We start from the raw sequence: 57671 nt of genomic DNA on the forward strand, positions 1-57671 counted from the left end.
GGGTTTTTGGCGCCTCTTGGATTTGTCATTGTCATGGTGGTATGTGCGCAGGTAATTGCTGTTATCGGCTACGGGGAATATTTTCCGTGGGCCGTTCCTGCGCTGTACAGCGGCATGGCAGGAACGTCGGGCGGTGTGGAATCCGTCAGTTTTTTCCTTGTGGGGTTCACGGCAATCGCCGGATTTGCGGCAACGGCCAGCTGGTGGCTTTTCGCCGATCAGCAATGAAATAAAGAGTATGTAATCTTGCCTTTATCTGGAGCAATACTTTCTAAGAATTTCTCTATTTCAGCTTAATGCAGACTTCCCAATCTCCCTAATCATTGCGTTAATGACACTGAGCTTGATCGAAAATTAGACATGCTATTCCAACAGGCAAATTTTCGAGCTGAAGGTTTTGTCTGATCTTGCTGTTCCTGCTGATCATTTTCAGCACTTCAAAAGGCGATGCCAATGACTCCGAAAAGTCGTCGGCACCGCCTTTTTGCGTAATTATTTCCCGAGTTTCACCGGAAGTTCACGGACGCCCCGGACGATCATGCCTGGACGCCATTCGAGTTCGTTTTCTGGAACAGCCAGCGCCATGCCCGGGAAGCGTTTCAATAGCCCTTCGATTGCGGTATGGCCCTCGAGACGTGCGAGTGGCGCGCCGAGGCAGAAATGGATGCCTTTGCCGAACGCCAAATGCGCACTTTTTTCACGGTGGATGTCAAACAGTTCCGGGTTGTCGAACTGTTCGGGGTCATGGTTCGCCGCGTTCAGCGCAACGATGACCAAATCGCCCCGGTGGATGGTTTTCCCGCCGAATTCCATCTCTTCTGCCGCCCATCTTGAGGTGCTGAACTCGACCGGTCCGTTCAAGCGCAGCGACTCTTCAATAGCTGGTCCGATTAGGTCAGGTTGTACGCATAATTCGTGCTGCTGTTCGGGATGTTTCAGCAGCGTAAGTACGGTGTTGCCGATCAAGTTCACCGTCGTTTCGTGCCCTGCAATAATAAGCAAGGAGACCAGTCCGTACAGCTCTTTTTCCGTCAGCCGGTCGCCTGCTTCCTCTGCTTCGATCAATCGGCTGATCAGATCGTCTCCCGGTTGTTGGCGCACTTTTGCAAACCATTCGCCGAGATAGCGGACAAATTCATTCATATGCTCATAAACGCTAACGCCTGCTTCACCGCTTGTGCCTTCTATGAGTGAGTTTGACCAGGTCCGGAATTTATCGCGATCCTGTGAGGGAACTCCCAAGATTTCGCAAATAACGATGATGGGGAGCGGGAAGGCGAATTCATCGATCAAGTTCACGCTCGATTTGCCTTCGAATCCCTCAAGCAATTCGTCGGTGATTTCCTGGATGCGCGGTTTCATGCTTTCGATCATTTTCAGCGTAAAGGCTTTTTGGGCAAGTCCTCGCAGCCTTTTATGGTCAGGCGGGTCAGAAAATAGCATGTTTTGAGTGAATACGCTCATCTCGTCCATGCTGCTGCCGAACAGCTTCGAAAAATCCTTGATGAAGCGCGGGTCTTTCAGTACAGCTTCCGCATCCGTATAGCGCGTCACGAGCCAACCGAGCTGGCCGTCTGGAAAACGCACCTGATGCACTGGGTCTTCTTCGCGCAGCCGTTCGTAGGCTGGGTAAGGGTTCTTTGTAAATCCAGGGCTGAATAATGTTGTTTCGTCTTTGTCATGCAAATCCATTGAAACGCCTCCTTTTTTATCTATACCCTGAGGCCGATGGTTTTTACTCGTTAATTTTCACATTCCTTCTGTAAAGAAATATGGAAGTGTGTTTTTTTCACTCAGGCTATTTTCCAGTGAAAGGAGTTGTTCCAGTATCATCGTTGTTGAATTTCATCGACAAACCGGGTGATTTCCTGTGCTATTTCTTTTGGGCTTTCCCCGTACAGCATATGGCCGAGCTGCGGAAGGATGCGCAGCTGTGAATTTGCGATGGCAGCAGATAGCTTTTCCTGATCTTCTCTTGATGCGATAAGATCTTCCTCACCTGAAACAATAAGCGCCGGTGCTGTTATTTGTTGGAGAAGGCCGGGGAATTTTTCATTCAATGCAGCTTCACTTGTTTCTTTCCACACACGTGCCGGAACTTTTTGGATTTCATACACCATTTTCTCCAAGAAATCGGCAGGCACGGGATGGTTGAAAAGTCCATTGGTGAATCCCCGGATGAATTCGGGGGTGACGGGATCTGTTAAACGCGACAAAGTGGATTCATGAATGGCGACAATTGCTGGCTGGTTGCCAAGCTCGGAAGGAGAGCCCAGTAGAATGAGCCCAAGTGTCCGCTCGGGATATTTCGCCGCAAAATTCCTGGCGGCAAATCCTCCGCTGGATGCACCCGTGATAAAGGCTTTTTCGATAGCTTTGGCATCCATAAACTGAAGCAAATCTGCTTCGAAGTCTTGTGTTCGATAATCTAAGGCCGGCAAATCGACACCGTCATGCCCTCGCTGTGTATAGGCGAGGGCATGCAGCCGCTTAGGAAAACAAGCGAATAGCAAGTCGAAGGTATAACAAGAGTCTGCGAGCCCGTGCAGGAAAATCAGCGGAATGCCTTGTGGGTCGCCTCGTTCGATATAACTCAGTTTCCTTGTATCCGCCAAGCGCAGCATTTCTGGTTTCAAAGGCATATTCATCCATTCCTTTCACTCGACAGTGATGCTGCCATTATTCGAAGCGAGCTGGATGAGCACCTCGCCATTGCCAAATACGGTTTCTTCATTTTCGCGCCCATACACCTCGATATTGCCGTTGTCGACGCGCGCTTCGATGCGGGCATTCGCCGGTTCCCTGGTCGTGCGGATTTCAATTTGCCCATTATCCGTATCGAAATCGACAGGGAAATCAAGCATCTCGGTCTCCAATTCGATGCGTCCGTTATTCGCTTGTGCTTCCAGGTCGCCTGAAACATCGCTGAATAAGATGCGTCCGTTGGAGGAGCGGGCGCTGATTGCGGCTTCCATGTCTTTCAGTTCAACCCGGCCGTTGTCTGTTTTCGCCTCGACCGTCTCGCTGTCGACTGCCTCTAAAGTGATGCGCCCATTATCTGCTTCAAGCACTACCTCAGCGGTTCTGATGCCGTTCACTTCGATGCTGCCGTTATCGCTATCGGCCGACAGGGAATCAAGCCCACTCACAGGCAGATAAACTTGCAGCGTATAGGAGCGGTTAAAGTCGAAATTGAAAAACGGGGAGCGGTCTTCGACTTCAATTGCCAAGCGGCCGCCTTCAATTTCTGTGTTTAAAGTGAAATTATCGTCATTGCCGGACATGACGACGCGGATCGTTTCGTCTTCACTTGGCATAATGGCTACCCGGGAATTTTCAACGGTAATTTCCACTGCCTCAATATTTTCATCGAAGCTTTGTTCCTCGAGTAGCTCTTGTTGCGCTGGGTCTGAATTGGAGACGGCAAATAAAACGATGCCGAAACCGACTAAGAACAAGCTTGCAATGATGATCAAAATTTTCAAGAAAGTTCCCATGAAATCATCTCCTTTCATTTTGAAATATCCGTAGCTTGGTAACGGAGAGCCGTGTTGCTTCATCACAGATTTGACTAAGTATCATCATTTTACTATAAACATCAGAAAAGTCAGTTTATTTAATTGAAATCATGCTATATTAATGACTATAGGAAGTTCATGGAAGAACAGAACCGCCAAGACGGACCGTCCGGGAATTCTTAGGCAAGGGAGGATGCCGATATGTGGAGCTTAAAAAAGAAAGTTCTCATCGACCGCAGGCTGGGGGAGGTCCACCAATTCGCAACAAACCCGAAGCACTGGTATCAATGGTATGCAGGATTGTCGGAAGCTGAAAACCTGAAAGGAAAAGGAGGAAAAGGCACAAGCATGGACCTGATGTATTTTTTTTTCGGGAGGAGTTTGGAATTGCATGTGCTGGTCGTGGAAAATGCAGTGACGGAAAATGGCTATGTGTGGCGCTGCCTGATTAGCGGCGCTTTTGATGGCAACCAGACGTGGAGGTATGTACCCGTGGAAAATGGCACGGAAGTTCAGTTTGAGATGGAATACGACCTGCCTGGCAGCATTTTCGGGAAAGTGGCCAATACCCTTTACATTAAAAAGTTGATGAACAACTCGATGGAGCAGACATTGCAAAACTTGAAAGATATCAGTGAAAGCGAGTGAACACTCAGCAGTTACGAAGGCCAAGTGGATGATTTTCGGCTTGAAAGACTCGTTCATACTATTTAGAGGAGAGGTGAAGGATGGAGCGAAATCAGAAACGCGATTACTCCCAAATTCCATTTGCTGGCCTGGGTTTGGTCATGGGAACTGCGATTGGCGCAACTTTGGCACTGATTTTAACTGGGGATATTATGTGGGCAGGAGTAGGGACGGGCGTGGGACTGGTTCTCGGGGCAGCGGCCGATAGCATGAAGAAGCGAAGATGAAATCTTTGCCGCCTAATTTGCCGATCAGCGATGCTCTTATGCCGCTGATCGGATTCGAAATTGCCGCTATGGTGTTCAAATCATTCTACTACGTCCAAGAAAAAACAGGAATTGAAGTGGTTGGGGATGCTGATGGAGAAGAGCTGATTAAATAAGGAAAGATGGCTATCTTAGACATTACAGTGCACAAAGGTTATGCTGAACGCAGTTGAGCTGGTCACATGGTCAGCCGAAACGGAAGGATGATCGACATGGCATTTTTGGACAAGCTGAACGCAATGAAAGACAAAGCGATCGAAAAAGGCAAAACCCATTGGGACGAAAATAAAGAAGACTATAAAGAAAAAGCGGCTGGTTATAAAGAGAAAGCCACGGTAATAAAAGAAGATGTAGAGAACAAGTTGAAGGAGAGAAAAGGGAAATAACAAGAGATGCATCTTTTGGATAAGAATGTCGCTTTTAGAATTGAAAAACGCGTGGAGAAACGAATCCGTTTCTCCACGCGTTTTTTGTTTTAAGTGAAGTCATGTCGACCGGTCTAATTCCGAACGGATGCGAGAGATATGCTCGCTCATCAATTGCTTGGCCAATTCGCTATTACCGCTCTCGATCGCCAAATAGATTTCCTCGTGTTCCTTATACGTATCCTGGTGGCGCTCAGCGTTGGTGAAGCGGTGGCGTCGTGTGGCGCGGATATTTTCTTCCAACCGCTTCGCAAGAGTTTCCATCAAGTCGATCAATAATTGATTTTTGGTGGCATTCGCGACTTGCAGATGGAAATCCACGTCAACCTGGACCCCGAGTTCGGGATCGTTCGCGGCCAAAGCCATTTGCCCGAGCACTTCGCGGATCGCCAGCAAGTTCTCTGGTGTCGCCCGCTGTGCTGCGAGCGAGGCGGCTTCAACTTCGAATGCCCGTCTGAGTTCGAGCATATCGTCGATGTATTGAATCTCTGCCGCATCGATGCGCGTGCCGAGTTCATTGCCGAGCATATCGTGCTTGGTCTCAGAGAGAAAACTGCCGCCGCCTTGGCGGATTTCGAGGAAGCCTTTGCTTTCCAGGCCTTTCAACGCTTCGCGAACGGAATTTCGGCTGACGCCGAATAGACTCGCCAAGTCCCGCTCGGAAGGAAGCCGGCCGCCAGGGGGCACATTGTTCTCCAAGCACAGCGTTTGGATCTGTTCGACGACTAATTCATAGGTGCGTTTTTTCGGATTCAATAACACGAAACTCTCTCCCTGTTGACTTGTTTTTATGTTCTCCTTTCATCATACCGAAAGAAATGCAAAATGTCTGAAAATACACATTGAACTTTTCAGATTATTATGTATAATTGGTTTAATTGGTAGGACCAATTTATAAAAACATAAAATATTCCTACTTCACACGTGAATATGCATAAAGGAGCGAAATGAAATGGCAATTCCTCATCAGGAGAAAATTCTGGACAATTTGGCGGATTTTTTGACAGGCGAACAAATCAGCATTAACGAGACGATTAAGGAGTTGCACGGCAGGGATGAATCCTATCACGCCATGCAATTGCCGGACATCGTCGTGTTTCCGGAAACGGCGGAGCAAGTATCGAAAATCATGAAGCTGTCCCAGCAATACGCGATTCCGATCGTCCCGTTCGGTCTTGGCTCGAGCCTTGAAGGCCATGTCATCCCGGAACAGGGCGGCATCACCGTCGACTTTTCCTTGATGAATAAAGTGCTGCATGTCGATGCGGAAGATTTTCTCGTCACTGTCCAGCCCGGTGTCACCAGGACGCAATTGAATAAGGAATTGAAGAAACACGGATTGTTTTTCAGCGTCGACCCCGGAGCGGACGCGACGCTTGGCGGCATGGCGGCGACCAATGCGAGCGGCACGACGTCCGTCAAATACGGCGTCATGCGTGACCAGATACGCGACCTTGAAGTGGTCATGGCAGACGGCACCATTATTCATACCGGCAACAAAGCGGCAAAATCGTCTTCCGGGCTTCATTTAAACGGTTTGTTCGTCGGCTCTGAAGGGACGCTCGGCTGTTTTACGGAAATGACTTTGAAAGTGTACGGCATCCCGGAATTTGTTACGGCGGCTCGCGCTTCATTTCCGAGTGTGAAAGATGCGGTCGAAGCAGTCGTCTCGATCTTGCAAGCCGGCATTCCGATTGCCCGCGTCGAACTTGTCGATGAGCAGTCGATGAGGCAAGTGAATGAGTACAATGATACCGCTTACCTCGAGAAGCCAACTTTGTTCTTAGAGTTCCATGGCAATGAAGCTGGGCTCAAGCAAGACGTGGAGTTTATGGAAGAAATTGTCCAGGGGCATGCCTGCGAAGAAATCACTTTTGAGACCGACACCGCGGCGCGCAATCTATTATGGGAAGCGCGCCATACTTTGGCCTATGCCTATATCCACGGCTATCCCGGCAAAAAGATGATGGTCACGGACGTTTGCCTGCCGATTTCAGAACTCGCAGGCGCAGTCGGCCATGCACGGGAAAACCTCCAAGCGCTCGGGCTTCCGGGCGGCATCGTCGGCCATGTCGGCGACGGCAATTTCCATGCACTCATTATGATGAATATGGAAGACCCTGACGAAGTGGCGCGTGCGCAGGAGTTTAACGGGCGCATCGTCGAGTACGCGCTCGAACGCGGCGGCACTTGCACAGGTGAACACGGAGTCGGGCTCGGCAAGCAGAAATACCAACAGCAAGAACACGGAGCGGCACTTGAGGTCATGGAGAAAATCAAACGGGCGCTGGACCCGAATAATCTATTGAATCCCGGCAAGAACATTAAAGTGGAGACAAAGGAGACGATCAAATGAAAGTATTGCAATCATTAAGTGCCATCGCTGGAAAGTATTTTGCTGTGTGGGTCATCCTGGCTGCCTTGCTGGCGTTTTTCCTGCCTGAGGCGTTTGTCGGGTTCGGCGCTTATATCACGATCCTTCTCGGCGTCGTCATGTTCGGGATGGGATTAACGCTCAAACCGGTGGATTTCAAGATCATCGCCAAAAGCCCGCTGCCGGTATTTGTCGGTGTGGCCGCGCAGTTTCTCGTCATGCCGCTCGCGGCGTTTGCCATCGCGTATGTGTTGAATCTGCCTCCTGAACTTGCGGCAGGTCTCGTGCTGCTCGGCTGTGTGCCGGGCGGGACGGCATCGAACGTCATGGTGTATTTGGCAAAAGGCAATTTGGCTTTGTCGGTCGCTATGACGTCCTTGTCGACTTTGATGGCGCCGATCATGACGCCGCTGCTTTTGCTGTTGCTTGCAGGGCAATGGCTGCCGGTCGACCCTGTCTCGATGTTCACATCCATCATTCAAGTGATCATCCTGCCGATTGCCCTCGGGATCTTAATCCAGCGCATCTTCCCGGCAGCGGTCGCGAAAAGCATCTCGGTCGTGCCGCTCATTTCGGTGGCAGCGATTCTCATCATCGTCTCCGCTGTCACTGCAGCCAATGCGCAAAACGTCATCAGCTCCGGGTTCATCGTTTTCCTTGCGGTGTTCTTGCATAACGGCTTTGGTTTGATGCTCGGTTACGTGATCGCGATGCTTATGGGCCTCAGCGAAACAGACCGCCGCGCGATTTCACTCGAAGTCGGCATGCAGAACTCAGGGCTAGGTGTTGCTTTGGCCACCGCCCACTTCAGCCCGCTCGCAGCGCTGCCAAGCGTATGGGGCGCAATCTGGCACAATATCTCGGGTCCGATCTTAGCGACGATCTGGTCGAAAAAACCAGCTGCAGCGCCTAATAAGGAAAATCCGGAACTCGCCGCGCGGGTCAAACCGGCGGTAGATTCCGGATCCAAATAAGTGAATGCTATGTATGCGAAAACCACCCGTCGTTTGGGTGGTTTTTTGAATGAAGGAGAATAGAGTGCAAGTGGCGAAATTTACCAGATGGAAGATCATTATACGAAAAAGTGAGTGAGACATTGTGGAATTCAAATTGGGAAACGGCACGCTGATGCTGCCGGAGCTGCATATCACGGTGATGGCCATCATCATCATTTATTTACTGGCCAAATGGAGCAAGGAGTTGGAAACGGGCCGCATTAAAATTTTCATCTATTTTCTAGTCGCCGCCTATGTTATGCCGGTTCTTTCTTACAGCACTTTAGAGTACGACTTCCAGCTGTGGATTCCGGCCGGCTTCCTAGTGGTGTTCTTTTATATTTACCGGAAAGAACGATACCATCCCGCTAAAATGAAGGCCAGTGTGCTCGGGCTATTCGTGGCGATATACCAAATCGCCGGCCATATGTTTTAAAGCCCAGGCGGCGTTCTGAAAAGAGTTCAATCAATAATAATTGCTTTGCCTTGTTCACGAAGTGATTTCAGCGAATCGAGCATATGCTGGATTTGCTCCTCGCTGTGGCGTTCCCAAGAAGCGAGTTCAGCGACGATTTTCGGTGGTGATTTGGAGCGGTAGGAGCGTGTCGGGTTCCCGGGAAACCGCTTGTCGGTCAAATTCGGGTCGTTTTCGAATGTGCCTGTCGGTTCGACGATGTAGATCCGTTCCGGCAAATCCCCAGCAGCGAGTTCCGCACCCCATTTGGCTGCTTCGAGTGTGGCGGTGAAATAGATGTAATTGGATTTTTTATCTTGATAATTCGATAAATTCTGCGCTACCAGTAGATTCCCGATTTTCAGTTGTGCCTTTGTTCCATGGAAAAACGGGCCTGGATCCAAGATATCTTTTTTACCATCCATTGAAATCTGCCTCCCCTAGTATTGTTCTTGCAAACAGTATAAGTCAGCGTTCGGTGAAAAAGTAGACTGCAATTATTTTTTTGTTTGTACTATAATAGAAGTAGAGAGACACCAATCAAAACCACCCAAGCCAAGCCCAATTCCTCAGGAACATTTGAGGAGTTGGGCTTTTTAACTGCCGCAGGTATCGATGCTTAAAACAAGGAAACTAAACAGAGAAATTTACGTCAATTGACACAATAGCAATGAAGCAGGATAGAACTCAGCTATATGAAAAACTGCATAAAAAAACTGAAAACTTGTTACAAAATCGGCGATTCCGGTGTCTTTATTATGAAAGCGTTTGAGGGGAGGGGCCGGATGATGGAGGAGGCGGCAAATTTGCCGGAAGTTCCCAGCAATCTGTCTGATGAAGAAGAGTTCCAGGTTTTATTCAAACAGTATTACCCGAAAGTCGTCTGGAAAGTGATGATCATCCTGAAAGACCGGCCCCTTGCAGAAGATGTCGCGCAGGAGGTATTCGTCAAGCTGTATCACGCGGACCGTTCGGCAATTGACAATTTACCGGGCTGGTTGACAAAAGTCGCGGTCAATACCGCTTACAATCAAGTGCGCACCGAAAAACGCCACATGGCCCGGAAACAAAAGCAACAAGCGGAGGAGCGAATATGGCCAAGGTCGGTTGAAGAGGCTTATGTGAAACGCGAGGAGCTGGGGGAAGTCCAGAGAACACTGATGCGTTTATCCGAACAGGATCGGGATTTATTGGTGATGCGGTTTTCAGGCTATAGCTACGAGGAAATTGCAGAAAATAAAGGTTTGGAAAAATCCTCGATAGGCGCGCTGCTGGCACGGGCGAAAAGCCGTTTCAAAAAAATGTATGCAGAGGAAGGGACAGAGAACCAATGACTTGTCATGATATCGGCACCTTACAAGCTTATTTGGATGGTGAGGTCAGTCGCGAGGAGAAAAAAAGAATCATGAAGCACCTGGAAAACTGCGCAATATGTCGTGGAGCCGTTAGTGAGTTGCAGCAGCTTCAAGCTTTTTATGAGAACAAATTGGACTTGGATGGTGAAGACATCGATGTGGCCAGGGCATGGGCGAGATTCGAAGAGAACTTGGAGCAGGGAGACAACCGTAAGTCAGCGGCAGTGAGTGAAACAACAAGCAGAAAGGGATGGAGTCCGTTGAAAACCAAGACCAAACGTTTCATCGTATCCGGCGTTGCAGCCGCCGCCATTTTCAGTTCGCTTGCCATTCCGCAAGTTCAAGTGGGGGCGAATCAATTTCTATCGCTGTTCCGTGTTGATCAATTCGAGATGGTGCAGTTGACACAGGAAGACTTGGAGCAAGTCGAGAGCTGGGTAAGTGAACACAAAGCGGGAGAAATTGATTTGAAAGGCCTAGGCAAGTTAGAACGATCGGTAGTGGATGGGGAGCTGCAGCAATTCCAGACGATTGAATCAGCTGAACAAGCAGGGTATGCCGTTCCGTCGTTCGGTGAATTCGGATTGTCCGTCATTGACGTGATGCCGGCACAGACGATGACGTTTACACTTGATGTCGAAAAAGCGAACCAGTTGCTCACACAGCTTGAAGCTGACGAACAGTTCGAGACGGTGCTGGACGGCAAGCCATTCTCGGTATCGATTGCTGAAACGGTGAAAGCGGATTACTTGTCGAATGGACAGTACATCTCCTATGTGCGTACAGAATCTCCGGAGATCAGTGTTCCAGAAGGCACCTCGATTGATCAGCTGCGTGATACCCTGCTGTCGCTTCCGTTTTTGCCTGATAATGTGAAGACACAGCTCGCGAATATTTCCGATTTTGAAACGACGCTTCCGGTTCCGGTTGTCGATACGGAAGAGGCGAAAGTGAGCGAAGTCGAAGTGAATGGTGCGGAAGGATTCACATTCGTGGGTACAGACGAATCTTCAATCGTTTGGAAACAAGGTGAGCAGCTGCAAATGATCATGGCGGAAACTAAGATGACCGAACAACAATTAATGGAACTGGCTACACAAGTGAAATGAAAAAGGAAGTTCAGGGTGGACCAAGCGCCCTGGACTTTTCATTATGATGATGGAGGGACAGAATGGACGTTATCCGGACCAACTCATTGACTAAAACCTATGATGGAAAAGGCGGTATTTCAGATATTTCTCTGTCGATTGGAGAAGGAACGATTTACGGATTTTTAGGGCCGAATGGCTCCGGGAAAAGTACATTCGTCCGCACGCTTCTCGGTCTATTGAAGCCGACAAGCGGAGAAGGGTTTATCCTCGGTGAACCAATCGGGTCGATCAAATCACGTGAACAAGCAGGTTATTTGCCAGAGTTGTTCCGTTATCCTGACTGGCTGACGGGCAAACAATTGCTTGAGCGCCATGCGGAGTTGTGCAAAATCCCTGTGCGGCAGCGAAAAACACGCATTGAAGAAGTGGTGGAGCTGGTCGGGATGAGCGGCCGGGAAAAGGGCAAGATCGGCGGCTTTTCAAAAGGCATGGCTCAGCGCATCGGCCTGGCTTGTGCGATTCTCAACGATCCGAAAGTCATTTTCCTCGATGAACCAACGTCTGCACTCGATCCGATCGGACGTAAAGATGTGCGTGACCTCATGGTGTATTTGCGGGACCAAGGAAAAACCGTGTTCTTGAACAGCCACTTATTGCATGAAGTGGAGTCGGTGTGCGATAACGTATCGATCATCCACGAAGGCGATATGATCGCCCAAGGGCCTTGGCGAGAATTGATGCAAATCGAAGCGCAAATAGAGATCATAACGGATTATCCAGAAGACATCCCGTGGCCTGCGTTTGTATCGCACTCCCGGAAACTAGGCCAGCATGGAACGAGAACCACATGGAATATCCAGTTCGGTGATGAACTCGATATCCCGCGAATTATCTATTATTTGTCCGAACGCCGCATTTCGGTGTATGAAGTTCGGCAGATTACACCTCATTTGGAAGATGTCTTTTTGCATTGGGTAAACCGGAAAAAGGAGAACAGCTATGTGGGCAATCACTAAAATAACGATACACGAAGTTATTTCAAAGCGAATTTTCCTCTTCACGGTGATTATGACGGTTGTGTTCCTAAGCTTATATGGAACAGCAATCTACTTTGCAGGAAGGGAAACATCAAACATGGGCCCTGGGGTCATGGAAGGTCCGGAAGCGGTTCTGATGCAGCAGTTTGTGGCGTCTCAGATGCTCGGAGCAGGTCTCTATTTTTCATCATTCATCGCATCGCTGCTCGCGATTATGTCGAGCGTCAGTGCGATTTCTGGGGAAGTGGCGAGTCATCAGATTGATACATGGTTGATGCGCCCGATTTCCAGAGCGCAGTTTGTATTGGGAAAATTCGTCGGTTTGACGGTTTTAATGATGGCGTATGTCATTGCATTATTTTTCAGCGTCATTGCCATCCATCAAGGCATCGGAGTCGACTGGCTAGCATTGGACCTTCAACCGATGCAGATGGTTAAAGCGGCTGGGGTATTCGCCATACAGCCCTTTGTACTGATCGCATTCGGGATTTTATTAAGCACGAGAATGACAACCTTGAATGCAGGTATCATTTCCATCGTCCTTTATGGTGCTGCTTTTATCGGCGGTTTTATCGAACAATTCGGCGCGGTACTGGAAAAAACTGCGCTCGTCAACGTCGGCATTATAATGAGCCTTGTCTATCCGGTCGATTCCATTTATCGCAAAATGACCACGCTATTGTTCGTAACAACGGACAGCCCGCTTGCTATTGCACAAGGCGGCCTGTTCACCAGCATCTCAAGTCCGAGCAATTTACTCATCGGCTATGCGGTTTTTTACGGGATTATTGTATTGGCACTTGCGGTTTATAGCTTTAAAAATCGTGATGTATAACTGGAAGTGGAAAAAACCGCATGAGCCTATTTGAGAGGTTCATGCGGTTTTTGTGTTGAACTGTTTTAAGGTTGTTGTTTCTTGTTTAGTCCAGGGGATAGCGGGTAGACAACTGTATGTTCAATACAATTATTTAGAAGAGGTGTCCAATTATGAAAAACGATTTAATCATAAAAAACAAGCTCGGCCTCGGAACAGCGCCGCTTGGCAATATGTTCCGGGACGTGCCGGGAGACGAAGCGATGGCGACCATCGAATCTGCTTGGAATGAGGGGATCCGTTATTTCGATACGGCACCATTTTACGGGGCAGGGCTTGCGGAGCTTCGCCTCGGTGAAATTTTGCCTTCGTACAACCGCGACGAATACTTGCTGAGCTCAAAAGTCGGCCGTATCGTATTAGAGGAAGAAGAGGAAAAAGAAGGCCTGTTTGAATTTGGCCGCAAGAATAAAATCCACACCGATTACACGGAATCGGGCACGCTGCGTTCGATCGAAGACAGCTTGAAGCGGCTGAAAACAGATCGCTTGGATATGGTCTATGTGCACGATATCTCCCCGGACTTTCTTGGCGATGAATGGGTCACGAAATTCGATGAAGCACGAACAGGGGCTTTTAAAGTGCTCGACCGCTTAAGAGACGAAGGCGTCATCAAAGCATGGGGCCTTGGGGTCAATACGACCACGCCGATCGAAGTCGCACTCGAACTGGAAGAAGCACACCCTGATTTGAGCTTGTCTGCGACGCAGTATACGCTGTTGCAGCATGAACGCGCATTAGAGCGCATGATGCCGCTTGCTGAGAAAACAGATGGCGGCCTTGTCATCGGCTCGGCATTCAATTCCGGCGCATTGCTTGGCGGCGATCATTTCGATTATGCAGAAATCACGCCAGAAATCAAACAGCGGGTGGCACGCTTTAATGACGTCGCTCAAAACCACGGCGTACATTTGAAAGATGCAGCTTTGCAATTTTCAACGGCGCATCCAGCAGTAAAAGCGGTCGTCACCGGATCCACACGGCCAGACCGCATCAAGGAAGACTTGGCCGCTATGACAGCGGATATCCCGTCTGCCTTCTGGGACGAACTCGTCGATAAAGGCCTCGTATCTCCGAAAGCCGTATTGCCGAAAAAATGAAAATAGAAATAGAGAACGACAAAAGGTTCCGGTCTGCTAGCCGGAACCTTTTGTTATGGATGAAACATTTATTTTTACTAAAACATTCATTTAGCGATGAATTGCCTTATCTTTAATTTTACAAATTTACCATTTGCTTTAATATGGACTAATGACAAGAACTGGAGGGGTAACATGAAAACTTCGGCTGCCTTATCGACAATGGCATCTTTGCTGATCGCCATCGCCACCTTGGCTGGCTGTGCCAATGTCGAAGAAAGCCCGGAAACTCTCGCGATTGAACACCGCGGGGAATACGAAGGGGTACTCGTTTCAAGCACCTATACTTCGGCCAAAACTGCCGGCTATGAAGAAACGTTCATCGAAGGGCCGGAAAAAGCCGATGAACTGATCGACCGATTGAATGGAGAAGAGCTGATACAAGCGAGTGAAGCGGAACTGCAGGAACGGGCCGATCTGCTCGAGAAGCCCGGCAGCTACCGGATGATGCTTTACAATATGCCGGCAGCTAATCGCATGGACGATCATATGTATTTGATTCACTTCTATAAAGATGGAACGATTCAAGTGGACCAAGAAGGCACCACGTATTTCCTCTATAATCCTCCAGAGGATTTGCTTTCGCAATTGAAACAACAATGGAACATCAGTTTTTAGCACAAAACAAACTGCCCCGCTGTGATTAGGCATTTTCCTAATCGCCGCGGGGCAGTATTTATTAGGTGATATGGGCATTAGCCTTGGGGTGCGTGGTAGATTTCCTCGAACGGCTGAACGACGACGAAGCCATTTCCGGAGAATTTCATCTGTACGGATTCTCCGCTGCCTCTGCCGAAAAAGCTTTTCAACTGCACGTCGGTAACAAAATCAGGTTCCAAATTACCTGACCATGCGACGGTTGCGTTCGGGTCGGTGAACACTGGCGTATCCGGAGTGACGAGCAAGGTGAGCGGCTCGTAATGGGAGGTGAAAGCGACGAGGCCGTGGCCTTCCAGGCGGACATTGAATAATCCGCCCGCCATCATTCCGGCGACGCGGCGCATCAATTTGATGTCCCAATCGAGCCCGTCCTGAAATGCGAGCAAGTCGTTGCCGTTGATGAAGATGCTTTCACCTTCAAGATCTAAAATGGTGATTTTCTTGCCGCTGTCCGCGACGTAGAGTTTGCCTTGGCCGTTCGCTTTCATCAACTGGGCGCCTTCTCCGCTGAGCGCTTTTTTGACGAATTTCCCGAGGCCGTGCTCGAGCATACCTTCGCGCTCGAATTTGATATTGCCTTCATAGGAAATCATCGAGCCCGCTTTGGCCCACACTTGGCCGTTCAAATTCACTTCGAGCAGGCGGTCTGTTTCGAGTTCAAAAAAGTCGCGCGCGCTTTCTTCCTGTTTGGTTTGCTGGACAAATTGCTTGATGGAATACTTCGACATGAATGATTCCTCCTTTAACTGAATACTATGCTATACGGACAGGCGGCAAAATCGTTTCGTTTTAGCGCAATGCACTTTCAGGTTAATCGTTGATTTTCAACAACGGAAGGAGTAAACTGTCGGAGAATGAATGTTCATTCCGCAACAAAAGGAGGAATTTTTCCAGATGCCCACATCCACCACGAAACGAGATGATATTCTCGATAGCGCGCTGACCTTGTTTGCCGAACGCGGCTTTGATGCCACGACGATCCCGATGATCGCGACCGATGCCAAAGTCGGAGCGGGGACAATTTACCGTTATTTCGCCAATAAAGAAATGCTCGTCAATACCTTGTTCCAGCATTATGTCACCTTGTTCAAGGAGGCGCTGGAGAAAGACTATCCTGAGGGAGCGGGCATTCGTGAGCAATTCCATCATTTATTCCAAGGGATGATCCGCTTTACGAACGAGCACGATCATGCTTTGTATTTCATTAAAACCCATACATCCGCTTATTTTCTGGACGCCGAAAGCCGTGAGCAATTCAGCCATTTGCTGATGATCCTCGAAGATTTCTTCGAGGCTGGAAAACAGCAAGGGCAGATCCGTGAACTTCCGTCCAAGGCGCTGATCGCCATTATCTTCGGTGGCTTTTTGCAACTCTATCAATTGATCCGCGTAGGAGAACTTGAAGCCTCGACGGAACTACTGGCAGGAGTCGAGGAAAGCTGCTGGGATGCTGTGCGTCATCATTCGTGATGATGCCAGTTTTTTTCTCTATTTTTAGGAATGAATATTCATTCCGATTTTAATTTTACAGAAGAGGTGCTAATCCATGATTGAAATGAAAAACCTTCCACAACCGAAATCCTACGGCCCGCTTGGCAATTTGCCATTGATCGATAAAGAAAAGCCGGTGCAATCGTTCATGCAGCAAGCGCGTGAACTTGGGCCGATCTATCAATTCCATTTCCCGGGGCGTGCCAGCACGTTTGTATCAAGTGCGGAACTGGCCGCGGAAATCTGTGACGAGACGCGCTTTGATAAAAAGATTGGGCCGGCTCTCCAGAAAGTCCGCGCATTCGGTGGAGATGGCTTGTTCACGAGTGGAACCGAAGAACCGAACTGGAAGAAAGCCCATAATATCCTGTTGCCAAGTTTCAGCCAGCAAGCGATGAAGGGCTATCACGACAAGATGATCGACCTCGCGTCGCAATTGGTGCAGAAATGGGCACGGCTCAATCCAAACGAGGAAATCGATGTGCCGGATGACATGACGCGTTTGACGCTCGATACGATCGGCTTATGCGGATTCAATTACCGCTTCAATAGTTTTTACCGAGAGGATTCCCATCCGTTCATCGAGAAGATGGTGCGGGCGTTGGATGAATCAATGAGCCAAACGCAGCGTCTCGGCATCCAGGACAAGCTAATGGTACGCTCGAAGCAGCAGTTCAAAGAAGACATCGATTATATGTTCAACTTGGTCGACCAATTGATCGCAGAACGTAAACAAGCGGGCGACCAGGGGGAAGATGACTTACTGGGGCATATGCTGAAAGGCAAAGACCCGGAAACCGGCGAATCCTTGGATGATGAGAACATTCGCTTCCAGATCATCACTTTCTTGATCGCGGGGCATGAAACGACGAGCGGTTTATTGTCGTTCGCGATCCAGTACCTATTGAAGCATCCGGATAAATTAGCAAAAGCCTATGCCGAAGTGGACGAAGTGCTCGGCGATGCAACGCCTTCGTTCAAGCAAGTGAAGCAATTGAAATATGTGCGCATGATTTTAAATGAAGCGCTGCGTCTGTGGCCAACCGCGCCAGCATTTTCCGTCTATGCGAAAGAAGATACGACGCTTGCCGGCAAGTACGAGGTCGAAAAAGGCGAAGCATTCACTTTGCTGATTCCGGAACTCCACCGCGACACGAGCGTTTGGGGACAAGATGCCGAAAGTTTCCGGCCGGAACGTTTTGAAGACATCTCGAAAATCCCGCATCATGCATACAAGCCGTTCGGCAACGGACAGCGCGCATGCATCGGGCAGCAATTCGCACTTCACGAAGCGGTGCTCGTGCTCGGCATGGTGCTGCAGCATTTCGAGCTGATCGACCACACCGATTACCAGCTCGAAGTGAAAGAAACTTTGACCTTCAAACCAGACGGATTGACGATGAAAGTGAAACCGAGACGAAAAGTGCAGATGTTCCAGGCGCCAGCAGTTGAAGAGCCAGAACAAGCGCCGGAAGTCGAGCAAGCGATTGACTCGCACGGCACGCCGCTATTGGTACTTTACGGATCCAACCTCGGGACAGCACAAGGCGTTGCCCGGGAGCTCTCGGAAACGGCACGCTTTAAAGGCTTTGATGCGAAAGTTGCCGCAATGGACGATTATGCAGGAAACCTTCCGGCTGAAGGGGCGGTCGTCATCGTATCGGCTTCCTATAACGGCAACCCGCCGGATAATGCCGTGCGTTTTATGGAGTGGCTATCGACTGATAGTGATTTACAAGGCATCACATACAGCGTCTTCGGCTGCGGCGACCGCAACTGGGCAACGACCTATCAGCGCGTGCCGAGCATTATCGATGAACAGCTGTCGGCGAATGGTGCATCCCAGCTTATCGAACGCGGCGAAGGCGATGCCAGCGAGGACTTCGACGGCGAGCTTGAGAAATGGCAGCAATCCTTGTGGCCGGCACTCGCGGAACAGTTCGGGCTCGATCTGGAAACAAACGCGCAAGCCAGCAATCAATTGTCGATGGAATTCATCAGCGGCGTCAGCCACACACCGGTCGCTCGAGCATACGATGCCTTCACGGCAGTAGTTGCCGGCAATGAGGAGCTATTGAAGACACAGGAACGCAGCACCCGCCATATCGAGATCCAATTGCCTGAAGGGGCAGTGTATCAAGAAGGCGACCACCTCGGTGTGTTGCCGGAGAACTCTGTTGGGCTCGTGGAACGAGTGTTGAACCGCTTTGGCTTGAAAGGGGAAGACCATGTAGTCCTTGAAGGAAGTTCTGGGCGGTCCGATCATTTACCGACAGGGCACCCGGTCCAGCTCGCGCAACTGCTCACAAGCTATGTGGAATTGCAGGAACCCGCAACGCGCGCGCAACTCCGTGAACTCGCGAAAAGCAATCCGTGCCCGCCGCATAAACAAGAGCTTGAAGGATTGGTGGAAGACGAAACGTATAAACGCGAAGTGCTCGCGAAGCGGTTGACGATGCTTGAATTGCTCGAGCGCTTTATGTCTTGCGAAATGGAGTTCGAGAACTTCTTGGCTTTATTGCCCGCATTGAAAGCCCGCTACTACTCGATCTCCAGTTCGCCGCGTGTCTCATCCAGCAAAGCGAGCATCACGGTCAGCGTCGTAAAAGGTGCGGCTTGGAGCGGAATGGGTGAATACGAAGGCGTCGCCTCCAATTATTTGGCGAAGCGCGATGCGGAAGATAAAATCGCATGCTTTATACGGACGCCTCAAACTGCTTTCCAATTGCCGGAAAACCCGGAAACGCCGCTCGTCATGGTCGGCCCAGGAACCGGCATCGCACCGTTCCGTGGCTTTATCCAAGCACGAAATATGTTGAAAGAACAAGGGTCCCAACTCGGCGTAGCGCAGCTGTATTTCGGCTGCCGCCATGCACAAGAGGATTTCTTATATGAAGAAGAATTGAAGCAAGCCGAGCAGCTTGGCTTGATCGAGTTGCACAGCGCCTTCTCGAGACAACAGCAAGAGAAAGTCTATGTGCAGCATTTGATGGAACAGAACGCACAGGAAATTCTCGGGCTGTTGGAACAGGGGGGACATTTGTATATTTGCGGTGATGGCGGCAAGATGGCACCAGCCGTGGAGCAAAGCTTGGTCCGCAGCTATCAGGAGTTGCGAAACGCGACGCATGAACAAGCGTTGGTGTGGCTCGGGGAACTTGAACAATCCGGCCGTTTTGCGAAAGACGTTTGGTCGGCTTCGTAAAAGGTGGAATAATGACCAGCTTGTAAAAAAACAGTAACTGAAATAGAGCCCAAGGGAAACGGCCGTTTCCCTTGGGCTCTATTCGTTTATATCCATATTAATCGGCTTGCATGCCGCCATCGACATTGTAAATGGATCCGGTAACAAAAGAGGATTTATCGGAAGCCAAGAACAGCACGATTTGCGCGACTTCCATCGGTGTCCCGAAACGGCCGACCGGGATGCCTTGCCGTATGGCTGCTGCGGCAGCTTCCGGGTCGTCCGGGGAAATATTGCTTTGGATGGCGGTCAGCATTTGTGTATCGATAGCTGCCGGGGCGACCGCATTGACACGGATGCCTTGTGCAGCTGTTTCCAACGCAGCTGTTTTTGTCAGTCCGACGACTGCGTGTTTGGAGGCGATATAGCCGGGCATACCAGGGGAGCCGATATAAGCCGCATTTGAAGCCGTGTTGATGATGCTGCCGAATCCCTGTTTCTCCATTTGCTGGATAACATGCTTGAGACCCAGGAAAACACCCGTGACATTGATGCCCATGATGCTCTCGAAATGCTCCTTCTCCAAGTCTTTGATCATTTTATGGGGGCCGTTGATGCCGGCGTTATTGAAGAAAACGTCGATGCGGCCGAAAGCGTCCACGGTTTCCTGCACATAATTTGCCACATCGCTTTCTTCGGTGACATTTGCTTGAATGACTTTAACTTGCTCTTCACTGGCTTCCAACAAGTCTTTCGTTTTATCCAGGGCTTCCCGGTTAATGTCGACAAGGACGACGCGATCGCCTTGTTCCAAAAAGGCCTTCGCTGTATCCATGCCGATTCCGCCTGCGCCGCCGGTAATTAAGACCACTTTTTCTGTCATGATGATTCCTCCTCATATTCTTTTGAATAAAAATGGGAATATTCTATCAATTATTAATGTTACAATAATTAATAACTTAGGCATATTCCCTTTTTAGCAGGAAGTGCCTCCTTCGAAAGGATGAGTGAAGATGGCCCTTGCGGATCAAGCTCGGATATTGAAGCCAGGAAGCAATCAGGAACAGTCCATGGTCGAAATGCTTAAAGTCTTTGTGAATCAATGCCAGATGGCGGAAGCTTATTTTTTCCGTTACTCGATTATCGGATTTTTGGGCGAAGGAATTATTTCATTGGAACAAGAGAAAATCAAGCACATCCCGGAATTGCGCTATGATATCCGCAGCCTGCCTACGATTGAAGCTGCGCTTCTGGAACGCAAGGCAAAATATTACGAAGGCCAGGAAATTTTCGAGAAGACTAGCAGCAATTACGTCATCGATTCCACGGTCCGGTCATTTCTCGTGACGCCCGTCTTCACCGGAACTACCGTGCATGGCTTCATTTACGGCATTAATCAGGAAACCGTCTGCTCACCGGAATTATTGGATCACATGACGAAGTTTGGTGAACAAGCAGGCAAAATTTTGTGCTCTTTTTCAATATCCCAAAGCCATACGTTATTGAGCACGCGGGAATGGGAAGTCATGAGGGAAATCGCTTGGGGAGCGGCGACAAAAGAAATCGCTGGGCGCCTGGACATCAGCGAGGCTACGGTCAAGCAGTACGTTAAGCAAGCTGTGAAAAAGCTTGGCGTTTCCAATCGCACACATGCAGTAGCGGAGTTGATGAGAAGGGGCGCGATCTTTTAATTAGGTTTCAATTGGAGGATTGCTTCGTGCAATTTCTTAGGAAAACCATCTACCTTAGGGAGGGGCTAGTATGAACATTGGCATTATCGGAACCGGCAATATCGCCACTTACTTGCTCGAACAAGTGAATGAAAAGAGCATGGCAGATGGGCGCATCACCGCGGTATTCGGGCGCAACGTGGAAGCCGGAACGCGTTTAAAAGAACGTTTTGGCATGGAATTTTATACGGATCTTCAAGATTTCCTGTCGGGACCCATCGATACGGTCGTGGAAGCTGTGACAGTGGATGCGGCAAGGCTGTTTTTGAAACAAGTGGCCGAACATAAAAAAGACCTCGTTGTCAGCAGCATCGGCGTGTTCAAAGACTTCGCGTTCCTGGATGAACTGACCGGATTAGCCGATGCGAACAACAGGAAGATCTATCTGCCGTCCGGTGCAATCGGCGGATTGGACGTGTTGCAATCAGCGAAGGCGCTTGGTGGATTGGAATCTGTTCAGCTGAAGACGCGGAAATCCCCTATGTCACTCGGGATGGAGGCGGATCGGGAACAAGTGCTGTTTGACGGAACGGCGTTTGACGCGGTTGGTGAATTCCCGAAAAATATTAATGTCGCTTTAGTGCTCGCGATTGCGGGTATTGGCGTACACGAAACGAAAGTCCGCATTATCGTCGACCCGAAAATTGAACGCAATACACATACGATTGAAGCGCAAGGGGATTTCGGCAAGATGCACCTGCAAGTCGAAAACAACCCGATGGCAGCGAACCCGAAAACGAGTTTACTGGCGGCACTCAGCATTCTGTCGGTGCTCCAGAATAAAAGCAAGGCATTAAGGATAGGAAGCTGAAACAAAAAGGGGAAATGCTATTCTTTTAAACATATAAACAAGCCAGCTTGTTTTTTATGAATAGACAGCAAAAAAACACATTAATTTCATTCGGAAATAAGGAGAGTGAATCGATTTTCAGCTATTCGTTTATCCGCTTCGATTTCAGCTAATCTCGATAAATACCATAGAAATCATTTTATTAGAAAAATACATGTTATGCTTATAAGGGACGAAAAGGCTAGTAGGGAGGATGTTTTGTATTTCCCTGCGCTTCGTGGCGTCTTTTTGCACTGTGCAATTGAGGCAGCCGGAAGGGTTGCGCGTGTCTGGATAGATTAAATTACAGCCAGCGCCGAATCGCCATTACAGTCATTTTTTCTGTTAAAGAAGGGAGGTGTTTCAATGGAAAATTGGACCAGGTTTCTTGAGGTGAACGCTCCTCGCATTCTAGAGTTGACGATTGACCATGCTGTGCTCGTCTCGTTAGCCATTGTTGTGGCGCTATTGATTGGAATTCCACTCGGCATTTACTTAACTACGAACCAATACCTTGCAGATACAGTTCTTCAAATCGCTTCCATTACATTAACCATTCCGAGTATCGCACTCTTCGGGGTAATGATTCCGATCTTTTCCTTGATCAATCAGGGCATCGGCTTTGTGCCGGCTTTTGTGGCACTCGTGCTGTATTCACAATTGCCGATCATCCGCAATACGTATACCGGCATCAAAAACGTCAATCCTGAAATGCGCGACGCGGCAATCGGCATGGGCATGAAAACGCATCAGCGCTTGTTGCGTGTCGAAATCCCGAATGCCTTGCCGGTCATCATGGCAGGTGTCCGTACGGCGGTGGTCATGAATATCGGGATTGCGGTCATCGCGGCTTATATCGGCGCGGGTGGTCTCGGCGTCCTCATCACACAAGGCATCAGCAGAAACGACAATTACCTGATCATCAGCGGATCCATCGCGGTGGCGATATTGGCGATCATTGCGGATTCCATCTTACTACTGATTCAAAAACGCTTTACGAAAAAAGCAATAGCGGAGTAACTGCAGAGAGGTGAGTCTATGATTTCATTTAATCACGTAACAAAAAGCTATGGAGAAGAGATAACGGCGATCGATGACGTCGACTTCACAGTTGAACAAGGAAAAATCGTCGTGCTGCTCGGGCCATCTGGCTGCGGGAAAACGACGTTGCTTCGAATGGTCAACCAGCTTGAGACCATCACAAAAGGCGAGATTGTCATCAACGGGGAAAACTCGAAAGACTTGGACCCGATCGAATTGAGGCGCAAAATTGGCTATGTTATCCAAAGCAATGGCTTATTTCCAAATATGACGATTGAAGAAAACGTCATGCTCGTCCCGGATCTATTGGGCTGGAATAAGAAGAAAAAGCGTGAACGCTTTGAGTACCTGATGAATCTGATTGGTTTGGATCCTAAAGATTACGGGAAACGCTATCCGCATGAATTATCAGGCGGCCAACAACAACGCATCGGTGTCGTCCGTGCCCTTGCGGCCGATCCACCGGTCATGTTAATGGATGAACCTTTCGGCGCACTTGACCCGATCATCCGCGACAAGATCCAGGAAGAGTTCCTGCAGATCCAGCGTGAAGTGAAGAAAACGATTCTGTTTGTCAGCCATGATATTGACGAAGCCATCAAGATGGCGGATAAAATCGTGCTCTTGCGCGACGGCAAAATCATGCAATTTGATACGCCATCGGAAATGCTGGCGCATCCCAAAAATGAATTTGTTTCACAGTTTTTCGGGAAAGACCGCGCCATTAAAGGTTTAAGCTTGCATACAGTGCAAAATTTGCGTGAAGTCATCGGGCTGGGGCCAGTCGATGAAGCAATACAAGATACGAAAACGATCCATGTCCACCAAGATCTGCGCAACACTTTGTCGATGCTATTGAACCAGGAAGCGGATCAAGTCATCGTCAAAGATGAACAGGATGAAAACATCGGGACGATTACCATCGACATGGTCCAGAAATATTTACATTACGAAATAAAAGGGAAGATGTCCGCCTCCCAGGAAGGGTGATCCGGTGAAACGTAAAAAATTGATAGGCAATATTGTCAGATATGCGCTTTATGCAGCGGTCGCCGCATTTTTCATTTGGGCGATCTCCAACAGTTATTTTGACTATATTTTTAGCCAATCGGAAACATTTTTGGTGTTATTGAGACAGCACATAGTACTTGTGTTGGTTTCCTCGCTGCTCGCTATTTTAATCGCAGTGCCGGCCGGTATTCTCATCACACGGCCAAAATTCAAGAAAGCGGAGTGGGTGTTCTCCAATATCGCAAACTTAGGTCAAACGATTCCGAGCCTCGCCGTTCTTGCCTTGATGATCAGTATTTTGGGCATCGGATTCCAGACCGCAGTGTTTGCGCTGTTCATTTATTCGATCCTGCCGATTTTCAGAAACACCGTGGCCGGCATCGACTCGATCGATAAGAATATGATCGATGCGGCCAAAGGAATGGGCATGAAACCGCATCAGATCCTGTTCCGCATCGAACTTCCCAATTCAGCTTACTCGATCCTTGCAGGCATCCGCACGGCTGTCGTCTTGAATATTGGAACAGCGGCTCTAGCTTATGTGGTCGGGGCAGGCGGCCTTGGCGTATGGATCTTCACCGGCATCAATTTGTTCGATAACGGCTTCCTCATTTCAGGGGCGATCCCGGTGACGCTATTGGCGATTCTTGCTGATTATATCCTGCGCAAAGTGGAATATATCGTCGTGCCGAAAGGGTCAAGACGTGTTGAGAAAGCTTAGCGAATAGGAGGTATCGGAATTTGTGAATAAATCACTTAAACTTATCCCGCTGCTGATTACCATGCTGATCTTGTCCGCCTGTTCAGGCGTGACAGGAAAAGAAGTGACAGTCGGGGGCAAAAACTTTACAGAACAATATATCTTGTCTGAGATGACGGCTTTCTTGTTAGTGGAAGAAGGATTCAAAGTCAATCAAATGAACAATCTCGGCAGCAGTGTGGTCCGTTCCGCACTCGAAAACGGCCAAGTGGATCTGATGTGGGAATACACGGGAACAGCGCTCATTACGTATATGGGCGAAGAATCCATCGCGGACCCTGAAGCTGCGTTCCAAAAGGTCAAAGAACTCGACAGCGAGAACGGCATCCATTGGATGAATATGTCGGAAGTTAATAACACCTATGCGCTCGCCATGACAAGCGAACGGTCGGAAGAACTCGGCATTGAATCGATCAGCGACCTCGCCGATTATATCAATGAAAATCCAGGGGAGCTGTCGATGGCGGCTGATGCTGAATTCGCCAACCGTTCAGATGGCTTGCCGGGTGTTGAAGAAACTTATGGCTTTGAATTCGGTTCCGGACAGGTCAACCAGATGGATATTGGATTGACGCAGCGCTCGCTCGACAATGGTCAAGTCGATGTGTCGGTAGCTTTTGAAACGGATGCGACGATCAGAAGTTATGATCTCGTCGTTTTGGAAGACGATCAACGATTCTTTCCGCCTTACCGGGCAGCCGTGTCGATCAACCAAGAAGTACTGGAAGAATACCCTGAAATTGAAGAAATTACGGCGCGCTTGGCCAATAGCCTGAACAGCGACATCATGAGAGAACTCAATTATTATGTAGACGTTGAAGGACAGAGCGTTTCCGTCGTCGCTTATGATTGGCTTGTGGAAAATGGTTTTCTGGAAGAATAAATTCCATCAGTAAGATGAAGCTGCAGCCGCCATTCCGAAAAGGAATGGCGGTTTTTCTTATGGTACGTGAAAATAAAGGGAATCTTGCTTAAATGGAGAACTGCTTGTTAACGGTCTAAAAAGGAGGCACAAGCATTTATGGAACATGTCAAAGAAGGGTTCATTCCCGTGACTGGGGGCAAAGTATGGTATCGCATCACTGGAAAGGGGCCCGGCATTCCGCTCTTGCTGTTGCACGGCGGGCCGGGAATGAAAAGCAGCGACAGCGACCCGCTGAGGCAATTAGGGACAGAGCGGCCGGTCATCCAATACGACCAGCTGGGCTGCGGAAAATCGGAGCGGCCGGAAGATACTTCTCTTTGGACCGTGGACCGCTACGTCGAGGAGCTCGGGCAAGTGATCCAAGCGCTCGAACTGGAAGAAGTCCATTTGCTCGGCCATTCCTGGGGGACGATGCTTGCCGCGTCTTATCTCTTTACGAAACCGGGCGGTGTGCGCAGCGTCATGTTCTCCGGGCCGGCACTTGATGCGCAGCGCTGGGAGCAAGACCAGCGCGCTTATTTGAAGCAATTCCCAAAACCAGTGCAAAAGACGATCGAGGAGAGCGAAAGCCAAGGAACGACCGATTCAGACGACTACCAGCAAGCGATGATGCAGTATTACAAAACCCATATGTGCCGCGTCGACCCTTGGCCAGACGAGCTGTCGGAAGATCTCGATCAGCTGAACTCGAATGTCTACAATTATATGTGGGGAGCTTCGGAATTCACGGTCACCGGCACCTTGAAGCATTTTGATGCGACGGATCGCTTGAGTGAGATCGACATTCCGGCTTTGTTTACTTGCGGCCGGTATGATGAAGCTACACCCGAAGCGACAGAACAGTATGCGAGCCTCGTGCCGGATGCAGAATTTCACGTATTCGAAAACAGCTCGCATATGCCGTCAATCGAAGAACCCGAAGTATATGTAGAAACCGTTCGTGAATGGGTCAACCGCCAGGAAATGAAGCCGGGTGCGTAAACGGATTAATTGTGAAACTGATGCTATGATAATAACGAACCGCAAGCAATGGCGGTTCGTTATTTTAATGGGAAAAAGCTTTACTGACCAGAGGAGAGATAGCCATGAATGAAGACCAGTGGCAACTAACAGCGCAAGCATTATCTACTATAACGGTGACAGCACAGCCCGATAATGAACCAGTCGTAATCACTGGCATTGCCGAAGGATTCCGCTGCATTGGCGTTGGGACAGACGCAGCCGTATTCCAGTCTGAGAACTTTCCGGAATATGCATTTAAAGTATACGCCGAAGGCAAAAAAGATAAACTCGAAGCTGAAGCGAAGGTGTACGAACAAATCGGGCAATCTGTTTATTTTTCGACTTGTTACGGAAGAGATGGACGTATGCTTGTGTTGAAATTCGAGCAAGGCCCAACTTTATTCGATTGCCTGCTGCAAGGCGTGTACGTGCCGGAACAGGCCATCGTGGATGTGGAAAAAGCGCGCGACTATATCCGCGAAATCGGCTTGAATCCGCGGGACATCCACTTAAAAAACATCATCTTGCAGGATGGGCGCGCGAAATTGCTCGACGTGTCCGAGTACATCAAGCCTGGCAACGATTTCCGCTGGGAGCATTTGAAAAAAGCGTATCACGAATATTATCCGATCATCGATGGCAAACCCGTTCCATTCTGGCTGCTCGACACCATTCGCAAATGGTACCACCACTGGAACCGCTATTCTGCTTCATTTGAAGAATTCATGCGCATCGTATCTAAGCAATTGAATTACCGGAAATAGCTCCAATAAAAAGAATAGATTATTTTACAAAATCCTGAATTTGATCACTGGAAAAATGACCAATTTATTCCGGTGGTTTTATAGGCGATTTCAATATTTGCTGATGGAAATGTAGACGGCGACTCCTGCGGGAGCAGTGACGGAGCAGCGCGACGGAGCGACATGAGGTGAAGACCCTGCAGGAGCGTTAGCGACGAAGCGGCTGAGGCCATGCCCGCGGAAAGCGTCCGTCGGAATGGACATCAGCCGGTTATTCTTTTTTTAGAATAAATAAGTGATAATATCAACTCGATTATATTCAAAATTTTATATATTTTTCAAGAAAATTATTATTTGTATATAATAAGGGGAGGAATGCACTAGAGCAATAGACTTAGGAGGATTCATAAATGATTAAACGAAATAAAGCTTGGGCGCTGGCAATCACGGCTAGTTTAGCTGCGGTGCTCTCAGCGTGCGGCGGGGAACAGGAAACTGCGACAGATACAGAAAGTGCTGCAGAACAAGACGGACTGGACAGTGTCCAGGAATTGCGCTTGACGACAGGGTCTGGGATTCCGACCATGGATTCCGTGTTGGCAGACGACGCGGTATCGTTCACCATGTTAAATAATGCCGGCGAAGGCCTTTACCGATTGAATCAGCAGAACACGGCTATTCCAGCGATGGCTTCGGCCGAGCCTGAAATCAGTGAAGACGGGCTGACCTATACCTTCACCCTGCGCGAGGCAAAATGGTCTGACGGCTCACCCGTGACGGCGCAAGATTTTGTGTTTGCGTGGCAGCGGGCAGCCGACCCGGAAACAGGCTCGACATACGGCCCGTATATGATGGCGGGAACGATTAAGAATGCTGCTGCGATTGCAGCAGGCGAACTGGATAAATCGGAACTCGGCATTACTGCACAAGATGACAAGACGCTCGTCGTGTCACTTGAACGCCCGATTCCTTATTTCTTGTCATTGATGGCATTCGGTACGTTTTATCCACAGAAAGAAGCATACGTCACGGAACTTGGAGATCAATACGCCATGGACTCGGACAAGCTATTGTCGAACGGGCCATTCGTATTGGCGAACTGGGACGCTGCTGCCATGTCGTGGGAGCTGGAGAAAAACCCCGAATATTGGGATGCAGAAACAGTGAAATTGGATAAAGTCGAATTCAATATCGTCCCGGATCCAGGGACAGGGGTTAATTTATACGAAACAGAGGAAGCAGACCGTGCCGGCTTGGCTGGTGAATTTGCGATGCAATACGCAGACGATGAGGAAGTCGTGCGCGTCTTGAAGCCATCGGTCTATTATTTGCAATTCAACCAGGAACGCGAAGGCGAATCAACACCGCTTGCGAATCCGAAATTGCGCAAAGCTTTGGCACTGTCATTCAATAAACAGGATTTGGCGGATATCGTTCTTGCCAACGGATCGATTCCGGCAGATTTCTTGGTCCCAACGGAATTCACATTTGATGCAGACAATGAAGATTTCCGCACAGTCAATGGGAATATGATGGAATTCAATGCCGAGGAAGCGAAAGCCTTATGGGCAGAAGGCTTGGAGGAAGAAGGGCTGACGGAAGTGAGCTTGGAGTACTTGAGCGGCGATACGGAACTTTCGAAAAAGATCGATGCCTATATGCAAGACCAGATGGAAGGCAATCTGGAGGGCTTGACACTTGAACTTAGCCAAGTGCCGTTCAATGTCCTGCTCGATAAAAACGATGCGCAAGATTACGATATCCAAAGCACAGGCTGGGGCCCGGATTTCCAGGACCCGATTACATTCCTTGATTTGTTTGCGACAGAATCGCCTCAAAACACGATGGCGTATTCCAATAAACAAGTGGATGAATTGCTGGAACAGGCGAACGGCGAATTAGCCTTGAAGCCGGAAGAGCGCTGGCAAGCGTTAGCGGAAGTAGAGAAAATCCTCGTCGAAGAAGATGCAGCCATTGCCAATATGTATCAGTTCGGCAGCATGGCACTGCAAAAACCGTATGTGCATGATGTCATCACGCATCCGTTCACGGGCGACTTTAGCTATAAATGGGCTTATATCTCAGGAAGAGAATAATAAAAAGGAGGATGGCAGCTGCCATCCTCCTTTTGTTTTAGGTATTCATTTTAAAATGCGCCGGAGCCGCCGCCACCGCCGCCGACTCCGCCTCCAGTTCCAGCCATTCCGCCGCCGCTTGCGCTGGCGCTCGAACTCGTCGTGGTGCTGGCCGAAACGAATACGGCTGTCATGAGGACCGGGTTCATGGCGAAGCCAGAAACATCGTTGGCCGGCTCAGCGGCTGTGAAGGCATTTGCTTTTCGCTCGGCTGTTTTCTGGTCGCTGCCGAGCAAGTACGCATAAGCGCGCTGCTTTTCGTCCATTGTCAGCCGTTCCCATTGTTCAGTCGGCAATTGTTCCATAGCGTTTTTCATACTGCGCCATTCATAGCGCATTTTATGCCCTTGGGGAGTAAGGGGCGAATAACTGAGTGCAAATCCAAAAGCGAGCATCGCGAGAACAGCGGATACGGCCATCCAAGGCAATAAACCGTATATGCCGGTAAAAATAGAAAGGCCCAGCAATACTGCGCTCATGATTCCAGCAGTCCATCGAAGACCAGGATGTTTCTCGTAGAAATTATGAGTCGTCACTTCGGCTTTTACTTCCTTGCTCCAGTCGGCAGTAGCTGCGTTGTACTCTTCGTGATTGCTTTCGTTTTTTGTATAAATCTCAACTTGTTCAAGCGTGAACTCCTGACCATCTCCGATCGTATCGAATAACAAACCGATCAGCACTTCTTCGTGTTTGTAGTCGGTGTTTCTGTCAATCAGTTCGAAATGATCTTCCGATAATTGCCGGATCTTGCCTTTTCTCATCAAATCTAAAATGGCCGCCGATATGCCGTTCGCTGCGACATAGGTCGGGTTCGTGAAATGGAGCAGTGCCGGAATGCTCATCGAATCTTCCGGTACGAAAAATTCATAAGGCTGGCTTTGGACCTCCCGTTTGCGACGAATCGCCTTCATCCAAGTAAATAGCACGATGCCGATGAGGCCAGCGCCGAATAATATGATGGCGGGGATACCAGCCGATTGCGCGATTTGCTGGTTGCGGTCGAACGCTGCTGCCTCGTTTTCGAGTTCTTCGCGATCATCTGCGAGCTCATCGCGCACCGTGCCGTCTTGCGCTGTGACACCAGGGAACAATTCGGATTCAAAAATTGCGCGGATATTCGCATTTTTTTCGGATGGTACATTGCCTAAATCGAAAACAGCTGTGCCATCTTCCGTAACGTTCGAGGTATCAAACGCCTCGCCATATCCGAGCGCTTCGGTTTCAGCTGCCGGAGCAGGCGGAATGACTGTAATTGTCATATCACCGTATTCGCTTTCGTTGCTTGCATCAAAGAACGGCCAGTAAAATTCGGCGCCGTCTTCAAACTTTTCGACAGCCCCGATGATCCGGTAGTTCAGCTCGACTTGGATCGTATCGCCGTCATTGCCTGAGCGGTAAATTTTGTACAGGCCGTTTTCGATTTCCACTTCCAGGTCCCGGCGGCTATCGCTCGCGGTAAACTCCTCGATCGACGTTCCTTCTTTCGGAATCAAGCTTCTTGTGATGCCATTAAACTCATCTTCGAATTCGTACGTGAATTGTTCCGTGACATCTGCCGTACCGTCTTCATTCAACTGAGCCTCGATTTGCACTTCCGTAATATCGAAATCAACTGCAAACGCCTGGACCGGGACGAGCAGCAGGAAAATGAACAAAACGAATACCAAAACTCTTTTGTTCTTCACGATTCATCACCTCTTGTATAGGAGTACGGTTGAGGAGAGAGAAGGTTTCATTTATGAACTGGCTTGAATAGTTGCCATGAGATTTTCGTAAGGGAGCTCTTCAAACTTTGGGGGCAGCGAGCTGTATGAAAGGAGCATATTATCCTTATTAATTAGAATAATTTGTAATATTTATTTGACAGCGCTTTCATTACTAAATATACTAGGTATAAGTTAATATCTTGTGAGGAGATTAGGAGACACATTAATTACTTTGGGGCGTGGACCAAAGATATTTAATGTGTCTTTTTTCATCGCAAATAACAGTGCATGAAGGGGGATGGATAATTGGGAATGGACTTTTTGACGGCGCCACGGCTATCACTACATAAAAAAGGAGATTAGTATGAAGAAGTTTAAAAAATCACTTGTATATTTAATTGTTGCTTTATTATTAGTGTTCATTGGCAGCGCAGTTGCTGCGCAATTCAATAGCTCCAGCGGTGAAGTGGATGTCTCAAGGATTTATTTTGAAACTGAACGGGGTGAATTGTCTGGGCTGCTCTACAAGCCGGACGGAGCGGACAGTGAAGCAAGACCGACATTGGTCGCAACCCACGGATATTTGAACTCGGGGGAAATGCAGGACGCCCAGGCTATTGAAATGTCCAAGCGCGGCTATGTAGTATTGGCTCTCGATCAATACGACCACGGTCACTCGACAGGCACAATGGAGAAGCCGGTCCCGTTTTTCTCGTTCTGGCCACAAGCGATGTATGATGCCGTTCAATATATGTATGATCAGGATTACGTGTTGAAAGATGCGGAAGGCAACGGCATCATTGCTGTTTCGGGCCATTCGATGGGCGGGTTTTCATCCACGCACGCCGTCATGCTCGACGAAGTTGATTTCCAGGATTCAGGCATCCGCAAAATCCACAGCTCTTTGACGATGGGATCGGATTATCAATGGCTGAAAACTTTGGGCTACACGGGTGAAGAAATCAATGCTTCCTACGGCCCGCGCATGTCCGGGAAAATTGCGGGCGTCTACGATGAATTTTTCTTTGATGCAGAAGCGTCGGCTGCCGGACAGCCCGTCGTGAAAAAAGATTATGTCAGCACAGCAGAAGGCTTGGGCTTCCTCGGCGGCTTGGAATCTGCGCAGGCTGGTGAGTTTTATGAAGTCGATGGTGCTCAGCGCATCATTTACCAGCCGAACGAAACACATCCGTGGAATCATTTCTCCCAGCAATCGACAGCACACGCCATCGATTTTTACGATGCTGCCTTTGCGGAATACGGAGATTTGGTGGCGATCGGCGACGACGGCCAAACGTGGATGTGGAAAGAATGGTTCTCGTTCGTAGCGTTGATTGGCTTTTTCTTATTGTTCATTCCGGTCATCAATTTGTTGACGAAATTGCCATTTTTCAACTGGGTCTACACCAAACGGCCGGCAGCCCTGTCAGCACCGAAAACACCAGGCGCCAAGCTTGCCGGCTATATTTTGCTGATCGTCGGTGCGCTTTATCCAGCCTTGTTCTTTACAGCACTTTATAGCGGAGATGCTACAGGAATGACTTTGCTTCGCCAGATCAGCATGATTACGATCGGATTGGCGGCATTGATTTTCATCTTCAGCTTTGTGAAAAATGGCGACAAATCTATCAAAACAGGATCGGGCCTTATCCTCGGGATCGGCATTGTGCAGTATATCTATTTGCGACAACAGGAACGCTTTTTTGCGACGACGGAATGGTTCGGCGCGGCGACGGTTAACCCGGTCGTCTTTTGGGCGATCAACGTGGCCATTGTAACTTTGATGATTTTGGTCGGCTACCATTTCGTGGCGAAAAAAGCGGAAGGCGCAAGCTTTGCGAGTTACGGCTTGAAGGCTAATGCCAAAACGATTGTTGCCGCTTTAGCTACGGCGATTGTGGCTGTAGTGATCGGTTATGGCCTGCTGTATTTGGTCGACGCACTGTTCAAAGTCGACTTCCGCCTATGGACCTTGGCAGTGAAAACTTTTGAAGATCAGCATGTTTGGGCGCTTCTGCGTTATGCCCCGTTGTTCTTCATCTATTATTTCATTGTCGGGCTGTCCGTGAATGTTAATACGGCAAGCAGTATATATGATGGCTGGAAAGGCTACGGAATTTCCATCCTTCACTTTATCGGCGGATTGGTTCTGTATCTTGCTTACCATTATGGGTTGCTGTTCCTGACAGGGACTGGCGGCTACCCTGCCGAATCCTTATCGTCGATCATTGTCATCGGACTTGTTCCGATTTTGCTGGTGGCGGCCATTTACAACCGCTATTTCTTCAGAAAAACCGGCAACGTCTATGTTGGGGCATTCTTGAATACCATCTTGATGACGCTCATTACGTTGGCGAACACGGTTCTTTATACGATTCTTTAAATAGCAGGGCAAGAGGTGAACTTCACCTCTTGTCTTTTTTCTATCTGCTGAATTCCAGTAGATTCAAATGACAGAAAATGATCGTGAGCTTTTGGTTAGGTTGGGGTTTTTATCAACAATGCAGGCGATTCCGGCTTTCGAATACAGGGAAATGGATACAGCCGGTCAGTGCTGTGGCTCAACATCGCCTGCTCTAGCGGGATGTCCGCTAAGAGAACGAAAAAAAAGCCTTGTTGCCCGCATATAGGCAACAAGGCTTTTTAGTTGGAGGCATCCAGTTTGATTTCCCTGGTCCGACCACGGTACCACAGGCGGAAAGTGCCGGTCAGAGCATCCGGCACATCTTCGAGATAGGAGGTGTGGATAGGCCGGGCGCGTGTGACCGTCTTGAGGGAAGACAGACCGAATGCGCGCTGGATGCGGTTTTGTGTGATTTCGACTTCGACAATCTTTTCACGCTTGGTGACGAATAAAGTGGAAGTGAAGCCGCCGTCTTTCAACTGGATCAATTCATCGTTCAGTAAATAGCGGGTATGCAAAAAGTCTAAAATGCGGGATGCGAATATGACTATCAGCAACAGGATGGAGGCGATCCACCAAGTATCAACGATGCCAAGGAAGTTCGGTTTGAAGTAAAACAGCGCGGCTGTGGCAAACAGCCATAACCAGCTCGGCTTGAGCATGCGTAACCATAGCGCACGGCGCGGCAGACGCTGCATGTCTTCTTGGATTTGATAGCCAGGCAGCAGTTCGGCAACGAGTGCATAGGCTTTTTGTTTCGGCAGAAAAGGATAAAGCGAGCTGATGTTCAAGTCTTCCGCGCCCATGGCCAGGCTGCCAGCGCTGATCAATTTCACTTCTGCAAGCCCAAGAACCCGCTTGGAGAAGGATTGCGTAATTTCCACGGCTTGCACGCGCTCTTTAGCGATCGAAAATGACGCTTCCGAGACAACACCTTTTTTGATGTAGACGCGCTCGCTATCCGAAGAAATTTCGTATTTGCCGTATTTGATAAATGTATGAATAATGCCAAACGTGAACGAAGCCGCAATGATCACTGCTACAGCACTAGCTATGATCCAAGGTGAACCTAGCAGGCTGGCACTGATGCCATCCAATCGCTCTTCAAGAGAGATAAATTCGGATACATTATAATAAAGTGAAGCAATCAGCGGAATAAGCAACAAAAAACTGAACGAGGTCATCGATGCTTTCAGCAAATCGCGCCGCGTTGGCTGAAAATGGATGACGCGCTGTTCCGGCTGTTTTCGCGGGGACGGCACGTATTCAGTTTCGGAGCCATCTTCGGCGACAGTCGCCGTGTCCGGTTCTGTGTCAAGCGATTCCTTGTGTTCCTGTACTGCGGATTCCAAGCGCGCCGCTTCTTTTTTCGTCGCGACTTCGAAGTTCACGGTGGCATCTTCCCCGGCGATGCCGGTTTCAAAACGGATTGAGGTCAGCCCGAGCACGCGGTGGAAAAAGGAAGTGTGGCGGTTGATGTTCTGGACTTTTGAAAATGGGATCGACTGGTCGATTTTGCTGAAAATGCCGCGCCTCAAATAAAAGCGTTGGTCGTCGAGTGCATAAGTGGACGTAAGCCATTTCAAAATGGCGGACACGATAGACCACACGAAAAACAGCAAAAACGCATAGCGGCCGTAGACGAGGAGCGGTCCATCATTGTCGGCTTGAAAGACAAATAAAATCAAGATGATGAAAATGGAGTTGCGAATCAATTTGCCGACTTTAAATAGAACGAGTGCTGGATGATGGCGGCGATGGTCGTTCATTGTTCCACTTCCTTGATTTTGGCGAACTGGGCGATGCGCTCGCGCAGTTCGGCAGCCGTGTCTTTCGGCAGTGCCGGGATGGCATGGCTCGAGCCCATCGTTTCAACGGACAGGGAAGCGAGTTGGTATTTGCGCATCAACGGCCCCTGGGTCAGTGAAACGGCTTGGATTTTGGTCATCGGCACCAATTGCTCAGTGCGGCTCCATATACCGAATTGCAAATGTAAGAACTCTTCGTCCAAATCGTAGCGCCAGCTTTTGAAGGTGAGCGGCGGGCTGAGAAACGACCACACCAAACCGATGACGAAAAAGACGGCTAGCGCTACTAGCACCCAGAAAATCCAGCTGTACCAATCAAAGCGAAAATCTAAATAAAAAAGCACTGCAAGGACGATAAACGCGATGATGTTGGAAATCAGTTCCTCCATGCGCCAGTATTTGACTGCATGAGGAGAGAGTGAATGCTGCGGAACGACAGTTTGACCATTCATATAAAGTGCACCACCATTTTCATAAGATAGTATTCTATACGTATAAATGGCACTGAAGTTTCACAGATGTAGTCAAGTTGACCTTTTAAGGAATAATATGGTAAAGTTACGGCCGATTGAATGGATAAAGAGGGTCTTAAAAAGCTTCATTTGAAAAAAGCTGATTTAAGGAGGGAAATCATGCTTGCAGAAATGTATAAAAAAAGGGAAAAGCTTGCTTATGTCTTTTTGGCGGTTACGGTGCTAGTAGCAGCCGGCTGGCTAATCTTTCAGAGGCCTGAGAGCAGCCGGGAGTTGTGGGAGTTGCTATTCTTTTTGCTGCCATTCGGATTGAGCATCTCGATTATTGTCATCAGCCGCTCGCATTACCTTAAAGTAAAAGACATTGAAATACCGCATTCCGACAAGCAGCTGCTGGAGCTGAAAGAGCTGGTCATCAAAAAAGATGCCACCTTTGTTCCGAGGCTTTTATTGTTTGAAAAAAGTGGTGGGTTTATCGGCAGTGTGGAGATGGCTAACATTAAATGGTGGATGTATCCGGTGTTGTTGAGGGACGCAACACTTTTGACATGGTTTCCGATGACCTATCAATTTCTCGATGATGAGGGCAAGATCCAATTGAGCTTCCGGAAAACAGGATGGGTGAAACAGTCCAAGCTCGAGATTTTCAGTGCGGAAAACAATATGCTCGGCACATACATACAAGAAGAATTAAAGGCATTCGTCAATATCAAAGGCAAACTATACAATGAAAGACAAGAGCTCATCCTGCCAATTCAGGCATCAGGTTTTACGGGCAGTTTCAGCTGGAATGACCAGCAGGAGCGGCGCTGGGCTTATTTCTATAACGGGATGTTCCCACACGAGTACACACATCTTTTCAGGGACATGCAAAATGATATTGTGGAATTATCCGAGAATATTGGCAAAGATGACAAAAACCGCTTGCTTGCGGTAATTGGCTATTTGTTTTTTACACGCATCAAATCGTGAATGAAGCAAAGCAATATGGATGAAATTTCCGTAATTTAAAAAGCTATCCGTGAACCCTTAGGGGTTCATGGATAGCTTTTCTCTATACAAGTTCAACCTTAATGCTGCCATTATCCGACTGCAAATCCACTGCATTCTCGCCGCTGCCGAACACGCTGTGGCGGTTTTTCACACCGAATACGGAAACCGTTCCCCAATCGACATTCGCACGGATCGTTGCGTTTGTTGGCTTCACTCGTGTTTCCACAGAAATTGCGCCGTTATCAGCTTCGAGGCTGATCGTCCGGTCGAGGTCCACGGTGGACAAATGGATGAGCCCGTTGTCGGTTTTCGCACGCACATTGCCTTCGATATCTCTCAAGTCGATGGCGCCATTGTCCGTAGAAGCATCAAGTTCATCTGCCTGGATGTTGCGAAGCTGAAGCTGTCCGTTGTCAGTGCCGACTTTCAGTTTCTTCGCCTGTACCCGTGCCAATTCGATATCGCCATTGTCCGATTTGACGCTTGCTTGATCCGCATTCATTTGCGTGAGTTCGATGCGGCCGTTATCCGTTTCGATGGATAAGTATCGGCTGTCGAGATTCTCGCCAGTGATCATGCCATGGTCGGAATCGATTAAGATCTTGTCATACAGTTTCTTCGGCAAGCGGACGTCGAGCTTTGGTGATTTCATGCTGCCGGTAAAGCTGAAGATGCCCCATTTTCTCGGCTCTTCTTTCAAGGTGATGACAAGCGTCCGGTTGAGGATATCGACAGACAACTGCTGGCGGTAGCTTTTATCGGTGATGTCGGCATACATCTTGCCATCTTCCGAAGGGCCGATGGTAAGCATGCCGTTATCAATCTGAATGTCGACTTGATCGAATTTATCTTCCGTCAGTTCATTCGCCGCCGTGCTGATGTCGTTTTGGTTGAAATCAAACGACTCGATCAATTCATCGGCGATTTCCTGCGGCGAGCCGAGTTCATCGGCAATTTCGTTGTCCGTCTTGCCATCCGCCTGGCCGTTCGCAAAATACTCTTTAATGTCTTGGAGAATATCGTTTTGTTCTTCTTTCGGCAATTGTTTCAACGCTGTTTCAAGTTCTTGCAAAAATTGGTTTTCAGTCATTTTGCACACCCTCTTCAATTAGTTGGTTGACCCCATCCGTGAAACTTTTCCATTCTTCGAGCTGTTCCTGCAAATACGTCCGGCCGAGTTCAGTGAGCGAGTAATATTTTCGCGGCGGGCCTTCGCTTGATTCCTGCAAGTAGGTGGTGAAATAGCCTTCCTTGGTGAGCCGCCGCAGCAGGGGATAGACGGCGCCTTCCGAGATGGCGATGCGGCTCGAGATTTTCTGGACGAGTTCATAGCCGTAGCGGTCTTGTTTATCCAACAGCACCAGCACACATAAATTCAATACGCCTTTTTTAAACTGGATGTTCAATGGGATTCCCTCCTTTCTTAGCTAGTGTTTTATAAACAGTAGTGATTAATGAATAATATATCATCCAGTATTGTTTAATGCAAGGTACTGAATTAAATAAAACTAGAAATTTTGAAGAAATAATAATAGTTACTTAAAGAAATGTATTATTTTTTAATAGAAAAAAGCAGTTGCATCAAACTTTGATGGACTGCTTTCTTTCCTGCTCGATATAATATTTTAAGTTTTAAAAGGGAACGAAAGATCAACTCCTAAGTAAAAAATTATGGGTTCACATAGTATTGATCAGTTTTAACTTGTTGAAGTTCCCAATCTTTGTTTGAAATATAAAGCGTATTGTTTTTTTCGGCCACCACTATGCCATCGATTGTTTCGATTGTTCCACTTGGTGTTAAAATTTGAATCTTAGAAAATTGTAATTCACTATTAGGGGTAAATTCTCTAATTATCTTTGCTGTCGAGGCAGCAACACGCGGAATTAAAACAAAAATAGCTAAAATAAAAATGAGAAGAAAAACAGTTGCTTTTTTGTGAGTATTGGGATTCAAGAATTGATTAATTATGTCTAATACGGTCTTGCCTAAAGAGTTATTTGCTTTTTGAAGAACAGGAATTTCAGTTGTTTTATTAAAGCTTATAAATTTTTTTGAAATCCATGAAATAAAAATACTTATCAGTACCGATATCAATACTAGGGAAATAAGTTTAAAGCTCAAATGAAAATTTTCAAAAAATGTTAATTGCAGTTGAGGAACTGTCAATAAGAAAAGTAAAAACGTATAAGGAAAGATAAATAGAATATTAGTGAATCTATTCAAAGGGATGTATGTGAGAGCGTAAAATATCTTGTGTAAATGAATAAATAGAAAAAGGAAGACCTTTTCTTGTAGAATTAAGTCACCACAACCAATTCACAGAAAAGAGGCCTTCCCTATGACTCAGTTTACAACAGATATTATGCAAGCTCTAGTAAAAAAAGAAGACATCTCCGAAGTTTTTCGCAAACATTTGGAGACGGCGGTGAATACACTTCTTCAAACGGAACTAACAGCGTTCCTGGATTACGAAAAATACGACCGCATCGGGTTTAATTCCGGCAACTCACGCAATGGTGTCTACACGCGGACACTCCATACGGAGTATGGGGATTTAGAGCTTTCGATGCCACGGGACCGGAACGGCGAATTCAACCAACAGACGGTCGCTCCGTACAAGCGCTCAAACGATACGCTGGAAGCCTTCGTTATTCATATGTTCCAAAAAGGCGTGACCATGTCCGAGATTTCGGACCTGATCGAGAAAATGTACGGCCATCATTACACGCCACAAACCATTTCCAATATGACGAAAGTCATGAGCGAACAGGTCGAGGCGTTTAAATCTCGTCCGTTAGAACAGCGTTATGCGTGTGTCTATCTAGATGCAACTTACATTGCCCTCAAGCGCGACACGGTCTCGAAGGAAGCCGTCTATATTACGATTGGCATCCGAGAGGACGGCTCAAAAGAAGTCTTGGCCTATACAGTGGCACCTACGGAATCCGCATTTGTTTGGGAAGAAGTCCTGTTGGACTTGAAAGAGCGCGGTGTCGAAGAGGTGCTTTTGTTTATCTCCGACGGCTTAAAAGGCATCACTGATCGCATCTTCGCGGTCTTTCCCGATGCTCAATATCAGGCGTGCTGCGTCCACTTGTCGCGTGGGATCCGCCACAAAGTTCGCGTTACCGATCGCAAGGAGATTCTGGATGATTTCAAATCGGTCTACCGGGCAGAGAACCAAGAACTGGGTGAAAAAGCGTTGAAAGCCTTTGTCGACAAATGGAAAACGGCCTATCCCAAAGTGGCGAAATCGTTGGAAGCGAATCCCTATATTTTCACTTTCTACAGCTTCCCAAAATCCATTTGGCGAAGCATCTATTCAACGAACCTGATCGAATCGTTCAACAAGAACGTAAAGAAATACAGCAAGCGCAAGGAGCAATTTCCGAACGAAGATTCCTTGGATCGCTTCCTGGTTTCCCAGTTCGAAATCTATAACCAGAACTTCTCCACCCGTTGCCATATCGGATTCGATCAAGCTCGTGCAGAGCTGACTGAGATGTTCAAGCAAACCTAATCGATATACATACAAGAAAAGGATTTACTTATTTACACATAATTATTGACGGTCTCATGTATGTAAATATAACTGAGAAAATTGTGATGCTTAAGATAAGAAGACTTTCAGAGATGTTTTGATTTAGATTGTTAAGAAACAATAGAACAAGAATATAGAAAGTAAAACCAAATAAGGCACCTGAAGATAATTTATAAATATTGTTTACTCCTCTAATAAAAAGCAAAATCAATATTGATATAAAAAGGGGGAAGATCCAGATAACACTAAATTTTAATATATTTATAATTGTAAAATCGTTTGTGAAAAAGCCAGTCAAAATAATATGAAAAACTATAGATAAGATTAACAACCCTATAATTACCAATGTATCTTTACTGATTATCAGGTGTAAAGAATAGGTAATTAAGGTTGTGGACAACCCGATAATAAGATAAGTAAATAGAATAGTATTCAAATCAAAAGGGACGAAAATCCGAATAAGTTCGAAGTTTGAAAAAGAATTTTGTGCATCTCCTCCGAAGTAATACCCGTACAAAAAACTATATGTCATCAAAAATGAAAGAGAAGAAAATAAACTGAAGATCAAAGCTAGTAAACTAACTTTGCGCACTATATCTAGAATGTTTTCTAAGGATTTTATTTTATATGCAGAATGGTTAATTCGTATCACTCCTTGACTGTATTTGCAATTTTAATATATAGCTAAATAGTGACTGTTCATTATCACACCTATTTCCAGGTTAAATCTATTTTACACGTTTATATACAAACACCATTTCTTTTTTAAAAGAAATGGTGTTTTTTGTACTTAAAGAATCCCTTCCGCAATAATCTTATCCAGCTTGCGGATATCAACTTTCTTATTCAGATTCAGCTTAAAATTTCCGGCTCTTGTCCAAAGCTGAATTTCCGCGTTGGCATCAAAAGTACCGGCGTTTTCGGTCGAGTACATATTGATTGATGCGAAGGGAATGGTGTAGACTTCGACTTTTTTGCCCGTTAAGCCTTGCTTGTCGGAAATGATGATGCGCTTGTTTGTTTATGGCATTCTAAAAATGTAGTCTTTGGCAGTTAATTTATGTAGCCTCTCTTGAGGCTATTTGAACAAAAAAAGTCACTTGTCAACAGCATCCCATACATTTAAACTCTCTGTGATTGGGCTAACAATTACAGGGAGGTATAAGGAGTGTTAACAGTGACTGACGTAAATTATATCAGACAAGAAGTAAATCTGAAAAGGCGTACATATTCGGAAGTGGCGAATCAGATGGGACTAGATTTCCGAACGATTAAGAAATATGCGGATAAAGAAGACTGGAACGAACCAAAGCAAATACAGCGTCGCAAAGCTAGAGTGATGGGGGCTGCGAAACCAATTATCGATCAGTGGCTGTTGGACGATTCAAAGAAAAAGAAGAAATTCCAACGCACTGCCAAGCGAATGTTTGATCAACTGGTCAAGGAACATAATTTTCAAGGATCGTACCGTGCGGTACGTGATTATGTAAGCCGGCGTAAAAAAGAACTAGGGGAAGCTGCCGAGTCGGCGTTGCCGTTGGAAGCTAAGCCAGGAACAGCACAAGTGGACTTTGGGGAAGCGCCCTTCATACATAATGGCGAGGTCATCGATCTTCCCTATCTCGTTCTTTCATTTCCCTATAGCAATAGCTTTTATTTTCAAGTGTTTCGATCCCAGAATCGAGAGTGTTTCCTGGAAGGGTTGAAAAGAATCTTCCATTACATAGGCGGTGTCCCGAAGGCCATCCGTTTTGATAATTTGACACCAGCGGTAAAGAAAATCTTGCCTCATGGTGAAAGAGTCTTAACGGATGAATTTCAGCGCTTTGTCTTCCATTATGGATTCACCCCAGAATTCTGTAATCCAGCGAGTGGCAATGAAAAGGGACATGTAGAAGCTATGGTCAAGTACGTGCGGAACAATTTCTTATTGCCTGAATTGCCATTTAGCGATTTGGAAAGCCTGAATCGTACGTTTTGGCAATTAGCCGAAGAAGATCGCGACCGAAAGCATTACGTGAAGGAAGAACAGCTTTCGGCACTTTATCTGAAAGACCAAGAAGCGCTGTTCCAACTGCCGGAAAAAGTCTTTGAATGTGTGCGGTATGAGTCAGGAAAGCCCGATAAGTACGGCTACCTAAAAGTGGATAATCGCCTTTATTCCACTTCCCCACGCTTTGCGAAAGGCAAGGTATTGGCCAAGATTTCCTACAACCGCATCGACATCATGACGCCGGAGAAAGAATTAATCATTAGCCATGTACGCATTTACGGAGACCAGAAAAAATCAATGGAATGGCAGCCTTACTTAAACTTAATGGCCAAACGGCCAATGGCAATCAAGTATACCGACTTCTATGAACAGCTCCCACAAAATTGGCAACAACACTTGGAAGCTTGTACAGTCCCTGAAAAACAGCAAGCCTTGCGGCTTCTATCGGTGTTGTTAAAAGAGCATGATTTCTCCATTGCGACAGAAGCACTCTCCCTCGCATCTGAATATGCCCATCCTTCGGTCGACTCAATTAAGCAGGTCTTTTATCAACTGATCAATGGACGAGGCGTCCGGAAAGAAATTGAGATTCGTAAAGGTTCAGTTCCTGTCATGCCTGCAATTATAAGAGGCGCGAGTAATTACGATCAGCTCTTTGATAAAGGAGGTGCTTCTTAATGGAACAACTGATTGAGGAATATGCGAAGAGATTAAAGTTGAGCTGGATTCGCCAGCACTACCACGAGGTAGAAGCTTCTTCGAATGAAGAGTTTTTACTCAAGCTGATGGAACAAGAAGTTCAGCAGCGGGAGGAACGAAAAACGAATCTCTTACTCAGTCAATCACAGCTTCCAGAAGTACCATCGGTACCTTTCATATGGGATGAAATTGATTATACCCAGGGACTAACGAGAAATTATTTTTTAGAGGGAGAATTCCTATCGAAGAAAGAAAACCTGATATTTTACGGAGGCGTGGGCACTGGGAAGACCTTTCTTTCTACACTGATTGGACTGAATGCCATTCAGTCATCCGCTAAAAATATCAAGTTCTTTACGGTAGCAAACTTGGTCAATCGGCTTCTAGATGCCCACGAGAAAGGGACAATTGGTCGATTCCATAAGCAGCTTGAAAAACTGGATTTACTGATCTTAGACGAACTGGGCTTCATCCCTTTGCATAAACAAGGAGCCGAACTTCTCTTCCAAGTTATCAGTCTGTGCTATGAAAGAAATAGCCTAATTATCACTACAAACCTACGGTTTGGGGAGTGGAACCATGTTTTCGGTGACCCCATTCTTACCGAAGCAGTCATTGACCGATTGATTCACCATTCCCATTTGGTCGTATTTAAAGGACCGAGTCATCGGATGAAAGAGTCTTTACTGCAAAATTGAACAAGTAGAAAAAGGTGCATTGGCAAGCGACATTTTTAACTGCCATTCACTGCATTTTTTACTTGCCAAAAACACGCTTGTTCGTCACGACAGCGGTATCGCGCACGGTTTTATAGGCGACTTTCGCTTGTTCACCGTCCACCAGCAAGTCCTTGACCGAGTCCGGTACATCAATTTCCTGCAGGAAGGTCCAGCCCATCATTGCATTCAATTCTGCCATTTGAATTCCCCCTAATTATTGTTGATATCAGTATGGCATATGTCGGAAAAGGGAGCTATAAAAATGAACAAGCCTTTCGATTACAACTCAGACAATCAAATCTTTGTACGCAATCGCATCTGTCAGCAATTCCCGCAGCAAATGGGCAAAAACGGCTGCGACCGCAGAACCGAATGTGCCAAAGACTGTATGGCTTGCCAGCTAGGGGTGAATTATCTCAGCATTAAAGAATGGATCAACTCTTTAAGGGGTATAAAATGATAATAGACTCCATAAGTATCGGAGGGATGAATGTGGATTTTTTACCAGATGATTATCTCATCATTACTTTACGGCTTATATTGGCTGCCCTATTAAGTGGACTTATCGGGATGGAAAGAGAAATGAAAAAACAGCCTGCCGGACTTCGCACACATCTTTTGGTTGGCATTGGGGCTTGTTTGATGATGCTGCTTTCCATCACCGGTTTTGAGTATTTCCTGAAAAATAGCACGGGACCTATCCAATTCGATCCTAGCCGTATTCCATCCTATGTCATCAGTGGCATCGGTTTTCTTGGAGCGGGCACTATTATCGTCCATGGAAAATCGGTAAAAGGTTTGGCAACAGCCGCTTCGATTTGGGTTGCTGCAGGACTTGGGTTGGTGGTAGGCATTGGGATGTATTACGTAGCCGTGTTAGCGACTTTTATTGTACTGATGGTCCTGTTTGTTCTTGGAAAACTAGAAAAAAAGTACATCCCCAGCTCTAAGCAAAGACAAATAACGGTAATAGCCGAAGATGAACAAGAAATTTTTTCAAAGATTAGCCATGCTTTTGAATACCACCAATTGATCATCATTGATTTTCGTATTGAAGATGGAGCGCTATATGGCAGTAAAAATATTTCAAAATATATTTTTTCGATAGAAGGTGGAGAGACTGGCCGAGAAATGGAGTTGGTGAAGGACTTACAGAAATCAGCGGCTGTCATAAAAGTGATTACTTAATTTAGTTCTGGAGGTGAGTATGCAATGCCGCCATCAACACGGAAAGAAATGATGAGCCGCTTGGATTTCTTTATCGGGACTTGGGCAATCGAAGTATTTCATCCCGAGCTTCAACCAACGCCGATTACGGGGCAGACAAGCTTCAACTGGCTGGATGAGCGTTACGTCATTCAGCGCACGCAGATCAACAAGCCTGAATTTCCGAGCAGCATGATCGTCTACGATTGGGACGATACGAAGGAACAATATGTGCAGCATTATTTTGATTCGCGCGGCGTGACGCGGTTATACGAGATGAGTTTTCAAGAAGGTGTCTGGAAGTTATGGCGGACCGAGCCCGATTTCTCACCGCTCGATTTCCATCAACGGTTCAGCGGAAAAGTGAATGCAGCAGGAAGTCTTATTGAAAGCTCCTGGGAACAATCAGCAGACGGTGTTCATTGGGAGCATGATTTCAGCTTGATTTATAAAAAATAGTAAAGAGTGAAAGCCTTCTGGATTGCTTGGAGGGCTTTTTGACTGTGTAAATGAAAAATTTGGAAGTAATCAACGAGAAACAGGACTTTTGATGTCTTTATGAGGATTATGACAAAAATATCGAAAATGATATTGAATTATTTGTTAATTCAGACTATTATTTGTTGTAGCAAGAAAATAAAGGAAATGGAAGGAGAATAATATGAAAAAAGGAATTGCTGGAATTTTTATGGGGTCACTTTTAGTGATGGGGGCTTCTCTAAACGTAGCCGCCGATGAACACGACGACAAGAACTGTGATGATTTTTCAAGCCATGAAGAAGTCATGGAATTTTGGTACGCGAACGGGTATAGTGCAGAAAACGACCCGCACGATCTCGACCGTGATAATGATGGACTCGCATGTGAAGTCAGCCAATCAGAATACGATGATTATGTAGCGAGCCAAGAAGCTGCCGGATCTGATGACGAAGCTTCTGGTGATCAGGAAGAAGCTGTAGAAGAGGAAGAGGAAGGCGCAGCTTTGCCGGATACCGCTTCTAATGGCCCTCTTATGATGCTGTTCGGCGCTGGAATTGCCGGGGCAGGTTCATTGCTCTTATTCCGTAGAAAGAACCAAACAGCCGATCAGCAATAGGCTGTCTGATAAGCACTCATATTAAAGAGCAGCGGAATTGAATATCCGCCGCTTTATCCAAATCTAAAAAGGACTGTCCTTGAAAGTCATGACCATGACCTTTTGGGGCAGCCTCTTTATTGCGAGGTGAAGCTAAATGAGGCGTTGGTTGGGCTTGGTGCTCCTTTTTATTGGCGCAAGTATTGTCATAGTGAATTTCTTGGAATGGAATACCGGCCATACAGCTGCGCAGGATTTCACTGAAAAAGAAGCGGATGAAGTGGCGGAAGTGGCCCAGACACTGGAAAAAGAAATGATCTATACGCCACCTTCCATCGAAGAGCCGACTCCAGTTTTCACAAGCGATATTCAAGAAGAGGCAGGAGCGAATATCGCTACACTGCTCATCCCCAAGATTGAACAAAAATATTCCATCTACTGGGGGACGGATCCTTCAACCTTGACTCAAGGCGTCGGCATGTTCATCAGTGATTTGACGACGGTGCCAGGCGGTTACGGCCATACCGTTCTAAGCGGCCATCGGGACACAGTCTTTACTAGATTAGGTGAACTTGAAAAGGCCGATCTGCTTCATGTGCAATACGGCGATGAAATATTTATTTATGAAGTCACGGATACGTGGATCACGCACGAAGAGGATCGAACAGTCATTGTAGAAAAAGAGGAATCTACACTGACTTTGACGACTTGTTATCCTTTCGACTTTATCGGCTATGCTCCGGATCGGTATATCGTTCAAGCAGAACTGGTCGCTGAGCAAAAATTGAAGTAGTAAGCATATAGTTTGGTAGCTGAAAGCGCATATAAAAATTTAGAAAAGGCCCAAAGTGAACATTGGGCCTTTTTTAAATTTCAACAGTTAATGTTTCGAAAGGATCTTATGAATGACTAGCGAATATGCCAATAAAGCGTTGTTTAAAAAGGAGGGATCGCAATGAAAATCCTGATTCTCGGAGGCACCCGGTTTTTGGGGCGCTTTCTTACGGAGTCGGCGCTAGAGCGTGGACACGAAGTCACGCTGTTCAACCGTGGAAAAGAAAATCCGGAACTTTTCCCGGATGTGGAGAAATTGGTCGGCGACCGGGGAGGCGATTTGTCTGCGCTCGAAGAAGGCGAGTGGGAGGCGGTCATCGATACATGCGGCTTCGTGCCGCGCGTAGTCCGTGAATCTGCCAAGCTTCTTGCAGAACGTACGGGGCATTACACCTTCATCTCCAGTGCTTCCGTTTACGATGAATTGGAACGTGCTGGTATCGACGAGGAGCATCCCGTCGGCCAGATGTCTCTGTCCGATGCGGAAGAGATGACGAAAGGGATGACCAATCCGCCCGCCAATGAATACTACGGTGAACTAAAATTCTTATGCGAACAGGAAGTAAAGCAGCAATTTCCCGGGCGCAGCCTTATCGTCCGCCCGGGGCTGATTGTCGGGCCATATGATTTCACAGGCCGCTTCAGCTATTGGGTTAATCGCGTGGCGAAGGGCGGCACAGTGCTAGCGCCCGGCCGTAAAGACAAACGCATCCAATTGATCGATGTCCGGGATTTGGCGGAATGGATCATCCGCATGGTCGAACAACAGAACAGCGGCATTTTCAATGCGGCCGGGCCCGAATCGGTCTTGACGATGGAAGCATTTCTCGGTGAATGCAAAAGAGCGTTGAAGAGCGATGCGGAATTCGTGTGGGTGGATGAAGCGTTCCTCCTTGAAAACGAGGTCGGCTATTGGCTGGAACTGCCTTTATGGATACCGGATAGCGAACAGATGGAAGGCTTCCTGTCGCTTGATATCGATAAAGCGCTTAAGACAGGGCTCGCGTTTCGCCCGCTTTCGGAAACGATCCGTGATACGTGTGAATGGGAGCTCGAGCACCAAGCTCTGGAGCGAAAAGCGGGGCTTGCCCATGAGAAGGAGCAAGAAGTGCTTGAAAAGTGGAGAACCAGAAAAATAGATAGCTAAGCTTCATTTTTTCTGCTGGGCCTGCCGTCGCAATGCACCCTTTTTCAGGGATTTCTTCCAAAGTTTAGAGACAATTCATTGCGGGAAACTAAGAGACTGTACTTAATTAATCGCAGGTTACTAGTTGAATGGAGGAGAAAGAAGATGGCACAACAGCATACACATGAAGAAGCAGTGGAAACGGTCAAAGATCTTATCAAGGATATTAAGGTCGCGATGATGACGACAGTCGTGGACGGCAAGCCCGTGTCGCGGCCGATGCAAACGCAGGAAACCGAGTTCGATGGCGATTTATGGTTCGTTACCTTGAAAGACACGGATAAATACGATGAGATTGCATCTAACCCAACAGTCAATTTGGCGTATGCCGGAAAATCTTACGTCTCCGTCAGCGGCACGGCTGAATTTATGGAAGACCTGGAGCGCAAGAAGAAATATTGGAACCCGATCTTCGATAAAATGCTGGAGACCAGCTACGATGACCCGAACGTCGTGCTGATCAAAGTGACGCCGGAAACTGCAGAATATTGGGAGTCGGGCAATACGCTGAAAACCGTGAAGAAGTTTGCGCAGAAACTGACGAGCAAAGATTCCGTAGATGATAATGACGGTGAACTGAACGATACCGTCGACTTCCATAAACCCCAGCAATAAAAGGAAAGAACGAATAAACAGCATCCGTTTTCAAATGGGATGCTGTTTTTTATTGATGAAAAATTATGATAAACTTAAACTGGAAATGGATGATAGTGGAAGAACAGTTGAATTCCACAAGGAGGGCTTAAATGAAGAAAAGCTTTGAATTCACACATGAAGGCCGACATATCGTCATTGAAAATCGATGGTTTGAAGGCGAAAAGTTATTCGTGGACGGCCAATTGCAGGATGAAAATCTGGGGCTCAGTTTTGGCGGGGAGTTGAACGGCAAGCTGAAAACCTCCGAAGGCATAAAAGACTTGAAAGCCACTGTCGGCGGTTTTTTTACGATCGAGTGCAAAGTGTTCGTCGATCATCGATTGGCATACTCCAGCAAGGCATAGGCAATTCAATGGCTTAATTTGAGATTAGAAAAATTGCAGCGAAAGGGGTGATATCAGATGGCAATCCGTAATCAATTGTCAGCGTCAGGAACGACTCACGCAAAGCCTGTATGGAATGGCGATCCTTTGTGTGGGGCAAGCAAGAATTGAATCGCCCATCACGCGTCATTTCAGCACACGGCTTCCTTATTAAATAAAAGAATCTACTTTATAAGGAGTGTCTTACAATGACGCAAACAGAACAGAACCGTGCTGAGAACAACATCGCCGGTAGACGGGTGGAAGCATTCATCCGCAATGACCAGTTTAACTTTATCAAAAACCAGGCAAAAATCCTGGTCCATGGCAAGGCGACGAGCAACGACCGGGAAGTAGTGAATGTACTGCGGCATTTGGCACAGGAAAAGGTTTCCGCCTTGTTTCCATCAGTTACTGAAGAACAAGCATCGCTGCTTGGGCAATTGACCGATATAGCAGATCAAGCGCATGCAGATGCTTATTTGGAACAGTTGGAACAATATCTTCTGCCGTTCAAACAAGTGTCGCCTGCAGGATTGAAGAAGCTTTTTCCGAAAGCGAAAAAGCTGAAAGGGCCGAAGCTTGAGTCACTGGATTTTAAGCGCACATCTTATTTGGGATGGATTGAAAGTTCAAATTTGATGTACTTGGTAACGGAGCAAGACGGGCAGCTGCAGGGAATCCATGGCAGCTTCACACGCAGTTCGAAACAAGGCATCTGCTCGATCTGCAACCGCCATAGTGAGGTCGGCATGTTCATCGCGAAGACGAAAGGATCCACTCAGGATCATTTCATCAAGCGCGGCAATTATATTTGCCAGGACAGCGAAGTCTGCAATGAAAATATCGATACCTTGGATCGTCTGAATGAATTCGTCTGGCGTTTGAAAAAATAAAGAACCAGAAAGCTCTCCGGCATGTGCTGGAGAGCTTTTTTGCATGAAAATTTTTTTAGCTTCAACGGGTTGAGCAGTGTTAAAAAGAAGGCTTAGGGGTATTTTATTTATGGCTAGAAACTTTGTCACTGCTGCCGGCGCACCTTGTCTGGGAAATGCCAAAACCAATTGTGTTTTTGGAGAGGGTGGGTTCGATGGAGCCGGAAAAGAACAAAACGGCGTTCAGCCTTGCCGCTTCGTGGTTCGTGAGGTGGGTGCTGAATAATAAAGCGGTATCCGTACTGGTCATTCTGTTATTGATCCAAGTGAACATCCTGCTGCTGCCGAGGATCAGCTTCATTTTCGCACCGCTATTTGCATTGATCAGCGTCATGGGGCTGCCGCTGATCATGGCCGGGGTATTGTATTATTTGCTGAGCCCGCTGATTGATTGGATGGAAACGAAAAAAATCAACAGGCTCGGCGGCATTACGATTGTCTTCGTAGTGATTCTCGGCTTGCTCGCATGGGGCGTTACGGCTTTGATCCCGGTAATCCGCGAACAATCACTGAGCTTGCTGGAAAACTGGCAGGATTATTTAGCCAGCTTTATCGCCAAGATCGATACATTTTTTGAAAGTGAGTTTTTGGCAGGACTGCAGGAACAATTAACCGGGGAAGAAGGCGGCATCACGGCCACGATTACTGATCAAGTCGGTGGGTTTTTCGGTTCAACAGTGAGCGGCATCGGCAATGTATTCGGCATCGTAACGACGACCGTCTTGGCCTTGATCACGACGCCTTTTATCTTGTTCTATTTATTAAAGGACGGCCATCACCTGCCGTATCATATTATGAAATTTGTGCCTTCGCATATGCGGGAACAGACCTACCGCTTGCTGCGCGAAATGAATATGCAGATCAGCCAGTATATCCGTGGCCAGCTGCTCGTCGCATTTTTTGTCGGGCTGATGTTCTGGATTGGCTTGAGCATCATCGGCCTGGAGTACGCGCTGACGCTTGGGATTTTGGCAGGTGCCTTGAATTTAATTCCATTTCTCGGGACCTTTATCGCGGTCATTCCGATCTTCATCATCGCCATTGTCCTGCATCCACCGCTTATGCTTTTGAAAGTGCTGATTGTGTTCATTATCGAACAGACATTGGAAGGGCGCGTTGTGCAGCCGCTTGTCCTCGGAAGCAGCTTGAATATCCATCCGGTGACGATCATCGCCGTGCTGCTGACAGCTGGGAGCTTATTCGGTTTGCCCGGCGTCATCATCGGGATACCGGCCTATGCAGTTCTCAAAGTAGTTCTCGTGCATTTATTCAAATGGTACCAATCCTATACGGGCATGTATGCCGATGATTACAATCCAGCCCCAAAGCCCTTGGTTTCCGAAAAGAAAAAGAAGAAGCTGCTGAAACGGAAGAAGAAAATGACTTAGTTTTCAACGAGCGATGGAGCGGTCGCGCAGGCAAAAAAAATCCCGGCCATGAGAATTTGGCCGGGAGTGTTCTTCAATTAGCGAGTTTCGCTTTTGATGACTGGGCAAGACGGGTCGCTTGTCCATTCGTTCATGGAGCCGTCGTATACGGCAACATTCGGCTGTCCGAGTTTATTCAGCAATAAAGCGTTCCAGGTTGCTGCGATGCCGCCCCCGCAATACGTGATGACTTTTTTGCCGGGATCGAGCGCACCGGTCTGTTCAAAGGCAGCACGCAGTTTTTCATCATTGTACAAGGCTTTTGTCTGTTCGTCTGCAAGGTCTGCGAAAAAGACGTTTTGGCTGCTTGGGATGTGGCTGCCTTCATATTCTTCCGGCGACAAGCTGTCGATAAGAATGGTTTGTTCGTCATCGATGGCTTTTCGGACGTCTTCTTTCGTGGCGAGCATATCGCTGCGCCGCTGCCCTGAGAAGCTGGCTTTTGGATAGGGCGCTGCGTCTGTTGATAGGTCGCGGCCTTCCGCCTGCCATTTTTGCAAACCGCCTTCTAAAATGGCGATTTGATCAAATCCTTCATAGCGCAGCTGCCACGCGAGGCGCGAAGCCCAGTACGAAGCGGCAACCGATTCGCCGACGAGTGCGTTTTGGTCATAGACGACGGTGCGTGTGCCGTCGCCGATGCCAAGCTCGGTCATTTTTTCGATAAATGCATCACGCGGCGGAACGGTGAACGGCAGATCCGATTCGCTGTCCGTCAACTCCCCGAGTAAATCAGCATACACCGCTCCCGGGATATGGCCTTGTGCAAAGGACTCTTTGCCGGATTCGACATCCGGCGGCCCACCAGCTTCCGGAAACTTCATGAATACCGTCGCATCCACAATCCGTAAATCTGGATCATTCAAATGTTCTGCTAGCCAATCGGTTGTCACGATCAATGGAATATCATTCATCTAAGAAATCCTCCTTCGCGTAATTGTCTTTACTGTACGCTTTTAGCGAGAACCTCGTCAAAAAATAAGTTTCTAAAACCGATTCGCATTCGTGCTATGTCAATGTAATGGCCCATTATTTTCCGGAAGGGAGAGAAGCCCATGATTTATGCAGCGCTGCTTCGCGGAATCAATGTCGGCGGTAATAATAAAATCAATATGAAAGAACTGAAAGAAGCGTTCGAACAAGCAGGCATGTCGTCGGTCAAAACGTATATCAACTCAGGGAATATCATCTTCAAAGACGCCCGGAATAAAGAGCAAGTGACGCTTGTGTCGGAACAGGCGATTTTTGAACATTTCGGGCTGCGCATCAAGGTGCTCGTTTATTCATTCGAAGAATACAAGCGCATTGCACAAGCGGTCCCGCCGGAATGGACCAACGATGAAGGATTGAAAAGCGATGTGCTGTTTTTATGGGAACAAGCCGATGATGAACACGTGTTGGAGCAATTGCCTTTGAAGCCAGGTATTGACCGCGTGCAATACGTGCCCGGAGCAATTCTTTGGTCGGTTGACCGAGGGGATGTCACCAAAAGCGGAATGGCGAAAATCGTCGGGACCAAATTATATAAGCTGGTCACCGTCCGAAATGTGAATACCGTCCGCAAAATTTATAGGCTAATGGAGGAACTGAAATAAAAATAGCCAAAATATATTTCTTATTGATGGATAATTCTGATAATATAAGATTGATACAAAATATGGAAGTGGAGGCGATAAGATGGAGTTGGCAGGCAAAGTGGCAGTGGTGACAGGCGGAGCTTCTGGAATTGGATTGGCGGCGGCAAAAGCATATTTAGCGAAAGGCGCCAAAGTGGTCGTTGCCGATTTTAATGAAGAAGGCGGCAAACAGGCGGCAGAGAGCTTGAAGAACGATGGCGACATCCTGTTCATTAAAGTGGATGTGGCAAGCGAAGATTCGGTGAAAGCGATGATTGATTTCGCGATCGATCAGTTCGGCACAATTGACCTGCTCGTAAGCAACGCCGGCATCGGTGCGTTGACGGAGACGCATGAGCTGAGCTATGAAGATTACCATAAAGTCATTGCGGTCAATCAGGACAGTATCTTCTTTGGCGCAAAGCACGCAATCCGCCATATGATGAATAATGGAGGCGGCGCCATCATCAATACTTCATCGATTCTTGGAAGTGTCGGCGAAGGAGCAGCATTTGCCTATAACGCATCAAAAGGTGCGGTTAACCTCATGACGAAATCCCTGGCGCTCCAATATGCCAAGCACAATATCCGCGTCAATGCCGTCGCGCCGGGCTATGTCGAATCCGGCATGGTGAGCCGTGAAGCGCTCGGCGAAGAGTTCTACGGGCAGCTGGTCAGCAAGCATCCGATCGGCCGTCTCGGTAACGCGGATGAAATCGCCCATGCCATCATTTTCCTTAGTGAAAATGACTTCACCACCGGCACGACGATCTTGGTCGATGGGGGCTATACCGCACAATGAACTGAAATGAAACAGCAGTTTGCATAACACCCGTGCTTTGGATTAGCTATCCAAAACACCGGTGTTTTTTGATTTTCCTGGCTTGGGGGCGCAGACAAGTTTCATCAGCACTTGCCGAGCGGAAACTAGGTGAGGCGAAAGAAGGGTTTCCTTTAAAATACATAAGTTCAGAAAACATAAGGGCCCTGCAGGTGATATGATTAGAAGATACGATCGACAGCGAAAACTCGAAGAAACCAGCCGGGCTATTGGGCTTTTTCAGTTTGGCAGAACAGGTGATGACACAATGGCAACGCAGACAAACACATACCAGACGTCTATACGTCTAACTAAAACCGCATCGGAAAAGATGAGAGGGTTCGGCATCAGCGAACGCTCATTTTTTATGGCGGACAAACCGTTTCAGGTATTTCTTGAACGCTATCCGTCGACTGCGGATGGCTCTCTTTCGGTTGCGCTGCTGTTCAGTGCAGAACAGACAGGGCGGCTGACGGATCAGGCAAATGGGCAACTCGCTGTGCTTCACTGCGTGTTTGCCAACCATCAACTGTTGGTGACCAATGTGACTTTGCGCAAAGCCTACCAGGCACTCGGCACCAATTGGCAGCGCGAGGAATCGATTCAGTTCAACAATTCGCGCGATCCGGTGCCGGTGGCGTTCATGAATTTGATCAACCGGATGACGCCGGCGAAAGAGCGTTCGGATTACGTGAAAAAGCGCATCTCGAGCTGGGAAGGCTATTTAAAAATCCAAGAACAGGGCATGGATATTCCAGATATCAAGACGGGCTATTCGAATCTGGCGTTCAGCCATGATTTCAGCCGCATCACCTTGACGGGCTGTCGCATGGACGACAAAGAATGGAAAAACCTGCGCAATTTGAGCGTCCGCTTGACGGGGATCGACGGCGATGTCGGCAGTGTCCTCAAGACGAAAAACCGGGCGATCGAAATCGAATTGAATCCATACATCATCAAGCAGCTGCGCGAAAAAGCGCATGCTCTTCATAAGAAGGAAGTCGTGTTCAGCAATTTCGCGGCACTCAGCCAAATCCGGAGGTTGCGCCAAGGCTTTACCAATCTCGAGAAAGGCCTCGCGGTTAACCCGCAACTCGACCGCCTGTTGTTCGAGGAACGGCCCAATGTGGCGCCGTTAAAAGAAATGCCTAAGCTCGCGTTCCACAACCGCTTGAATGAATTCCAGCAGCAAGCTGTGACAGGGGCGATGTCAGCGGAAGATCTCTACGTTATACAAGGGCCTCCCGGAACCGGCAAGACGACGGTCATTTCAGAAATCTGCCTGCAAAACGCCAAAAAAGGCTTGCGCACACTCGTCGCTTCCCAGTCGAATCTGGCAGTCGACAATGCGCTCGGGCGTTTGCTTGCCCATAAAGACATCCGCATCTTGCGCGTCGGGCGCACCGAAAGCATCGAAGAAGACGGCCAGAAATTCATCGAAGAAAACGTTGGCCAGTATTGGAAAGACCATACCTTAAAAGAAATCACGGCACAGTTCGAGGCGCGTAAAGCCCGCGAACAAGAAGTTGCCCACAAGCTTGAAGAAACGGAACAGGCCTATGCAGAATTGCAGCCGGTTTTTGAAAAATGGCAGCAAGCCGTGGAAGATAAAAAGGCAGCCCAAGCGAAACAGCGCGAATTGCAGTCGTCCATCGAACCGTTGCAAAACAAAACACGGGCAATCGAGCTCGAACAGCGGCAAGCAAGAAGTCGCAAGCAAAGCATCCAAGAGAAAATGGATGTTCTGCAAGCGAAGATCCAGAAAGCGCAGGGCTTGATTGATAGCGGGCATGGGCCCGAATGGTTCGAACAGCAACAGCGGCAAACAGCCGAAACGATCGAGCAGCTCGAACGCGTACGCGAGTCCACTGAGCTGACCAAACAGCTGTCAGCACTCCGCCGCGAGATGGCATTGATTGAAGAAAAGCGCGACGAAGTGATGGCGAAAGCTAAGGAAAAGCAAGCCGTGCTCGAAACAGTCGAGGGCATGAAAAAAGTCGGCAGCTTGCTTGATATGATGAATGAACAGCAGATCGAAGAAGTGCCGGCGATCACTTTCTCACTCAGCAAGCTCGATATGATCCGCGACAAGATGGCAGAGCGCAAAAAACTCGAAGCCTATAATACCAGTGTCACTTCAGCAATCGGCTATGTCGAGAAATTGCTGGGGGGTTCTGGCATCGATGCGGCGCAAGTGAAAGAACGCGCCTTGTCGCAAGCGGAATCGTTCACCTCGGCCAATATCGATGAGTTTCTGGAAAAGCTGCGCGCGGTGCTGAAAAATTCGCAGCACATCGATTCGAGCGTTCTCACGAAAGCGCTGAGCGGCTTATACAAACGGCAGAACGACGTGTGGCGGAGAGGCGCGATGCTAAAAGCCGCCGATGTTTATATAGAAGAGTCGCAACGTGCATTTGGCCAATTGAAAAAAGCGCTGTGCATGGAACTCGAAAAGCAAAGGCAGCGCTACTTGGACTTGGACGAACGAGGACTGGAACAAGCGGAACGGCAACGTGCAGAACTTTCGCGCATCGAACGGCGAGTGGCCAGTTTGTCCGTCTCGCTTGAAGTGCCGGAAGATATCGCACAGGCAATTGCCGATCACCAAACCCAATTGGCGCAGCTCCAGAAAGACCAAAGTGATTCCGTCCAAACGGCAGCGGATTTGGAGCAACAGCAAGCCAATTTGCTCGCTGAACAAACAGCATTTGAGAAAGCCGAACAGCGAATCGTGGAGATTGCAGCGCAACTTGACATGGCGATGCGGCGTCTAACAGAGAAAGAGCAGGAACTTCAAGCTTTGGAAACCATTCTTTTGGCGGATCCGGAAGCGGCATACGAAGAAACCGCGAAACAACTCGCCAGTTTGTCATTCGATGTGGAATCGCTCAAGCAAGAGCAGAAAAACTTCCCCTTATTGCAATCGGTGCAAAAGCAGTGGATCGGGCTGCTCGAGTCGGCGAATGAGCACGATTTGGATGAAATCCGCAAGCTCTACATCAAACACGCCAATGTCATCGGCACGACTTGCGTAGCATCTGCGCGCAAGGATTTCCAGGACAATTATCCGGTATTCGATGTCGTCATTATCGATGAAGTGTCGAAAGCGACACCTCCTGAACTATTATTGCCGATGCTCAAAGGCAAAAAGGTCATTTTGGTCGGGGACCACCACCAATTGCCGCCATTGCTCGGCAACGATACCTTGGAAGAGACTTTAGAAGAGATGATCAAAGAGGGCAGCGGCTTTGAAGAAAAGCGCGAACTCGAAAAACTGCTCGAAGAATCGTTGTTCGAACGCTTGTATAAAAACTTACCGGAGACTAACAAGACGATGCTCGCCATTCAGTACCGCATGCATGAAGACATCATGGAAACCATTTCGCCATTCTACAAAGACGAAAATGTCCAATTGCAATGCGGCTTGGCTGATTCAGACAAAGAACGCGACCATTTCCTTGAGTCGGCATCCGTCAAACGCCACAATCAC

58 protein-coding genes and 1 pseudogene (2 of these 59 cut by a window edge) are annotated in these 57671 nt (G+C 47.8%); 42 read left to right on the forward strand and 17 right to left on the reverse strand.

What is annotated here, in order from left to right:
* A protein-coding gene (locus G3255_RS03985; RefSeq protein ID WP_283092932.1) for an ABC transporter permease crosses the window boundary here: on the forward strand, window positions 1-228 show its final stretch. It extends 540 nt beyond the left edge of the window; only the last 228 of its 768 coding nucleotides appear in the window; its start codon lies beyond the left edge, outside the window; it ends in the stop codon at window positions 226-228.
* 264 nt (window positions 229-492) lie between these two features.
* On the opposite strand, the gene G3255_RS03990 is transcribed toward G3255_RS03985, so the two are convergent.
* From G3255_RS03990 to G3255_RS04000, 3 genes are all read right to left on the reverse strand, one after another.
* A complete protein-coding gene (locus tag G3255_RS03990; protein WP_211653394.1) occupies window positions 493-1692 on the reverse strand; it encodes a cytochrome P450 family protein in 1200 nt (399 codons plus the stop codon).
* Window positions 1693-1829: 137 nt separating this feature from the next.
* Window positions 1830-2642, reverse strand: a complete 813-nt coding sequence (locus tag G3255_RS03995; protein WP_211653395.1) for an alpha/beta fold hydrolase — start codon at window positions 2640-2642, stop codon at window positions 1830-1832.
* Window positions 2643-2657: 15 nt separating this feature from the next.
* Window positions 2658-3497, reverse strand: a complete 840-nt coding sequence (locus G3255_RS04000; protein ID WP_211653396.1) for a DUF4097 family beta strand repeat-containing protein — start codon at window positions 3495-3497, stop codon at window positions 2658-2660.
* Between the two features lie 222 nt (window positions 3498-3719).
* Between G3255_RS04000 and G3255_RS04005 the strand changes: the two genes are divergently transcribed.
* The 4 genes from G3255_RS04005 (at window position 3720) to G3255_RS04020 (ending at window position 4857) form a co-directional block, all read left to right on the forward strand.
* Window positions 3720-4166 (forward strand): SRPBCC family protein, encoded by a 447-nt coding sequence (locus G3255_RS04005; RefSeq protein WP_211653397.1) that lies wholly within the window; start codon window positions 3720-3722, stop codon window positions 4164-4166.
* An 80-nt stretch (window positions 4167-4246) separates the two neighbouring features.
* On the forward strand, window positions 4247-4432 hold the full coding sequence (locus G3255_RS04010; RefSeq protein WP_211653398.1) for a hypothetical protein: 186 nt from the start codon (window positions 4247-4249) through the stop codon (window positions 4430-4432).
* Complete coding sequence (locus tag G3255_RS04015; RefSeq protein ID WP_211653399.1) at window positions 4429-4587, forward strand: hypothetical protein; 159 nt, start codon at window positions 4429-4431, stop codon at window positions 4585-4587. The genes G3255_RS04010 and G3255_RS04015 overlap by 4 nt, the downstream gene beginning before the upstream one ends.
* 96 nt (window positions 4588-4683) lie before the next feature.
* Entirely contained in the window at window positions 4684-4857 is a 174-nt protein-coding gene (locus G3255_RS04020; RefSeq protein ID WP_211653400.1) for a hypothetical protein, read from the forward strand.
* Window positions 4858-4956: 99 nt separating this feature from the next.
* On the opposite strand, the gene G3255_RS04025 is transcribed toward G3255_RS04020, so the two are convergent.
* Entirely contained in the window at window positions 4957-5658 is a 702-nt protein-coding gene (locus G3255_RS04025; RefSeq protein ID WP_349291416.1) for a FadR/GntR family transcriptional regulator, read from the reverse strand.
* 190 nt (window positions 5659-5848) lie between these two features.
* Between G3255_RS04025 and G3255_RS04030 the strand changes: the two genes are divergently transcribed.
* The 3 genes from G3255_RS04030 (at window position 5849) to G3255_RS04040 (ending at window position 8701) form a co-directional block, all read left to right on the forward strand.
* Window positions 5849-7252, forward strand: coding sequence for an FAD-binding oxidoreductase (locus G3255_RS04030; RefSeq protein ID WP_211653401.1), 1404 nt, complete (start codon window positions 5849-5851; stop codon window positions 7250-7252).
* Window positions 7249-8244 carry a bile acid:sodium symporter family protein gene (locus G3255_RS04035; RefSeq protein ID WP_211653402.1) on the forward strand — a complete coding sequence of 332 codons (996 nt, stop codon included), beginning with the start codon at window positions 7249-7251 and terminating at the stop codon, window positions 8242-8244. The genes G3255_RS04030 and G3255_RS04035 overlap by 4 nt, the downstream gene beginning before the upstream one ends.
* Window positions 8245-8368: 124 nt before the next feature.
* The gene (locus G3255_RS04040) at window positions 8369-8701 is read left to right on the forward strand and encodes a hypothetical protein (RefSeq protein WP_101189694.1); all 333 of its coding nucleotides are present in this window, start codon (window positions 8369-8371) and stop codon (window positions 8699-8701) included.
* Window positions 8702-8727: 26 nt separating this feature from the next.
* On the opposite strand, the gene arr is transcribed toward G3255_RS04040, so the two are convergent.
* Window positions 8728-9144, reverse strand: a complete 417-nt coding sequence (gene arr, locus G3255_RS04045; RefSeq protein ID WP_211653403.1) for an NAD(+)--rifampin ADP-ribosyltransferase — start codon at window positions 9142-9144, stop codon at window positions 8728-8730.
* Window positions 9145-9504: 360 nt separating this feature from the next.
* Here arr and G3255_RS04050 point away from each other — a divergent pair, with 360 nt between their 5' ends.
* From G3255_RS04050 to G3255_RS04075, 6 genes are all read left to right on the forward strand, one after another.
* Complete coding sequence (locus G3255_RS04050; RefSeq protein ID WP_211653404.1) at window positions 9505-10053, forward strand: RNA polymerase sigma factor SigX; 549 nt, start codon at window positions 9505-9507, stop codon at window positions 10051-10053.
* Complete coding sequence (locus tag G3255_RS04055) at window positions 10050-11183, forward strand: zf-HC2 domain-containing protein (protein WP_211653405.1); 1134 nt, start codon at window positions 10050-10052, stop codon at window positions 11181-11183. The genes G3255_RS04050 and G3255_RS04055 overlap by 4 nt, the downstream gene beginning before the upstream one ends.
* Before the next feature lie 62 nt (window positions 11184-11245).
* The gene (locus G3255_RS04060; protein WP_211653406.1) at window positions 11246-12181 is read left to right on the forward strand and encodes an ABC transporter ATP-binding protein; all 936 of its coding nucleotides are present in this window, start codon (window positions 11246-11248) and stop codon (window positions 12179-12181) included.
* Window positions 12165-13037 (forward strand): ABC transporter permease subunit, encoded by an 873-nt coding sequence (locus G3255_RS04065; RefSeq protein ID WP_211653407.1) that lies wholly within the window; start codon window positions 12165-12167, stop codon window positions 13035-13037. The genes G3255_RS04060 and G3255_RS04065 overlap by 17 nt, the downstream gene beginning before the upstream one ends.
* A gap of 152 nt (window positions 13038-13189) precedes the next feature.
* The gene (locus G3255_RS04070; protein ID WP_211653408.1) at window positions 13190-14176 is read left to right on the forward strand and encodes an aldo/keto reductase; all 987 of its coding nucleotides are present in this window, start codon (window positions 13190-13192) and stop codon (window positions 14174-14176) included.
* Between the two features lie 174 nt (window positions 14177-14350).
* Window positions 14351-14833, forward strand: coding sequence for a hypothetical protein (locus G3255_RS04075; protein WP_211653409.1), 483 nt, complete (start codon window positions 14351-14353; stop codon window positions 14831-14833).
* Between the two features lie 77 nt (window positions 14834-14910).
* Here the strand turns inward: G3255_RS04075 and G3255_RS04080 are convergent, their stop codons facing one another.
* Window positions 14911-15603 (reverse strand): AIM24 family protein, encoded by a 693-nt coding sequence (locus tag G3255_RS04080; protein ID WP_101805334.1) that lies wholly within the window; start codon window positions 15601-15603, stop codon window positions 14911-14913.
* Between the two features lie 166 nt (window positions 15604-15769).
* On the opposite strand from G3255_RS04080, the gene G3255_RS04085 reads away from it, so the two are divergent.
* Both G3255_RS04085 and G3255_RS04090 read left to right on the forward strand, forming a co-directional pair.
* Entirely contained in the window at window positions 15770-16345 is a 576-nt protein-coding gene (locus tag G3255_RS04085; RefSeq protein WP_211653410.1) for a TetR/AcrR family transcriptional regulator, read from the forward strand.
* Window positions 16346-16421: 76 nt separating this feature from the next.
* Complete coding sequence (locus G3255_RS04090; protein ID WP_211653411.1) at window positions 16422-19571, forward strand: bifunctional cytochrome P450/NADPH--P450 reductase; 3150 nt, start codon at window positions 16422-16424, stop codon at window positions 19569-19571.
* A gap of 97 nt (window positions 19572-19668) precedes the next feature.
* Here G3255_RS04090 and G3255_RS04095 read toward each other — a convergent pair whose 3' ends face one another.
* Complete coding sequence (locus G3255_RS04095) at window positions 19669-20433, reverse strand: SDR family NAD(P)-dependent oxidoreductase (RefSeq protein ID WP_211653412.1); 765 nt, start codon at window positions 20431-20433, stop codon at window positions 19669-19671.
* Between the two features lie 130 nt (window positions 20434-20563).
* Between G3255_RS04095 and G3255_RS04100 the strand changes: the two genes are divergently transcribed.
* From G3255_RS04100 to G3255_RS04135, 8 genes are all read left to right on the forward strand, one after another.
* Window positions 20564-21241: a response regulator transcription factor gene (locus G3255_RS04100; RefSeq protein ID WP_211653413.1), complete on the forward strand. Its 678-nt coding sequence runs from the start codon at window positions 20564-20566 to the stop codon at window positions 21239-21241.
* Window positions 21242-21311: 70 nt separating this feature from the next.
* Complete coding sequence (gene nadX / locus G3255_RS04105) at window positions 21312-22091, forward strand: aspartate dehydrogenase (protein WP_211653414.1); 780 nt, start codon at window positions 21312-21314, stop codon at window positions 22089-22091.
* Between the two features lie 384 nt (window positions 22092-22475).
* Window positions 22476-23129: an ABC transporter permease gene (locus G3255_RS04110; RefSeq protein ID WP_211653415.1), complete on the forward strand. Its 654-nt coding sequence runs from the start codon at window positions 22476-22478 to the stop codon at window positions 23127-23129.
* A gap of 18 nt (window positions 23130-23147) precedes the next feature.
* Window positions 23148-24140, forward strand: coding sequence for an ABC transporter ATP-binding protein (locus G3255_RS04115; protein WP_211653416.1), 993 nt, complete (start codon window positions 23148-23150; stop codon window positions 24138-24140).
* A 4-nt stretch (window positions 24141-24144) separates the two neighbouring features.
* Window positions 24145-24882, forward strand: coding sequence for an ABC transporter permease (locus tag G3255_RS04120; protein ID WP_211653417.1), 738 nt, complete (start codon window positions 24145-24147; stop codon window positions 24880-24882).
* Window positions 24883-24904: 22 nt separating this feature from the next.
* Complete coding sequence (locus G3255_RS04125) at window positions 24905-25804, forward strand: glycine betaine ABC transporter substrate-binding protein (RefSeq protein WP_349291417.1); 900 nt, start codon at window positions 24905-24907, stop codon at window positions 25802-25804.
* Between the two features lie 138 nt (window positions 25805-25942).
* Entirely contained in the window at window positions 25943-26827 is an 885-nt protein-coding gene (locus G3255_RS04130; protein WP_211653418.1) for a proline iminopeptidase-family hydrolase, read from the forward strand.
* Between the two features lie 104 nt (window positions 26828-26931).
* Window positions 26932-27612, forward strand: a complete 681-nt coding sequence (locus G3255_RS04135; RefSeq protein ID WP_211653419.1) for a protein kinase family protein — start codon at window positions 26932-26934, stop codon at window positions 27610-27612.
* A 90-nt stretch (window positions 27613-27702) separates the two neighbouring features.
* On the opposite strand, the gene G3255_RS04140 is transcribed toward G3255_RS04135, so the two are convergent.
* Window positions 27703-27855: a hypothetical protein gene (locus G3255_RS04140; RefSeq protein ID WP_211653420.1), complete on the reverse strand. Its 153-nt coding sequence runs from the start codon at window positions 27853-27855 to the stop codon at window positions 27703-27705.
* 146 nt (window positions 27856-28001) lie between these two features.
* On the opposite strand from G3255_RS04140, the gene G3255_RS04145 reads away from it, so the two are divergent.
* Complete coding sequence (locus G3255_RS04145) at window positions 28002-29687, forward strand: peptide ABC transporter substrate-binding protein (protein ID WP_249222062.1); 1686 nt, start codon at window positions 28002-28004, stop codon at window positions 29685-29687.
* Window positions 29688-29737: 50 nt separating this feature from the next.
* Here G3255_RS04145 and G3255_RS04150 read toward each other — a convergent pair whose 3' ends face one another.
* Window positions 29738-31411, reverse strand: a complete 1674-nt coding sequence (locus tag G3255_RS04150; protein WP_211653421.1) for a DUF2207 domain-containing protein — start codon at window positions 31409-31411, stop codon at window positions 29738-29740.
* Between the two features lie 385 nt (window positions 31412-31796).
* Here G3255_RS04150 and G3255_RS04155 point away from each other — a divergent pair, with 385 nt between their 5' ends.
* The gene (locus G3255_RS04155; RefSeq protein WP_211653422.1) at window positions 31797-33815 is read left to right on the forward strand and encodes an alpha/beta fold hydrolase; all 2019 of its coding nucleotides are present in this window, start codon (window positions 31797-31799) and stop codon (window positions 33813-33815) included.
* Between the two features lie 260 nt (window positions 33816-34075).
* Here the strand turns inward: G3255_RS04155 and G3255_RS04160 are convergent, their stop codons facing one another.
* Together G3255_RS04160 and G3255_RS04165 are read right to left on the reverse strand one after the other, a co-directional pair.
* On the reverse strand, window positions 34076-35605 hold the full coding sequence (locus tag G3255_RS04160) for a PH domain-containing protein (protein ID WP_211653423.1): 1530 nt from the start codon (window positions 35603-35605) through the stop codon (window positions 34076-34078).
* Window positions 35602-36096: a PH domain-containing protein gene (locus G3255_RS04165; protein WP_211653424.1), complete on the reverse strand. Its 495-nt coding sequence runs from the start codon at window positions 36094-36096 to the stop codon at window positions 35602-35604. Before G3255_RS04165 ends, G3255_RS04160 begins: the two co-directional genes overlap by 4 nt.
* A gap of 180 nt (window positions 36097-36276) precedes the next feature.
* On the opposite strand from G3255_RS04165, the gene G3255_RS04170 reads away from it, so the two are divergent.
* Complete coding sequence (locus tag G3255_RS04170) at window positions 36277-37089, forward strand: hypothetical protein (protein WP_211653425.1); 813 nt, start codon at window positions 36277-36279, stop codon at window positions 37087-37089.
* 82 nt (window positions 37090-37171) lie between these two features.
* On the opposite strand, the gene G3255_RS04175 is transcribed toward G3255_RS04170, so the two are convergent.
* From G3255_RS04175 to G3255_RS04185, 3 genes are all read right to left on the reverse strand, one after another.
* The gene (locus G3255_RS04175; RefSeq protein ID WP_211653426.1) at window positions 37172-38200 is read right to left on the reverse strand and encodes a DUF4097 family beta strand repeat-containing protein; all 1029 of its coding nucleotides are present in this window, start codon (window positions 38198-38200) and stop codon (window positions 37172-37174) included.
* Window positions 38193-38516: a PadR family transcriptional regulator gene (locus tag G3255_RS04180; protein ID WP_058381572.1), complete on the reverse strand. Its 324-nt coding sequence runs from the start codon at window positions 38514-38516 to the stop codon at window positions 38193-38195. The genes G3255_RS04175 and G3255_RS04180 overlap by 8 nt, the downstream gene beginning before the upstream one ends.
* 263 nt (window positions 38517-38779) lie before the next feature.
* Window positions 38780-39232 carry a hypothetical protein gene (locus tag G3255_RS04185; protein WP_211653427.1) on the reverse strand — a complete coding sequence of 151 codons (453 nt, stop codon included), beginning with the start codon at window positions 39230-39232 and terminating at the stop codon, window positions 38780-38782.
* Between the two features lie 217 nt (window positions 39233-39449).
* On the opposite strand from G3255_RS04185, the gene G3255_RS04190 reads away from it, so the two are divergent.
* Window positions 39450-40631, forward strand: a complete 1182-nt coding sequence (locus G3255_RS04190) for an IS256 family transposase (protein ID WP_211652904.1) — start codon at window positions 39450-39452, stop codon at window positions 40629-40631.
* Between the two features lie 811 nt (window positions 40632-41442).
* On the opposite strand, the pseudogene G3255_RS04195 reads toward G3255_RS04190, so the two are convergent.
* Window positions 41443-41673 (reverse strand): annotated as a pseudogene (locus tag G3255_RS04195) (PH domain-containing protein); the annotation flags it as partial.
* A 147-nt stretch (window positions 41674-41820) separates the two neighbouring features.
* Here G3255_RS04195 and istA point away from each other — a divergent pair.
* Entirely contained in the window at window positions 41821-43323 is a 1503-nt protein-coding gene (gene istA, locus G3255_RS04200) for an IS21 family transposase (protein ID WP_211653428.1), read from the forward strand.
* A complete protein-coding gene (gene istB / locus G3255_RS04205) occupies window positions 43323-44042 on the forward strand; it encodes an IS21-like element helper ATPase IstB (RefSeq protein ID WP_211653429.1) in 720 nt (239 codons plus the stop codon). Before istA ends, istB begins: the two co-directional genes overlap by 1 nt.
* Before the next feature lie 58 nt (window positions 44043-44100).
* Here the strand turns inward: istB and G3255_RS04210 are convergent, their stop codons facing one another.
* The gene (locus tag G3255_RS04210; protein ID WP_211653430.1) at window positions 44101-44262 is read right to left on the reverse strand and encodes a PH domain-containing protein; all 162 of its coding nucleotides are present in this window, start codon (window positions 44260-44262) and stop codon (window positions 44101-44103) included.
* 293 nt (window positions 44263-44555) lie between these two features.
* On the opposite strand from G3255_RS04210, the gene G3255_RS04215 reads away from it, so the two are divergent.
* The 9 genes from G3255_RS04215 (at window position 44556) to G3255_RS04255 (ending at window position 51706) form a co-directional block, all read left to right on the forward strand.
* The gene (locus G3255_RS04215; protein WP_349291418.1) at window positions 44556-45251 is read left to right on the forward strand and encodes an MgtC/SapB family protein; all 696 of its coding nucleotides are present in this window, start codon (window positions 44556-44558) and stop codon (window positions 45249-45251) included.
* Window positions 45252-45275: 24 nt separating this feature from the next.
* Window positions 45276-45728, forward strand: a complete 453-nt coding sequence (locus G3255_RS04220; protein ID WP_211653431.1) for a DUF1579 family protein — start codon at window positions 45276-45278, stop codon at window positions 45726-45728.
* Window positions 45729-45930: 202 nt separating this feature from the next.
* Entirely contained in the window at window positions 45931-46365 is a 435-nt protein-coding gene (locus tag G3255_RS04225) for an excalibur calcium-binding domain-containing protein (protein ID WP_211653432.1), read from the forward strand.
* A gap of 136 nt (window positions 46366-46501) precedes the next feature.
* Window positions 46502-47137 (forward strand): class D sortase, LPxTATN-specific, encoded by a 636-nt coding sequence (gene srtD / locus G3255_RS04230; RefSeq protein WP_211653433.1) that lies wholly within the window; start codon window positions 46502-46504, stop codon window positions 47135-47137.
* A 162-nt stretch (window positions 47138-47299) separates the two neighbouring features.
* Window positions 47300-48325, forward strand: coding sequence for an NAD-dependent epimerase/dehydratase family protein (locus tag G3255_RS04235; RefSeq protein ID WP_211653434.1), 1026 nt, complete (start codon window positions 47300-47302; stop codon window positions 48323-48325).
* 144 nt (window positions 48326-48469) lie between these two features.
* Window positions 48470-48979 (forward strand): pyridoxamine 5'-phosphate oxidase family protein, encoded by a 510-nt coding sequence (locus G3255_RS04240; RefSeq protein ID WP_211653435.1) that lies wholly within the window; start codon window positions 48470-48472, stop codon window positions 48977-48979.
* A 131-nt stretch (window positions 48980-49110) separates the two neighbouring features.
* On the forward strand, window positions 49111-49365 hold the full coding sequence (locus G3255_RS04245) for a hypothetical protein (protein WP_211653436.1): 255 nt from the start codon (window positions 49111-49113) through the stop codon (window positions 49363-49365).
* A gap of 227 nt (window positions 49366-49592) precedes the next feature.
* A complete protein-coding gene (locus G3255_RS04250; RefSeq protein WP_211653437.1) occupies window positions 49593-50279 on the forward strand; it encodes a FusB/FusC family EF-G-binding protein in 687 nt (228 codons plus the stop codon).
* 194 nt (window positions 50280-50473) lie between these two features.
* Window positions 50474-51706: an AI-2E family transporter gene (locus tag G3255_RS04255; protein ID WP_211653438.1), complete on the forward strand. Its 1233-nt coding sequence runs from the start codon at window positions 50474-50476 to the stop codon at window positions 51704-51706.
* 77 nt (window positions 51707-51783) lie between these two features.
* Here the strand turns inward: G3255_RS04255 and G3255_RS04260 are convergent, their stop codons facing one another.
* The gene (locus G3255_RS04260; protein WP_211653439.1) at window positions 51784-52659 is read right to left on the reverse strand and encodes a sulfurtransferase; all 876 of its coding nucleotides are present in this window, start codon (window positions 52657-52659) and stop codon (window positions 51784-51786) included.
* A gap of 141 nt (window positions 52660-52800) precedes the next feature.
* Between G3255_RS04260 and G3255_RS04265 the strand changes: the two genes are divergently transcribed.
* The 3 genes from G3255_RS04265 to G3255_RS04275 all read left to right on the forward strand — a co-directional run.
* Window positions 52801-53340 carry a DUF1697 domain-containing protein gene (locus tag G3255_RS04265; RefSeq protein ID WP_211653440.1) on the forward strand — a complete coding sequence of 180 codons (540 nt, stop codon included), beginning with the start codon at window positions 52801-52803 and terminating at the stop codon, window positions 53338-53340.
* Between the two features lie 82 nt (window positions 53341-53422).
* Window positions 53423-54163, forward strand: a complete 741-nt coding sequence (locus G3255_RS04270) for an SDR family NAD(P)-dependent oxidoreductase (RefSeq protein WP_211653441.1) — start codon at window positions 53423-53425, stop codon at window positions 54161-54163.
* A gap of 286 nt (window positions 54164-54449) precedes the next feature.
* Window positions 54450-57671 carry the 5' portion of an AAA domain-containing protein gene (locus G3255_RS04275; protein WP_211653442.1) on the forward strand. Its footprint extends 543 nt past the window's final position, so 3222 of the gene's 3765 nt are visible here — the first part of the coding sequence; it begins with the start codon at window positions 54450-54452; its stop codon lies beyond the right edge, outside the window.

The organism is Planococcus sp. MSAK28401, assembly GCF_018283455.1.
Taxonomy (GTDB): Bacteria; Bacillota; Bacilli; order Bacillales_A; family Planococcaceae; genus Planococcus; species Planococcus alpniumensis.

Excerpts from the sequence above, each read along its gene's own strand:
- G3255_RS03990 (WP_211653394.1), bottom strand. The coding sequence starts at position 1,692 with ATGGATTTGCATGACAAAGACGAAACAACATTATTCAGCCCTGGATTT.
- G3255_RS03995 (WP_211653395.1), bottom strand. The coding sequence starts at position 2,642 with ATGCCTTTGAAACCAGAAATGCTGCGCTTGGCGGATACAAGGAAACTG.
- G3255_RS04000 (WP_211653396.1), bottom strand. The coding sequence starts at position 3,497 with ATGGGAACTTTCTTGAAAATTTTGATCATCATTGCAAGCTTGTTCTTA.
- G3255_RS04005 (WP_211653397.1), top strand. The coding sequence starts at position 3,720 with ATGTGGAGCTTAAAAAAGAAAGTTCTCATCGACCGCAGGCTGGGGGAG.
- G3255_RS04010 (WP_211653398.1), top strand. The coding sequence starts at position 4,247 with ATGGAGCGAAATCAGAAACGCGATTACTCCCAAATTCCATTTGCTGGC.
- G3255_RS04015 (WP_211653399.1), top strand. The coding sequence starts at position 4,429 with ATGAAATCTTTGCCGCCTAATTTGCCGATCAGCGATGCTCTTATGCCG.
- G3255_RS04020 (WP_211653400.1), top strand. The coding sequence starts at position 4,684 with ATGGCATTTTTGGACAAGCTGAACGCAATGAAAGACAAAGCGATCGAA.
- G3255_RS04030 (WP_211653401.1), top strand. The coding sequence starts at position 5,849 with ATGGCAATTCCTCATCAGGAGAAAATTCTGGACAATTTGGCGGATTTT.
- G3255_RS04035 (WP_211653402.1), top strand. The coding sequence starts at position 7,249 with ATGAAAGTATTGCAATCATTAAGTGCCATCGCTGGAAAGTATTTTGCT.
- arr (WP_211653403.1), bottom strand. The coding sequence starts at position 9,144 with ATGGATGGTAAAAAAGATATCTTGGATCCAGGCCCGTTTTTCCATGGA.
- G3255_RS04050 (WP_211653404.1), top strand. The coding sequence starts at position 9,505 with ATGATGGAGGAGGCGGCAAATTTGCCGGAAGTTCCCAGCAATCTGTCT.
- G3255_RS04055 (WP_211653405.1), top strand. The coding sequence starts at position 10,050 with ATGACTTGTCATGATATCGGCACCTTACAAGCTTATTTGGATGGTGAG.
- G3255_RS04060 (WP_211653406.1), top strand. The coding sequence starts at position 11,246 with ATGGACGTTATCCGGACCAACTCATTGACTAAAACCTATGATGGAAAA.
- G3255_RS04065 (WP_211653407.1), top strand. The coding sequence starts at position 12,165 with ATGTGGGCAATCACTAAAATAACGATACACGAAGTTATTTCAAAGCGA.
- G3255_RS04070 (WP_211653408.1), top strand. The coding sequence starts at position 13,190 with ATGAAAAACGATTTAATCATAAAAAACAAGCTCGGCCTCGGAACAGCG.
- G3255_RS04075 (WP_211653409.1), top strand. The coding sequence starts at position 14,351 with ATGAAAACTTCGGCTGCCTTATCGACAATGGCATCTTTGCTGATCGCC.
- G3255_RS04080 (WP_101805334.1), bottom strand. The coding sequence starts at position 15,603 with ATGTCGAAGTATTCCATCAAGCAATTTGTCCAGCAAACCAAACAGGAA.
- G3255_RS04085 (WP_211653410.1), top strand. The coding sequence starts at position 15,770 with ATGCCCACATCCACCACGAAACGAGATGATATTCTCGATAGCGCGCTG.
- G3255_RS04090 (WP_211653411.1), top strand. The coding sequence starts at position 16,422 with ATGATTGAAATGAAAAACCTTCCACAACCGAAATCCTACGGCCCGCTT.
- G3255_RS04095 (WP_211653412.1), bottom strand. The coding sequence starts at position 20,433 with ATGACAGAAAAAGTGGTCTTAATTACCGGCGGCGCAGGCGGAATCGGC.
- G3255_RS04100 (WP_211653413.1), top strand. The coding sequence starts at position 20,564 with ATGGCCCTTGCGGATCAAGCTCGGATATTGAAGCCAGGAAGCAATCAG.
- nadX (WP_211653414.1), top strand. The coding sequence starts at position 21,312 with ATGAACATTGGCATTATCGGAACCGGCAATATCGCCACTTACTTGCTC.
- G3255_RS04110 (WP_211653415.1), top strand. The coding sequence starts at position 22,476 with ATGGAAAATTGGACCAGGTTTCTTGAGGTGAACGCTCCTCGCATTCTA.
- G3255_RS04115 (WP_211653416.1), top strand. The coding sequence starts at position 23,148 with ATGATTTCATTTAATCACGTAACAAAAAGCTATGGAGAAGAGATAACG.
- G3255_RS04130 (WP_211653418.1), top strand. The coding sequence starts at position 25,943 with ATGGAACATGTCAAAGAAGGGTTCATTCCCGTGACTGGGGGCAAAGTA.
- G3255_RS04135 (WP_211653419.1), top strand. The coding sequence starts at position 26,932 with ATGAATGAAGACCAGTGGCAACTAACAGCGCAAGCATTATCTACTATA.
- G3255_RS04140 (WP_211653420.1), bottom strand. The coding sequence starts at position 27,855 with ATGTCCATTCCGACGGACGCTTTCCGCGGGCATGGCCTCAGCCGCTTC.
- G3255_RS04145 (WP_249222062.1), top strand. The coding sequence starts at position 28,002 with ATGATTAAACGAAATAAAGCTTGGGCGCTGGCAATCACGGCTAGTTTA.
- G3255_RS04155 (WP_211653422.1), top strand. The coding sequence starts at position 31,797 with ATGAAGAAGTTTAAAAAATCACTTGTATATTTAATTGTTGCTTTATTA.
- G3255_RS04160 (WP_211653423.1), bottom strand. The coding sequence starts at position 35,605 with ATGAACGACCATCGCCGCCATCATCCAGCACTCGTTCTATTTAAAGTC.
- G3255_RS04165 (WP_211653424.1), bottom strand. The coding sequence starts at position 36,096 with ATGAATGGTCAAACTGTCGTTCCGCAGCATTCACTCTCTCCTCATGCA.
- G3255_RS04170 (WP_211653425.1), top strand. The coding sequence starts at position 36,277 with ATGCTTGCAGAAATGTATAAAAAAAGGGAAAAGCTTGCTTATGTCTTT.
- G3255_RS04175 (WP_211653426.1), bottom strand. The coding sequence starts at position 38,200 with ATGACTGAAAACCAATTTTTGCAAGAACTTGAAACAGCGTTGAAACAA.
- G3255_RS04190 (WP_211652904.1), top strand. The coding sequence starts at position 39,450 with ATGACTCAGTTTACAACAGATATTATGCAAGCTCTAGTAAAAAAAGAA.
- istB (WP_211653429.1), top strand. The coding sequence starts at position 43,323 with ATGGAACAACTGATTGAGGAATATGCGAAGAGATTAAAGTTGAGCTGG.
- G3255_RS04210 (WP_211653430.1), bottom strand. The coding sequence starts at position 44,262 with ATGGCAGAATTGAATGCAATGATGGGCTGGACCTTCCTGCAGGAAATT.
- G3255_RS04220 (WP_211653431.1), top strand. The coding sequence starts at position 45,276 with ATGCCGCCATCAACACGGAAAGAAATGATGAGCCGCTTGGATTTCTTT.
- G3255_RS04225 (WP_211653432.1), top strand. The coding sequence starts at position 45,931 with ATGAAAAAAGGAATTGCTGGAATTTTTATGGGGTCACTTTTAGTGATG.
- srtD (WP_211653433.1), top strand. The coding sequence starts at position 46,502 with ATGAGGCGTTGGTTGGGCTTGGTGCTCCTTTTTATTGGCGCAAGTATT.
- G3255_RS04235 (WP_211653434.1), top strand. The coding sequence starts at position 47,300 with ATGAAAATCCTGATTCTCGGAGGCACCCGGTTTTTGGGGCGCTTTCTT.
- G3255_RS04240 (WP_211653435.1), top strand. The coding sequence starts at position 48,470 with ATGGCACAACAGCATACACATGAAGAAGCAGTGGAAACGGTCAAAGAT.
- G3255_RS04245 (WP_211653436.1), top strand. The coding sequence starts at position 49,111 with ATGAAGAAAAGCTTTGAATTCACACATGAAGGCCGACATATCGTCATT.
- G3255_RS04250 (WP_211653437.1), top strand. The coding sequence starts at position 49,593 with ATGACGCAAACAGAACAGAACCGTGCTGAGAACAACATCGCCGGTAGA.
- G3255_RS04255 (WP_211653438.1), top strand. The coding sequence starts at position 50,474 with ATGGAGCCGGAAAAGAACAAAACGGCGTTCAGCCTTGCCGCTTCGTGG.
- G3255_RS04260 (WP_211653439.1), bottom strand. The coding sequence starts at position 52,659 with ATGAATGATATTCCATTGATCGTGACAACCGATTGGCTAGCAGAACAT.
- G3255_RS04265 (WP_211653440.1), top strand. The coding sequence starts at position 52,801 with ATGATTTATGCAGCGCTGCTTCGCGGAATCAATGTCGGCGGTAATAAT.
- G3255_RS04270 (WP_211653441.1), top strand. The coding sequence starts at position 53,423 with ATGGAGTTGGCAGGCAAAGTGGCAGTGGTGACAGGCGGAGCTTCTGGA.